The sequence below is a fragment of the Marinobacter persicus genome (assembly GCF_002934325.1).
Lineage (GTDB): Bacteria > Pseudomonadota > Gammaproteobacteria > Pseudomonadales > Oleiphilaceae > Marinobacter > Marinobacter persicus_A.
The window spans coordinates 1-57,671 of record NZ_PTIV01000010.1 but is presented as its reverse complement, the minus strand read 5'-3'; the positions used below and the strand labels follow the sequence as shown (position 1 = coordinate 57,671).

Here is a 57,671-nt window from a genome sequence, read left to right as displayed (position 1 = left end):
ACCGGTGCCTCGACGCTCTGCCGATGCGGCCTGCGGACAAAGGGCAACCAGGGCAATAACACCAGCAACAATAACCAGGGGTAGGCCAGCGTGATCATGATCGCGCCTCCAGCCAGGCTTTGGCGATGTCCGTGGCCTCTGTGGGCGGCAGGGTCGGGACTGGCTGCCAGCAGGCGGTGATCATGGCCTGGATGGCTTCTTCGTCGCCGGTACCCAGTGGCATGGTTTCAAGCAGGAAATCACGCCAGGCGTTGCCACTCAATGATTCCGGCCGTCGCTCTGGGAAAGCGTGTCGGGCGGCCCGCTTGAGTAGGGTATTGAGCTCGCCAAACCAGTCGGGGTGGGGCTCGGCGCGTTGTTCCAGTTGCCGGAGTTCGGCCATCGCGTCCCGGTGCCATTGGGTGTGGCGACGCCGGCGGCGCCACCAGAGCAGGGAGCCCACCACTAACAGGAATAGCAGGATCGCAAGGACCCACCAACCGGGTGCGGGCGGCCACCAGCCGCCGGTTTCAGGCAACTGGATATCGCGCAATTGCGAGAGCGGATCCTGACCGTTCACGGGATGCGCCCCCCTGGCCCGAGCAGCCGTCGTAACGATTCAGTGGGCGCTTCGCCGGTAACGACCGTGGTAAAACCCACGCCGGTGGTGCGAAAGCACTCGTTGAGTTGCTGCTCATGGCTATCCACTTTTTGCTGCCAGGCTTCCCGGAACACCGGGTTGCCGGCGTCAAACCAGAGCGGACCATCCGGCCCGGCAACGGCGTATCGGCCCTTTTCGGGCAACTGCTTTTCCAGTGGGTCCTGAATGCGGATCGCGGTAACGGTGTTATGTCGGCCAAGCTGGCCCAACAGGTTCCGGGTGTTCTCACCAGGCGTCATGAAGTCGCTGATGACGAAAATCCTGCTCCCTGTATGCGCCACCCGACGCGCTTCGGCCAGAGCGACGTCCAGCCGGTTGGCAGGGGTGGCGTTTGCAGGTGCCGATCCCGGCTGGTGCTGTTGACGCGCCAGGTGATCCAGCAGCCGCAGCACCGATTTTTTCCGGCGGGCGGGCCGGACGACTTCCAGGGTGGTTTCGTTGAACACCAGTCCGCCCACCTGGTCACCGGCCCTTAGCGCCAGCCAGGCAAGCAGGGCACTGAGTTGCGCGCAACGTACCTGTTTGTAGGCGCCGGTACTGGCAAAAAACAGGGTGGGACCCAGGTCGGCAACCAGCAGGACTGGCCGTTCCCGCTCTTCTTCGTAGATCTTGGTGTGTGGGGACTGGCGCCGAGCAGTTACCCGCCAGTCGATGCTGCGAATGTCGTCGCCCGGCTGATAGGGGCGCACCTCGGCAAAGGTCATGCCCCGGCCTCGTTGGCGTGACTGTTTCAGGCCTGCCTGGCGGCTGCGCGCCGGTTTTACCGAAGGCAGGCGCAGGGCACGGGCGTCGGCCTGGAGTCGGACCAGGTCGCTCAATGTAACGTGAGTCGCTTCACTGGGGGCGGACATTGGCTCTACCTGCGTCAGGTCCATGGGATCAAGCGGTTACCGGTACCCGCTCAATCAGTCGCTGTAGTACATCGTCGGCGGTCAGGCCTTCTGCTTCTGCCTCGAAGGTAAGGAGAATGCGGTGGCGTAATACATCGAACGCCATGGTACGAACATCATCGGGAGTGACATAGTCCCGTCCGTCCAGCCAGGCCAGGGCGCGGGCACAGCGGTCAAGGGCAATGGTGCCCCGGGGGCTGGCTCCAAAGGCGGTCCACTGGGCCAGCTCCGGGTCCAGGGTGGCGGCATCCCGGGTGGCGAGAATCAGTGCCAGCAGATACTGCTCAACCGGCTCGGACATGTAGATGTCGGCCACGGCGCGACGTGCGGACATGACGTCTTCTTCGGTCAGGCGAATGTCGGCCTTGGGGACGCCGTGCCGGTAATCGTCGCGCGCCAGGTGCAGAATCCGTTTTTCTGCCTCTGCCGAGGGGTAGTCAATCATCACATGCATCAGAAAACGGTCCAGCTGGGCCTCGGGCAGGGGGTAGGTGCCTTCCTGCTCAATGGGGTTCTGGGTGGCCATGACCATGAAAAGTCCGGGCAACGGGAAGGTTTTCTGACCCACGCTGACCTGGCGTTCCGCCATGGCTTCCAGCAAAGCGGATTGGACTTTAGCCGGAGCCCGGTTGATTTCGTCGGCAAGAAGCAGATTATGGAACACAGGGCCGCGCTGGAATTCGAAATGACCAGTTTCGGCGCGGTAGATCTCGCTGCCGGTCACATCGGAGGGCAGCAGGTCCGGCGTGAACTGGATGCGATGGAAATCGCCTTCCAGGTGATCGGCCAGGGCCTTGATGGCCGTAGTCTTGGCCAGGCCGGGCGCGCCCTCCACCAACAGGTGGCCATCGGCCAGCAGGGCAACAAGAAGCCGTTCAACAAGGGCTTCCTGGCCGATGATGCGTTGACTGAGCTGGGTTTTCAGATCACCGAACGTTTGCTGTAACGACATGAGGTGTTAAGCCCTTGGTTGCTGGTCAGTTGCAGAAGACGAAAAAGCGTCTAGGTAATTGCCGCAGTTTTCGTGGCATCTCGGCAAAAATCAAGGGCTTGACTATGCTTATGGCAGCATGAATGAATTACCCTTATTTCACATAAAAAACCAGAGGTTGGAATATGAATGCGCTGACTATCGCCAGCAAGGAACAGTTTTTCGAACAACTGGCTGATGCGTTCACGGACAAGCTTCCCAAGACCGAGGCGAAAAAGGTCACTGAGTTTGCCCGTCAGCATTACGCCCATATTCCACTGGAAGAACTGGTCAGTCGCCGTTTTTCAGATACTTACGGTGCAGTCCTGGCGGCCTGGCAGTTCCTTCAGAAGCGCGATGCCGAAGAAACGCCGGTGGCCGTTTTCAATCCGGAACTGGAAAGTGACGGTTGGCAGTCCACCCACACGGTCATCTTCATTTTGCATCCGAACATGCCGTTTCTGATCGATTCCCTGCGGATGGCGATCAATCGCCGGGACATCGGTACGCATTCACTGCAACATTCCATTTTCCAGGTTGAACGGGACACCGGTGGCAAGCTGAAAAAGCTGTATCCCAACCCTGCGAAGAAAGCCTCTGAACGAGCCGGCTTTGAAGCGTTTATTGTTCTTGAGATTGACCGTCACAGCGATCCCAAGGACTTACGCTCACTGGAGGAAGAACTTCAGGCCGTTCTGCATGAAGTGCGGATCGCGGTGGGCGATTTCGGTGTCATGCAGGATCGTGTCCGGGAGATCTGCAAGGAACTGGAGGGCACCACGGCCGGTATCTCCAAAGACGACCGCGAAGAAGCCCAGGCGTTTCTGAAGTGGATGGCGGACGATCATTTCACCTTCCTGGGCTATGACGAATACGATTTCGTGTCAGACAAGAATGGCATGGAAGTGCGCCGGGTCGACAATTCAGAGTTGGGTATCCTGCGAGTGAACAACGAGCGCTCTGACAAGGTGCGCCTGAATGAGCTGCCCCAGCGCACACGGCATGAGATGACGCGTACCGATGATGTCTTCATCTTCGCGAAATCGGCCCAGCGCTCGCGGGTTCACCGTCCGGCTTACCCCGATTACATCGCGGTGAAAAAATTCGACAGCAAAGGCGAGGTTGTGGGTGAGCGCCGGTTCCTGGGCCTTTATACCGCCCGGGTCTACAACGAGCGGCCCGTCGAGATCCCCTTGCTGCGCCGTAAATCCCGGGCGGTCATGGAGCGTTCCGGTTTCCTGGCGGACGACTACGCCGGTCGTGAACTGGAACAGATCCTGACCCTGTATCCCCGGGATGAGTTGTTCCAGATTGAGTCCAACGAACTGCTCAAGGTGGCCAAGAGCATCCTCTACATCCAGGAGCGTCGGCGCATCGAGCTGTTCATGCGGGAAGATGTCTACGGCCAGTTTGTCACCTGCCTGGCGTTCTTCCCCCGGGATATCTACAACACGGAATTGCGCCTGAAAGTTGAGCGGGTGTTGATTGAGGAGCTGGAAGCGGAAGACATTGAATTTGTCACCCATTTCTCGGAATCGGTGCTGGCCCGCGTCCAGTTCACCATCCGCGTGCCCCAGATGGAGAACCGCGAGGTGCCGGTCACCAAGATTCGTAACCGGGTGATCGAGCTCGCACAATCCTGGCGGGATGGCTTGAGCGAAGCCCTGAGCGAAGCCTATGGCGAAGAGCAGGGCAATGAGCTGTACCGGATCTGGGGTGGTGGTTTCCCGGCCAGCTACAAAGACATGTTCTCGGCCCGGCGTGCCGCGATCGACCTGGACCATATCTCCAGTTCAGCGAGCAATGACGATCTGGCCATGAGCTTTTACCGGGCCCTGGAAGAGGATGAAAGCATTCTGCATTTCAAACTCTTCTATCCGGATGAGCCGCTGCCGCTGTCCGATGTCATGCCGATTTTCGACAACCTGGGCTTCCGCGTACTGGGGGAACACCCCTTCGAGGTGCGTGACCACGGCGGCAAGATTGTCTGGATTCACGATTTCACCCTGCAGACCGAGACTGGCGCGGTGGTGGACATTCATCGTGTCCGGCCGATCTTTGAGGACCTGTTCCGCAAGGTCTGGTATGGCGAAGCAGAGAGTGACGCCTTTAACCGTCTGCTGTTGTCGTCCTACATGAGCTGGCGTGAGATTGCCCTGTTGCGTACCTACGCCCGTTACATGCGCCAGATTCGCATCTCCAACAGTCAGACCTTTATCTCCAACACGCTGGTTAACCACGTTAACCTGACCCGCACGTTGCTGGAGTACTTTGATACCCGCTTCAATCCGGATCGCTTCCAGAGCCGGGCGAAGAGCGAGGCCGCCCAGCAGAAGCTGGAAATCGAATTTAACGCCGGTCTGGATGAGGTCGAGAATCTCAGCGAAGACCGCGTGTTGCGCCTGTACCTGGAACTGATGCAGGCGACCCTGAGAACCAACTATTACCAGCCGGATGCTGACGGGCAGCCCAAACCCTACATCAGTGTGAAGTTCGATCCGACACGGATTCCTGATGTGCCGCTGCCATTGCCGGCGTACGAGATCTTTGTCTACTCCCCCCGGGTGGAAGGTGTGCACCTGCGGGGCGGCAAAGTTGCCCGGGGTGGTCTGCGCTGGTCCGATCGCTTCGAGGACTACCGCACTGAAATCCTGGGCCTGGTGAAAGCCCAGCAGGTCAAAAACGCCGTCATTGTGCCGGTTGGCGCCAAAGGCGGGTTCGTGGCCAAGCAGCTGCCCGATCCCTCCGACCGGGAGGCCTTCCAGGCCGAGGGTATCTCTGCCTACAAGACATTTATCCGGGGTCTGCTGGACATCACCGATAACCTGGTGGACGGTGGTATTCAGCCACCGGAGAAAGTCGTGCGCCAGGATGAAGACGACCACTATCTGGTAGTGGCTGCCGACAAAGGCACGGCGACTTTCTCCGATATCGCGAATGGTCTGGCCGCCGAGTATGGCTTCTGGATGGGCGATGCCTTTGCCTCCGGCGGCTCCAACGGCTATGACCACAAGAAAATGGGCATTACCGCCCGCGGTGCCTGGGTGTCTGTCGAGCGGCATTTCCGGGAAATGGGTATTAACCCGGCCGTGGACGAGTTCACCGCCATTGGTATTGGTGATATGGGCGGTGACGTGTTCGGCAATGGCCTGTTGTCCTCCGAGAAGACCCGCCTGGTGGCGGCCTTCAACCATGTTCACATCTTTGTCGATCCCGAACCGGATGCCGAGAAGAGCTACAAGGAGCGCAAGCGCCTGTTCGAGATGCCACGCTCCGCCTGGACCGACTACGATCCCAAGTTGATTTCCAAGGGTGGTGGCGTGTTCAGCCGCAGCGCCAAATCCATTCCGGTCAGTCCAGAAATGAAAAAGCTGCTGGGCATCAAGGCCGACCGGGTTCCGCCGAACATGTTGATTGGCCATATCCTCAAGGCCCAGGTGGACCTGCTCTGGGTAGGTGGCATCGGCACTTACGTGAAGGGTAGCGATGAAAGCCACGCGGATGTCGGCGACAAGGCCAACGATGCCCTGCGCATCAATGGCAAGGAACTGCGCTGCAAGGTCGTTGGCGAAGGTGGCAACCTGGGGATTACCCAGCTGGGGCGCATTGAATATGCCCTCAAGGGTGGCCGCCTGAATACCGATTTCATCGACAACTCCGGCGGTGTGGATTGCTCGGACCACGAAGTCAACATGAAGATCCTGCTCAACCGGGCAGTGGCCATGGGCGACCTGACCGGCAAGCAGCGTAACGTCATGCTGGAGGAAATGACCGATGACGTCGCGGCCCTGGTGTTGAAGAATAACTATCGCCAGACCCAGGCCCTGAGTATCGCCAGTGCAGATACCTCTACCCGGCTGGAGGAATACCGGCGCCTGATGAATACCCTGGAAAGCGAGGGCAAACTGAACCGGAGCCTGGAATTCCTGCCGGACGATGAAACCTTGAGCGAGCGCAAGCTGGCCAACAAGGGGCTGACCCGGCCGGAGCTGTCGGTGCTGATTTCCTACGTCAAAGGTGACCTGAAGCAGACACTGATCGACAGCAACCTGCCGGACGATCCGCTGCTGGCCGGTGAAATGTACAAAGTGTTCCCCCAGGCCCTGAACCAGAAGTTCTCGAAGGAGCTGGGTGAGCACCAGCTGCGCCGGGAAATCATCGCCACCCAGATCGCCAACGATATGGTGAATCACATGGGTATCACCTTTGTGGAGCGGCTGAACCAGTCTACGGGCGCCGATGCACCGTCCATCGCGCTGGCGTGGATCATCGCCCGGGATGTGTTCCGTCTGGACAGCTGGTGGGACAAGATCGAATCCCTGGATTATCACGTCTCCGCCAAGCTGCAGCTGGAGTTGATGCAGAACCTGATGCGCCTGATTCGCCGTGCCGTGCGCTGGCTGTTGCGCAACCGTCGGGCAGAACTGAACATCCAGAGTCACATTGAGCGCTTTGCCGACGGTGTCTGGGCCATTACTTCCGGCCTGCCGGAGTACCTTGGGGACCAGGCCCGGGCCAGCTGGGAGAGCCGCCACGATGAACTTGCCGAAGCGGGCATTCCGAAGGACCTGGCCTCGGTACTGGCTGGCACCGGTTACCTGTATTCTTCCCTGGGCATCATCGAGGCCCAGGAAACAACCGGTATGCCTCTGAAATCCGTGGCCAACCTCTATTACGACCTGGGAGACCGCCTTGACCTGAACTGGTTTGGCGAGGCCATCGCCAACCTTCAGCCGAGTTCCCACTGGCAGGCCCTGGCGCGTGAGAGCTTCCGGGAAGACCTGGAGTGGCAGCAGCGTGCCCTTACAACCGGTGTGCTGATTAGTGCCGAGAAGGCCGAGAACATTCCGGAAAGTGTTCAGCTTTGGGAGCAGAAGTACCAGTCGATGATTGAGCGCTGGAACAGCATGCTGGCTGAACTCAAAGGCGTGCGTGAACCTGAGTACGCGATGTTCTCCGTGGCCTTGCGGGAGCTGTTGGATCTTGCCCAGGCGACCATGCACCAGACGCCGGAGGCGGTTATTCACTGATGGCAACACTCTCCAATACCCATGAAGTGTTGCTTCGTAATGCCGATTTGCTGGAAGGCCAGGTAGCTCTGCTGGGTGTGACAGACCCGGCACTGCTGCCGCTATGTCCGGCTCCCGGCATTGCCATGAGTGAACACGCCGGTGTGTTCGCCCGGCTGGCGGACCAGGCAGGCTGGCAGGCTTGCTTTGGCTACCAGTGCGCCGGGCTGGAATCTGGCTGCTGCGATACCGTGATTGTGTTTATGCCCAAGGTAAGGGCGGAACTGGAACTGCGCCTTGCCATGGCTCGCTACCTGGGGCGCGAAGGTGCCCGGCTGGTACTGATTGGAGGCAAGAAAGAAGGCATTGCCGGTGCTGCCAAGCCCTTCCAGCTTGCCACCGAGGACGCCGGCAAGGTCGACAGCGCCCGCCATTGCCAGGTGTGGGCGGGCAGCAATCATCAGCCCCTGGATCGCTTTGACATGATGGAGTGGGTCCAGTGGCAGTCGCTGAGCTGCGCCGGAATTGAGTGGCCAGTGGCCGGAATGCCGGGTATTTTCAGCCAGGCGGAACTCGATGCCGGTACCCGCTTGTTACTGGAAAATCTCGCGGAACAGCCTCTCAAGGGAGATCGGGTGCTGGACTTTGCCTGTGGGGCCGGCGTGATCGGCAGCTGGCTGCAAGCCTTCCGGAAAACCAGGGGGGAAACGCCCGGCATTGTCGATGGTATCGATGTCCAGGCCCAGGCGGTTACCTGTGCCCGGGCGACCTACGAACGGAACCAGGTGCAGGGCGAGATTATCCCTTCCGATGGCTTGGCCGGGATCGAAGGCCGATGGCAGGCGGTGGTCAGCAACCCGCCCTTCCACAGTGGGGTGAAAACAGACACCTCCATGACCGAGCAGTTCCTGGCCCAGGTTGCCCGGCACCTGGAAGCCGGGGGAGAGCTGCGCCTGGTGGCGAACAGCTTCCTGCCGTACGAGGCACTGATCCAGCGTTACGTGGGCCCGGTGGAAAAACTCGCCCAGGATCGGCGTTTTACCGTCTACCGGGCGTTCAGAAAGGCGGCCAGGGCCCGGTAAATTACCGGGCGGGCTGGTCGTAGCCCATCCGCGCCAGGGTGTCGACAATGGTCTGGGTCTGGCTGTCGATCTCGATATTGACGCGCTGGCCCTCCCGGGCGGTGCCAAACGTGGTGGCCCGTAGGGTTTCGGGAATCAGGTGGACATTGAAACGGTTGCCGGCCACTTCACCAATGGTCAGGCTGGCGCCGTTAATGGCGATGTAGCCCTTGGCGAACACGTATTTTGCCCAGTCGTGTGGTACCTCGAACCAGAGCGTGACGTTGTTCTCGGAATGAACAATTTCCACGATGTCGGCGGTAGTATGAATGTGACCGCTGAGCAGGTGCCCGCCGATCTCGTCGCCGATTCGGGCTGCCCGCTCGAAATTCACGCCATCACCTTCGCCCAGGTCACCCAGGGTGGTTAGCCGCAGGGTTTCCTGCATGGCGTCAAAAAACAGTATATTGCTCTCCTGACGGGTAACGGTCAGGCAGGTGCCGTTGATCGCAACAGAGGCGCCGGTTGTTACATGCTCCACCGTGCCTTCAGGAAACCGGATCGCCAGGGTATTAAGGCCTGGAGCTTCGGTGATGTGATCAATTTCGGCGACACCCTGAACAATACCTGTGAACATGGCGGATCTCCTGCGTAAATGGGTTCTGGGGCGACAGAATACCAGACCCCTTGTAAAAAAGGGCGTTCAAGAATTGCCCTGAAACGTCGATACTTTATTAAAGAAGACAGACAGGCATACACTGGCATGGCACAAAATACCGCGGCTGACAGCAAAACCGAGACTCCGGGGGCAGTCCTGCACCCGGGGCGCGCAGCTGACCCGGTAAAGGAGCCGGCGGTTCAAGCTGGTACGTCAGTGGCCCCGCAGAACCATGATCCTTCCAAGGCTCCGGCAGAGTCGCAGGCCGGTCCTGACGCCGAAAACACAGTGGACGTTGAAGAAGAACAGGAAGAGATCACCGAGCAGGATGAGGAGAGTGAAGAAGCCGGTGAGTCTGAATCGCAGGACATCGAACAGTCCCTGGCAGAGTCCAGTCAACGGCAGCGTCGGTTGTTGTTGAAACAGTGTGACCGGGTGCTGTTGCTGGACTTCAACCTGCTGTCGATGGCTGACTGGCCCGATAACTTCGAAATGGCCGCAGCCCGGCGTAATCGGGATCTTTGGGTGTTCAGTGCATTGGCGGCGGCCTCGGTATTCCTCAGTGGATTGACCGGCTATGTGCCTGCCTGGCTGGCCGGTGGCGGCTTTGGCGCTTTCGTGATTATCCTGCTATTGGGTGTGCCTTTTGTGCGGCGGTTGTACTCCGCCAAGCCCTCCTACCTGGACCTGCTGTTCAAACGCCAACGAATGATGAGGGATGCCCGCAAACACGCCGAGCACCTGGAAGGCAAAGACGGCCTGGTGTGGCAATGCGTGCGCATGGCGGATTATAACCACGCGCTACGCCACCCACGGTTCCGGCAACTGGTTCAGATGTCGGAACACCACATGCTGCCACTGTGGCTGACTCGCCGGGACCGTGTGCGCCTGTACCTGATCTACCTGCTGGAAGCGGAAAAAGCCTACACCCGGGTGCAGAAGGCTTTTTTTGACAGTAACCAGCAGGCCATTGATAACGGTTGGCAGGACGTGGCGGCAGAACCACAGAGCGGCGCTTGACACCGGAGCGTTTCAAACGTAGGTTTCAAACAAATTCCCTTAAGGCCCCGCACCCATGGCTCAGTCCGATACCGTTGACCGAATTCTTGATGCCGCTGAGGTCCTGTTTGCAGATCGAGGCTTCTCGGAAACATCCCTGAGAATGATCACCAGCAAGGCGAAGGTAAACCTTGCTGCGGTGAACTATCACTTTGGCTCCAAGAATGCCCTGATTCACGCGGTATTTGCCCGCTTCCTGACGCCGTATTCGGCCACGCTCGATGAAGTCTTTGACGACCTCGAGGCGGAGGCCGAAGGTGCCGTGCCCACACTCGACAGGCTGCTGTGGGCCCTGGCGGAGAGTGCCGCGCGCATGCCGCAACGCAATGAACGGGGAATCTCCATTTTCATGCGCCTGCTGGGCCTCGCCTACACTCAGTCCCAGGGCCATTTGCGTAAATTCCTGGAGCAGGAATACAGTGACACCTTCGGGCGGTTCATGCGCCTGCTGAAGGAAGCGACGCCGGAGCTGTCAGCCGTGGACCGTTACTGGCGCATCCAGTTCATGCTGGGGGCAACGGCCTTTACCATGTCCAGTAGCGATGCGCTGATTGATATCCTGGAGACCAAGATCGGGGTGGAGACCAGCGTCCAGGAAATCGCGGCCCGCCTGGTGCCTTTCCTGGCGGCAGGCATGAAGGCCCCCGACAAAATGCAGACACTACCACCGGTCACCCAGTGACGATCACATTTCCCGGCAGTGCACTCATTCGAATCAACCTGGAGGCCCAGACGCTGGAGCTGGTGGCCGCTGACGGTACGGTCGGGCAGTGTTACCCGGTCTCCACGGCCTTGAATGGGGCTGGCGAACAGGACGGCAGCGGCTGTACCCCCAGGGGTGAGCACTACATCCGGGCCAGGATTGGCGGAAATGCTCCCCTGAATACGGTCTTCATCGCCCGGCGCCCCACGGGGGAATGCTACTCCCCGGACCTGGCGCGCGCCCATCCGCAACGGGACTGGATACTGACCCGCATTCTCTGGCTCTGTGGTCGGGAGTGGGGAGTGAATCGTGGCCCCGGTGTGGATACCTTCCGACGCTTCATATACATTCATGGCACTCCGGATACCGAGCCGATGGGTGTTGCCCGGAGTCATGGCTGTATCCGCATGCGCAATCATGATATTGCTGAACTGTTTGAACAGGTCGAGCCCGGTATGCGGGTCATAATTCAGTGAACGGACGTTTCAGAGGAAGAGCATGATCGGCGAAATGGTGAGCCACCTGAACAGCTGGATCAAAGAGTTCGGCTTGCTGTCAGAAGCCTGGCGGGCGGGCATTCTGGTTTTCGTGGTGGTCCTGTCCACGGCCATTGTTTCCTTTGCGGTCAGTCGGATTATCCTTCGGCTGGAGAAAAAGTTCGCCAAAACCAGCAACCTCTGGGATGACGCGATATTGCATGCGGCCCGCAGGCCGATGGTGGCCTTTGTCTGGCTGCAGGGTGTTTACTGGGCCGCGGAAGTTGCCCATCGGTTTTCCGAGGCGGAGGTGTTCAAGGCGAACGCCACCATGCTGCAGGTAGGTTTTATCCTGGTGGTGGTCTGGGCGTTGTTTGGCCTGGTCAAACAGGTTGAGCGTACGCTGGTATCGCCGTTGAAAATGCGTAAGCCGATGGACTTCACCACGGTGAATGCCATCAGCAAACTGCTGCGGGCGGTCATTGCGATCACCGCCATCCTGACGGCCCTGCAGACACTGGGCTTCAGTATTTCCGGTGTACTGGCCTTTGGTGGCGTGGGTGGTATTGCCATCGGCTTTGCCGCCAAAGACCTGTTGGCCAACTTCTTTGGCGGGTTCATTATTCACCTGGACCGGCCTTTCAAGGTCGGCGACTGGATTCGCTCCCCCGACCGTGAGATTGAGGGCACCGTGGAGCAGATTGGCTGGCGCCTGACGACCATTCGTACCTTTGATCAGCGGCCACTGTATGTGCCCAACTCCACCTTTACCACGATTGCGGTGGAAAACCCCTCTCGCATGCATAACCGTCGTATCTACGAGACTATCGGTATTCGCTATGCCGATGTCCGCTCCATGAAGAAGATCGTGGATGATATCCGCGACATGCTGGAGAACCACGACGAAATTGATACCGATCAGACCCTGATCGTCAATTTCCTCACGTTCAACGCCTCCTCACTGGATATCATGGTGTACACCTTTACCAAGACCACAGTTTGGGTCCGCTTCCATCAGGTGAAGGAGGAGATCCTGTTGAGGATCAGTGACATTATCGAGAGTTACGGTGCCGAGGTGGCCTTCCCGACCCGTACGCTGCATCTGCCCGATGGGGTCCGGTTGGCCAGTGAGGAGCGAGATCAAACACGGGACTCCAGAGAGCCGGCCGAGGCCAGGAAGTCGAGTGACAACACGAAATCGGGTGATGCCCCGTCTGATGGTGAATCCGAGTCAGGAGAAGGTGAATGAATCCGTCTGAACAGACCCCGCCGGTTGGAATTATTGGGGGAACCGGCTTGACCACCCTCAAAGATCTGGCAATTGAGCGTGAGCAGGCCACCCCGAATCAGTGGGGCGAGCCTTCCGACAAGCTGGTATTTGGCAGCCTGGGCAAGCAGCCGGTGATTTTTCTGGCCCGTCACGGCAACCCGCATCGTATCCCGCCGCACCAGGTTAATTACCGGGCCAACATACAGGCCCTGTACGACGCCGGTGTTCGTACCGTGGTGGGTGTCAATGCTGTTGGTGGGATTCATTCAGAGATGGGGCCGGCGCAGGTTGTCGTGCCCGACCAGTTGATTGACTACACCTGGGGCCGCGCCAGCACCTTTTTCGAAGGCGATCTGGAGCATGTTACCCACATTGACTTTACCCATCCCTATGATGATTCCGCCCGTGAGCAGCTGATTGCCGCTGCGCGGGAGCTCGACGTGTCATTCTCGGATTTTGGCGTTTACGGCGCCACCCAGGGCCCCCGACTGGAAACTGCGGCAGAGATTCGGCGCCTTGAGCGGGATGGGTGCGATCTGGTGGGTATGACTGGCATGCCCGAGGCCGTGTTGGCGGCCGAGCTGGGCATGCGGTACGTGTGTCTGGGGCTGGTGGTCAACTGGGCCGCGGGCAAGACCGAGGACATCATCACCATGGCGGAGATCGAAGAGGCGATCAACCAGGGCATGTCCGGGGTCAAGCAGATACTGGAACAGTCGGTTGCCGGCCTCGGCCAGCTTACTCCTCTTCCTGCTCCGTCTGCTCAATAGGCTCGAAATACACCAGTACGCCGATGGTGGGGGAGTCGATAAAGTGAATCTCCCCGCTGCGCATCCGGCGGGTTTCCCGAATCCAGGTGACCAACTCCGGGTTTACCGGGACTGCTGAATCAGTTGGTACGGTCGTTGGGTTCGGCTGACCCTGATCGTTCTCTGTCGGTTGTGACTGTCCTGCGGGTGTGCCGGTTGCCGCGTCCTGTGTGGGCCCGGTGGCGGCCGCATTGGCCTCTGTCTGGGCTTGGGCCTCCTGCAGTGCTTCTTCCGTCACCTGCCAGTGATTCAGGTGGACGCCGACATGAAGGTAACGCCGGCGCTCGATGCTGATGTAGCCATCCACCTCCCGCTGATCTGCGGCTTCGAGCCAGTCGCCCATCGCCACCCGCATGGGGCCGCTGTCATAATCGGGCGGGAAACCCTGATACCAGCCTGCCGCCGCCAGTACCTGGTAGTTGCCACTGCGCTCCAGGCGTTGCACGGCCTGGTTCAGGTGAAGCTCGCTGGTATCAACCAGCTCCAGATCCGTTGAACGGGTGTTGTTTTCGCCTTCCACCCAAAGGTTGGTGTCGGAGCTGACCGGAGGCTCCACCTGCTTGCCGGCCATTTTCTCCTCAACCAGGGCAGGGTCAATCACGCGTTCCAGAATCACCAGTTCGGCCCGGTAATAATGCTCAGGGATCTCTTCGGGCAGGGCGCCCTCGGGTTGCGTCTGGGCCAGCGCGGAACCTGTCGCGAATGTGGCGAAAGCCAGGGCCAGCGCTGTGTGTTTGAGGTGGAATCGTTGGGTTTGCAAGGGCATTAACTCCAGGTGATTCGTTCGGGCTCAGGAGGCCTTTTGTGAAGTGTCTGACGGGGCCAGTTCGCTGAGCATGGCGGCAATGGCATCGAGTTTACCACTGGTGGAATCATCATTCAGCCGGAAGCGGAAGGTGTTGGCGCCTTCGAGCCGGTAGGTGTCCGGCGCGGATTGCACCTTTTTTACCAGTTCCAGCGGATCGACCGGGGTGGAGGGGCCGAATTCCAGGCGCACCCATTCTTTACCGGCATCCACCTTGTCGATACCCAGGGCTTCAGCCTTGATGCGCAGACGGGTCTGGTTTACCAGGTTCTTCGCGGGCTCGGGCAGCAGGCCGAAGCGGTCAATCATTTCCACCTGCAATTCCTTCAACTCTTCCTCATTCTTCACGCTGGCAATGCGCTTGTAGAGCATCAGACGGTTATGGACATCCGGCAGATAGTCGTCGGGAATCAGCGCCGGAATACGCAGGTTCATCTCGGTGCCATGACTCAGGGGCAGCTCTGCGTTGGGCGTGCGGCCCTCGCGGATGGCTTTTACGGCTTCGTCGAGCAACTGCATATACAGGCTGAAGCCGATGGTTTCGATCTGACCGCTCTGCTCCTCGCCCAGCAACTCACCCGCACCCCGGATTTCCAGGTCGTGGGTGGCGAGCATGAAGCCGGCGCCCAGGTCCTGGGCTTCAGCGATGGCATCCAGGCGTTTTTTGGCGTCGGCTGACAGGCTCTTGGGCGGCGGTGTCAGCAGGTAGGCATAGGCCTGGTGGTGGGAGCGTCCCACACGGCCCCGGAGCTGGTGCAACTGGGCCAGGCCAAATTTATCAGCACGCTCGATGATGATGGTGTTGGCGCTTGGGATGTCGATGCCGGTTTCCACGATGGTGGTACACACCAACACGTTGAAGCGCTTGTGGTAGAAGTCCGACATGATCTGTTCGAGCTGGCGCTCGCGCATCTGGCCGTGGGCGACTGCCACCCGGGCTTCGGGCACCAGGTTGCGGATATCCTCGGCGGTCTTTTCGATGGTGGCGACATCGTTGTGCAGGAAATACACCTGCCCGCCCCGCAGGATTTCCCGAAGGATGGCTTCCTTGGTCATGACGTCGTCACGCTGGCGCACGAAGGTTTTAACCGACAGGCGTCGGGCCGGTGGGGTGGCGATGATCGACAGGTCCCGCAGGTGACCCATGGCCATGTTCAGGGTGCGGGGAATGGGCGTGGCGGTCAGGTTGAGCATGTCCACTTCCGCCCGCAGGGCCTTCAGTTTTTCTTTCTGCTGGACACCAAAACGGTGCTCTTCGTCGATAATCACCAGGCCCAGGTTCTTGAACTTGATGTCGCCCTGCAGCAGCTTGTGGGTACCAATGACGATATCGGCTTTTCCTTCCTCAATCGCCTCCATGGCCTTGGTGGTCTGCTTGCCGCTGCGGAAGCGGCTCAGTAGTTCCACCTGCACCGGCGTGTCCGAGAAACGGTCCCGGAAGGATTCGTAATGCTGCTGGGCCAGCAGGGTAGTGGGCACCAGGACGGCGACCTGCTTGCCGGACCAGGTGGCCAGGAAGGCGGCGCGCATGGCCACTTCGGTCTTGCCGAAGCCCACATCGCCGCAGACAAGGCGATCCATGGGCTGCTCGCTGGTCATGTCCTCGAACACGGCCTGGATGGCGACTTGCTGGTCCGGGGTTTCCTCGAAGGGGAAGCCGGCGGCGAACGCGCGATAGGCTTCTTTCGGGTCCTCGAACTGGAACCCCTTGCGGGCCTCGCGCCGGGCGTAGACATCCAGCAGCTCGGCGGCGGTGTCGCGAATCTTTTCCAGGGCTTTCTGCTTGGCGTTGCTCCAGCGCTCGGTGCCCAGCTTGTGCAACGGGGCGTGTTCCTCGTCGGTGCCCGTGTAGCGTGAGATCAGGTGCAGGTTCGACACCGGCACATAGAGTTTTGAGCCGCCGGCGTATTCCAGGGTCAGGAATTCGTTGGATTCGCCCCCGGCGGCAATGGTTTCCAGGCCCTTGTAGCGGCCCACGCCGTGATCAATGTGTACGACGGGGGAGCCAATTCGGAGCTCCGACAAATCCCGGTAGCCGGAGTCGTCCACCTCGGTGGGCTTTTCCCGACGACGGCGTTGCAGCACCTGCTCGCCGAACAGGGCGGTTTCCGTGATCAGTGCCAGGTGCTGGCCGGGAAGCACCATGCCCTGTTCCATCGGGGCGATGGTGATGGCCAGGGTGTGACGGTCGTCCCTGAGGAATGCGTCCCAGTTGCTGACGGTGGCCGGTTTCAGTTGATGGTCGGCCAGATTTTCAATCAGCGCTTCACGCCGCCCGGACGATTCGGCACAGATCAGGACCCGGCCGGAGAAATCGTTGAGAAAACGTTTCAGTCGGGCGGCTGGGTCTGCCGCGCGACCGTCCATGGCTACATCCGGCAGGGAGTCGGTATTACAGTTGTGAGTCGCCGCTCCCTGCAGTTCGTTCGCTGCGCAGGTAACGCGGGGGTATTGCTTGAACTGGCCAAATACTTCGTCCTGCTGCAGGAACAGCTCGTCCGGGGGCAGAATTGGACGGAAACGGTCGTGCCGGCGGTCTTCGTAGCGCGCGCGGGTTTCGGCGTCAAAGGCGGCCACCGCGTCGTTCAGGCCGTCGGCGGTGAAGACCAGGGTGCTGCCCGGCAGGTAGTCAAACAGGGTAGCGGTTTCATCAAAGAACAGCGGCAGGTAATACTCGATGCCGGGCGGTGTGATGCCGTTGCTGATGTCCTGATAGACCGGCGCGTTCTTGTCCGCGTTGGGAAAGTGCTCGAACCAGCGGTTGCGGAAGCCTGAGCGTGCTTCTTTGTGCCACGGAAATTCATTGGCCGGCAGCAGTTCGATCTGCTCGATGCGGTCAATGGAGCGCTGGGTTTCCGGGTCGAAGGTGCGCAGAGTTTCGATTTCGTCATCGAACAGGTCAATCCGGAAGGGCAGGTTCGAGCCCATGGGGTAAATGTCGAGAATGGCCCCGCGCACGGCGTACTCGCCGTGTTCGTACACGTTTTCGGTGTGGTGGTAGCCAGCGGCTTCCAGCTGCAGGCGCCAGCTGTCGATATCCAGGGTCTGGCCCACTTCCAGTAGCAGGGTGTTGCCCTGCAGATAGCTGGGCGGCGCCAGTCGGTGCATAAGCGTGCGCGCCGGTACCACCAATATGCCGTGTTGGGTGGAGGGCAGCCGGTGCAGAGTACGCAGACGCCGCGATGTGATGTCCTGGTGCGGCGAGAACAAGTCGTAGGGCAGGGTTTCCCAGTCCGGCAGTGAAAGCAGTTCCAGCCCCTCTTCGGTAACCGTGGCGCCATCTTCCTCGGGCGGTAGGTTGAGGAAGAAGCGGATGGCCTGTTCGAGCCGGATGGCTTCATCCGTGCTGCGGGTGACTACCAGGGTGAGCCCCTTGCGGGTTCTTGCGCTTTCGCAGATCGCCAGCGCATCACTGCAGCCATGCAGCTCACCCCACTTCCGGTGATCGGCGGGATTTTCCGGCGCCTTTGGCGCCAGAAGCTGGCAGGGCAAGGATGAAGCCTGGGAAGAACCTTTGCTCATGGGCCGGAACATCTCCTGAATGAATGAGTCTGAAACCTGGGCGGCGCTATTCTAGCGCCCGGGTGTTGCAGTGTCATGGCAGCGGGTACGTGGTTGTGCCCAGATCATTTGCCCCCGGAGCTCACCAGAGGTGATCCGGAGTTGTTTAGAGGCTCCTTAAATTGGATAATACGCGCCCCAAATTATTTTCAGTGCGAAACGAGGTCACAACCGTGAGTCACGAACAGATCAACCAGCACCTGTCTAACTGGACCGAACGAGAGTCCACCGCCGAAGCCATGATCCCGTTGATCGGCCGGCTGAATCGCAAGAACAACGTTGTTACGTCTGTTTATGGCCGTGCGATCATCAACCAGTCGGTGATTGATATTATTCGTGCTCACCGGTTCGTGCGTCAGGTGGAAGATAGCGAGCTGTCTGTTTGCGACACTCTGCCGATTCTGGAAGCGATGGACAAGCTTGAGCTGGGCCGTGGCCACGTGGACATCGGCAAGCTGGCGGTTAAGTTCAAGGAAAGCGGTATGAGCGATCTCACCGAATTCCTGAAGCAGGAAATCGGGCCGATTGTTGGTCAGTATAAAGCCGAATGTGCCGACCAGGACGTCCGGGACACCAAAGACGTGGTCCTGTACGGCTTCGGTCGTATTGGTCGTTTGCTGGCCCGCATCCTGATCGAAAAAGCTGGCGGCGGTGCCAACCTGCGTCTGCGGGCGATTGTTGTGCGCAAGGGCGGTGCGGCAAATGACTTGCAGAAGCGTGCCAGCCTGCTGCGCCGCGACTCGGTTCACGGTCCGTTCGACGGTACCATTACCGTGGACGAGGAAAATTCCGCGCTGATCGCCAACGGTAACTACATCAAGGTGATCTACTCCGATGGTCCGGATAAGGTGGACTACACCCAGTACGATATCAACAACGCCATCGTTATCGATAACACCGGTATCTGGCGCGACGAAGACGGCCTGGGTCTGCACCTGAAATCCAAGGGCGTCAGCCGGGTTATCCTGACCGCGCCGGGCAAGGGCGACATCAAGAACATCGTGTATGGTATCAACAGCGATTCCATCACCGAGGACGACAAAATTCTGTCGGCTGCCTCCTGTACTACTAACGCCATTACGCCGGTCCTCAAGGCGATCAACGACGAGTTCGGCATTGAGAATGGTCACGTTGAGACTGTTCACTCCTATACCAATGACCAGAACCTGATCGATAACTACCACAAGGGCAGCCGTCGTGGCCGTTCTGCGCCGCTGAACATGGTGATCACCGAAACCGGTGCTGCCAAGGCTGTGGCCAAGGCGCTGCCGGAGCTGAAGGGCAAGCTGAGCGGTAACGCCATCCGGGTTCCGACACCAAACGTGTCCATGGCCATTCTGAACCTGAACCTGAAGAAAGATGTGGACGTTGATATGGTCAACGACTACCTGCGCGACATGGCCCTGCATTCCGAGCTGCAGAAGCAGATCGACTTCGTGAACTCGCCGGAAGTGGTCTCCACCGATTTTGTCGGCTCGCGCCATGCGGGCGTGGTGGATGCCCAGGCCACGATTGCTGAAGGCAACCGTCTGATTCTGTACGTATGGTACGACAACGAATTTGGCTACAGCGCCCAGGTGATTCGTTGCGTGAACGATATGGCTGGCGTCGACCACCCGGTTTTCCCGAAGCGGGTTCGCGACTAAGGTTGTAGCGTTAACTACGCATTGCGAATCAAAAGGCCCCGGCAGCCGTTGGTTGCCGGGGCTTTTTTGTGTTTTTCAGCAACAATGCCGCGCCGGTTTTCGGTGGAAATACACTTTCTTAATCTCTATAATTGGCGCGATTTTGGGTATGTCTGGCGCCCCGTTTCCCAACTTTTCCTGTCGCTAATGATCTGAGCAAGCAAACGTGCGGACATTAGCGAGCCCGAGGCACTTAGGCTCGGGCTTGCCGCATAAGCAGGAATCCTGGGCCGCAGGGAGTCGGGCGTTGAAATTCTCAGATAGTTTCTGATGATTGGACGAGGCTAATGATCAAGATCAAAAAAGGCCTGAATCTTCCCATCAGCGGCGCTCCCGAACAGACCATTACGGACGGCAAGCCGATTCGCCATGTGGCGTTGATTGGCTTTGACTACAACGGCATGAAGCCGACGATGGCTGTTAAAGAAGGGGACCGTGTAAAGCGCGGAACGCTGCTGTTTACGGACAAGAAGACCGAAGGCGTTCGTTATACCGCCCCGGCCGCCGGCGTGGTAAAAGAAATCAATCGCGGTGAGCGCCGCGTATTCCAGTCCATCGTTATCGAAGTGGATGGCGACGAAGCGGAGACCTTCGCTCGCTATAACGAGGCTGATCTCGCCGGCCTGGAGCGCCAGCAGGTAGTGGATAATCTGGTTGAATCCGGTTTGTGGACCGCGTTCCGCACGCGTCCTTACAGTAAGGTCCCGGAAATAGATTCCACGCCCAACTCGATTTTTGTTTCCGTAATGGACACCAATCCGCTGGCGGCGGATCCAACGGTGATCATTGGCGACAATGCCAAGGCCTTTGAACAGGGTCTTAATGTTCTGACCCGCCTCACCAACGGCAAGGTGTTTGTGACTGGCAAGCCGGGCTCTGATGTGCCTGTGCCCAAGTCAGACGCTGTCGAAGTGCATCAGTTTGACGGTGTGCATCCGGCTGGTAATGTGGGTACCCACATCCATTACCTGGATCCGGTTGTCGGCAATAAAACGGTCTGGTCGATCAACTACCAGGACGTGATCGACATCGCCAAGCTGTTTGAAAGCGGTGAGCTGCCAGTCGAGCGTATTGTTGCCATCGGTGGCCCGAAAGCCCTGAAGCCTCGTCTGGTTCGCACCCGTCTGGGCGCCAGCCTGCCGGAACTGCTGGATGGTGAAATTGCGACCGACTGTGAGGTGCGCACTGTTTCCGGTTCCGTGTTTGGTGGTCGCCGTGGTGATGGTCCCTGTGCCTATCTGGGGCGTTTCGCCAATCAGGTGTCGGTACTTGAAGAGGGTACCAAGCGCGAGTTCATGGGCTGGTTGTCTCCAGGCCCGAACAAGTTCTCTGTGATGAACATCTATCTGTCCAAGCTGAATCCGGGCAAGCTGTTCAACTTTACGACCACGACCAATGGTAGTGAGCGGGCCATGGTGCCTGTCGGGAACTACGAAGCGGTTATGCCCCTGGATATCCTGCCAACCCAGCTGTTGCGTTCACTGATTGTTGGCGATACCGAAATGGCACAGAAACTGGGTGCCCTGGAGCTGGACGAAGAAGATCTGGCGCTGTGCACCTTCGTGTGCCCCGGCAAATATGAATACGGTCCGATTCTCCGTGAGAACCTGACCCGAATCGAGATCGAGGGCTAACTACGATGGCAATCAGACAGTTTCTCGATGGTATCGAGCATCATTTTGAGAAAGGCGGCAAGTACGAGCGCTGGTATGCGCTATACGAAGCCGTTGACACTATCTTCTATTCGCCTGGCAGTGTAACCGGCACCACCTCCCATGTGCGTGATGGCGTGGATCTCAAGCGCATCATGATCACGGTGTGGCTGTGTACCTTCCCGGCCATGTTCTTCGGTATGTGGAACATCGGTTTCCAGGCCAATAGCTTCCTGGCCGCTAACCCGGACGCCATGGTGGCTGACGGTGGTCTGCGTACCGCCTTCATCCAGGCCCTGGCGGTGACCGGCGCTGGTGCTGGCTGGTGGGACAACTTCGTTTACGGCATGGCCTACTTCGTGCCCATTTACTTTGTCACCTTCGCGGTTGGCGGTTTCTGGGAAGTGCTGTTTGCCACCGTGCGCAAGCACGAGGTGAACGAAGGTTTCTTCGTAACCTCGGTACTGTTTGCCCTGATCTGCCCGCCCGACATCCCGTTGTGGCAGGTGGCCCTGGGTATTACCTTTGGTGTGGTAATCGGTAAGGAAGTATTCGGCGGTACCGGCAAGAACTTCCTGAACCCGGCACTGACGGGTCGTGCCTTCCTGTACTTTGCCTACCCGGCCCAGATTTCCGGTGACACGGTCTGGACCGCGGTTGACGGTTTCAGTGGCGCGACTGCACTTAGCTGGGCGGCATCTGGTGGCCTCGAAGCGCTGCAGCAACAGATTGGCTGGATGAACGCATTCATCGGCACCATTCAGGGTTCCGTGGGTGAAACCTCCACTCTGGCAATCCTGATCGGCGGCCTGATCCTGCTGGTGATGAAAATTGCCTCGTACCGCATTGTTGGTGGCGTACTGATCGGCATGATCGCCACGGCGTTGCTGTTCAATGCAATTGGCTCCGACACCAACCCGTTCTTCAACGTGGGCCCCCATTGGCACCTGGTGATGGGCGGCTTTGCATTCGGCATGATGTTCATGGCCACCGATCCGGTATCGGCTGCCATGACCAACACCGGTCGCTGGTGCTTCGGCATCCTCGTGGGTGTGATGACTGTGCTGATTCGTGTGATTAACCCGGCGTTCCCGGAAGGCATTATGCTGGCCATCCTGTTCGCCAACCTGTTCGCACCGCTGATGGACCATTACGTGGTTCAGGCCAACATCAAACGGAGGCTTGCTCGTGGCTAAGGCAAAAGATACCGTCTCCAGAACGGTGATGGTTGCGCTGGTGCTGAGTATTGTATTCTCGGTAGTCGTGTCCACCGCAGCGGTGACGCTGCGGCCGGCGCAAATCAAGAACCAGAACCTGGATATCAAAACCAACATCCTGTCGGCCTCCGGCATGCTGGAGCCTGGCGCCAGCGCCGATGAGATCGAAAGCACCTTTGAGCGCTTCGATGTTCGACTGGTCGACCTGGATAGCGGGGAATTCGTCGAGCCGTCAGCGGTTGGCGTTAAGGACCCGATGAAGTACGACATGTACAAGGCGGCCTCTGATCCCGCCATGTCAACGGACATCCCGTCTTCGGAAGACAAGGCTGGCATCAAGCGTCGCCCGAACGTGGCGAAGGTGTATACCCTGAGTGAAAACGGTGAACTGAAGCGCGTGGTGCTTCCGATTCACGGTTACGGTCTGTGGTCGACACTGTATGGCTTCATGGCACTCGAAGGCGACCTGAACACCATTGAAGGCCTGGGCTTTTACTCCCACGCGGAAACCCCGGGCCTGGGTGGCGAAGTGGATAACCCCCGCTGGAAGCAGCAGTGGGTTGGTAAAGAGCTTTACGCTGACGACCCGAGCGAGCCGCAGATCCGGCTGGTGAAGGGGGGCGTGAATGCCGACGCCAAGAACAAGGAGCATAAGGTAGACGCTCTGTCTGGCGCGACACTGACCAGCCGTGGTGTGCAGCAGCTCGTCAATTACTGGATGGGTGACCGTGGCTTCGCCCCGTTCCTGAAAAAACTTCGTGAAGGGGAGGTCTGATCATGGCCGGTGTATCAGCCAAAGAGGTTCTCTTCGAACCGATTTTCAGTAACAACCCTATCGCCCTGCAGATCCTGGGTATCTGTTCGGCGCTGGCGGTAACCACCAGCATGAACGTAACCATCGTTATGTGCCTGGCGGTTATTGCGGTAACGGCTTTCTCGAACCTGGCGGTCTCGCTGGTGCGAACCCAGATTCCGGGCAGCATCCGGATCATCGTGCAGATGACCATCATTGCCTCCCTGGTAATCGTGGTGGACCAGGTACTCAAGGCCTATGCCTATGAGATCTCCAAACAGCTGTCGGTGTTTGTGGGCCTGATCATCACCAACTGCATCGTTATGGGGCGTGCGGAAGGCTTTGCCATGAACAACACCCCGGGCATGAGTTTCCTGGACGGTGTGGGCAACGGCCTCGGCTATTCCGTGATGCTGCTGTTTGTGGCGTTCTTCCGTGAACTGTTTGGAGCCGGTTCCCTGTTCGGCGTGACTCTGTTGCCGTCAGTGAACGAAGGTGGCTGGTACGTGACCAACGGTCTGCTGCTGCTGCCGCCGAGTGCGTTCTTCATCATCGGTCTGGCGATCTGGGGTCTGCGTACCTGGAAGCCGGAACAGGTGGAAGAGAAGGACTACAAGCTCTCTGCTCACAAAGTTAAGGAGGCCTTCTGATGGAACACTATATCAGCCTGATCCTGAAGGCCGTCTTTGTTGAGAACATGGCACTGGCCTTCTTCCTGGGGATGTGTACCTTCCTGGCGATCTCCAAGAAGATTGAAGCGGCCACCGGCCTGGGGATTGCGGTAGTGGTGGTGTTGACCGTCACCGTGCCGGTCAACAACCTGCTGTACAACACCATCCTGCGTGAAGGCGCCCTGGAATGGGCGGGTCTGCCAAATGTGGACCTGAGCTTCCTTGGCCTGCTGACATACATCGGTGTTATCGCCGCCATCGTACAGATCATGGAAATGATACTGGACAAGTACATTCCTGCGCTTTACGCCGCGCTGGGTGTGTTTCTGCCTCTGATTACCGTGAACTGCGCCATTCTGGGTGCGTCATTGTTCATGGTTGAGCGGGACTACACCTTCGGTGAGAGCCTGGTTTATGGCTTCGGTGCCGGTCTGGGTTGGGCCCTGGCGATCATTGCCCTGGCGGGTATCCGCGAGAAGCTCAAGTACAGCGATGTTCCGGAAGGTCTGCGTGGCCTGGGCATCACCTTCATTACCGTAGGTCTGATGTCTCTGGGCTTCATGTCCTTCTCCGGTATTTCCCTGTAATCCATCCGGTGAGACGGTTTAACGAAAAGGCGAGACCATGAGTACAGAAATTATTCTTGGCGTGGTCATGTTCACCGTTATCGTGCTGGCGCTGGTCGCGGTTATCCTCGCGGCCCGCTCCAAGCTGGTAAGCACCGGTGATGTGACCATCGAGATCAATGACGATCCGGAACATACGCTGAAAACGGAAGCCGGCGGCAAGCTGCTTGGCACCCTGGCGAACAACGGCATCTACCTGTCTTCCGCGTGTGGCGGCGGCGGTACCTGTGCCCAGTGTAAGTGCAAGGTGTTTGACGGTGGTGGCGCGATGCTGCCAACCGAGAAGACCCACTTCACCAACCGGGAAGAAAAGGAAGGCTGGCGCCTGTCCTGCCAGGTACCGGTTAAGCAGGACATGAAAGTGGAAGTGCCGGAAGAGTTCTTCGGCGTGAAGAAGTGGGAATGCGAAGTGGTGTCCAACCACAACGTGGCCACCTTCATCAAAGAGCTGGTCCTGAAGCTGCCGGAAGGCGAGGAAGTGGACTTCCGCGCGGGTGGTTACGTACAGCTTGAGTGCCCGCCGTTCGATATCAGCTTCAAGGACTTCAAGATCGAAGAAGAATTCCACGAAGACTGGGACAAGTTCGATCTCTGGAATCTGCGTACGGTCAACAAGGAAGAAACCGTCCGTGCCTACTCCATGGCCAACTATCCGGAAGAGAAAGGCGTACTGAAGTTCAACATCCGTATTGCCACACCGCCTCCGGGCACTGACCATAACCCGGGCATCATGTCCAGTTATGTGTTCAACCTGAAGCCGGGTGACAAGATCACCGTGATGGGTCCGTTCGGCGAATTCTTCGCCAAGGACACCGACAACGAAATGGTCTTCGTCGGTGGTGGTGCTGGTATGGCACCGATGCGCTCCCACATCTTCGACCAGCTCAAGCGCCTGAATTCCAAGCGTAAGATCAGCTTCTGGTACGGCGCCCGTAGTCGTCGTGAGATGTTCTACGTGGAAGACTTCGACATGCTGGCCGAAGAGAACGAGAACTTCGAGTGGCACGTGGCCCTGTCTGATGCGCTGCCGGACGATAATTGGGAAGGCCCCACCGGCTTTATCCATAACGTGCTGTACGACAACTATCTGAAGGACCACCCGGCTCCGGAAGACTGCGAGTACTACATGTGTGGGCCCCCCATCATGAACTCCTCGGTGATCAAGATGCTGAAGGATCTTGGCGTTGAGGATGAGAACATCATGCTGGATGACTTCGGGGGATAAGTTACTCAAATGACATCCCGTATGTTGGAACCCGTCAGGGTAGGCATAGTCAGCGTGATCATCGCGCTGGCTGTGGCTGCCCTGGCGGGTTGCTCGTTTCAGAACGAGGAAAAAATCTGGGAAATTTCCGGTGGTATCTTTGGTACCCGCTACCACATAAACGTGGTTTTGCCAAAAGATGAGCAGCGTCTGCAGACTCTTGCCCAGGGCATTGAGGAAACCCTCAGGAAGGTGGATCAGACCATGTCCACCTACAAGCCTGATTCCGAACTGTCCCGATTAAACGCCAGGGAGGATCAGAGCGAGTGGATGAAACTGTCTGATCCGCTATTCAAGGTGCTTCAGCGGGCTGTCGAGGTTTCCGAAATGACCGGCGGGGCTTTTGACGTTACCGTCGGCCCGCTGGTCAATCTGTGGGGCTTTGGCCCAAAGGCCCGCCCGGAAACCATCCCGGACCAGGATGAGCTGAACCGTTTGTTGTCGATCACTGGCACTGAACATATTGAGCTGGATGCGGAGAGTCATTCGCTTCGCGCAACCCCACCCCAGTACATTGACCTGTCGGGCATTGCCAAGGGGTACGGTGTGGATGCCGTGGCCGGTTATCTCGACAGTCAGGGGGTGGCGGCTTATCTTGTGGAAATTGGTGGCGAGGTTCGGGTGCATGGCCGGAAGCCGGACGGTTCGGCCTGGAAGCTGGCTATCGAACAGCCCAACGGGGGCGCCAGGGATGTGAATAGCGTGGTTGCGCTTTCCAGTAACTCAATGGCTACATCCGGCGATTATCGTAACTATTACGAATCGGAAGGCCGCCGCTATTCCCATACAATTGATCCGGAAACCGGTAAGCCAATAACACACACGGTGGCCTCGGTAACGGTTATTGCAGACGACTGCATGACCGCCGATGCGCTTGCCACCGGGTTTAATGTAATGGGTCTTGAGAAAGCCATGGCGCTGGCGACCCGGGAAAACATTCCCGCGTATTTTATCGTGCGGGGACAGGATGGTTTTGAGGGGCATCAGACCCCGGCCTTCTCCTCGTACCTGGTTCAGTAACGGAGGGCAGTGATGGGTACCTTTCTACTGGTTCTTTTTATCGTGGTGCTGCTGATCGCCGCGATGTCTATTGGCGTTATGTTCGGGCGCAAGCCCATCAGCGGCACCTGTGGTGGTATTGGTGCGCTCGGTATCAGCACCTCATGTGAGATTTGTGGTGGTGACACTCAGAAGTGTGAGGACAGCCGAGAGACTTCGGATGCCAAGGCCCAGCCGGAAGATCTGGCCTATGACGCCACCCGGGTCGAAAAGTAAGGGGCCCGGCAGCAACGCAGTAAAAACGAAAAATATTTACAACGTGCATAAGGAGTGACTGCGCAGATGGCAGAACATCATTACGACGTTGTCGTTATCGGAGCCGGCCCGGCCGGTGAAGGGGCGGCCATGAACGCGACGAAACATGGCAAGCGTGTCGCCATTATCGAGGACAAGCCAACCGTGGGCGGCAACTGTACCCACTGGGGTACCATTCCCTCCAAGGCGCTGCGGCATTCGGTTAAACAGATCATTACCTTTAACACCAACCAGATGTTCCGGGATATTGGCGAACCGCGCTGGTTTTCCTTTCCCCGGGTGCTGCAGAACGCCCAGAAGGTTATTGGCAAGCAGGTAAAACTGAGAACCGGCTTCTACGCCCGTAACCGGGTTGATCTGATTAATGGCCGGGCTTCCTTCCTGGACAAGAACCGTATCGAAGTACGCGGCAATAAGGCCATTGAGACCCTGCATTTCAAGCAGGCGATCGTGGCCACCGGTTCCCGGCCGTTCCTTCCGCCCGATGTCGATTTCCGCCATCACCGCATTTACAACTCCGACTCCATCCTGAATCTGTCGCACACACCGCGCACACTGATCATTTTCGGTGCTGGGGTAATCGGCTCCGAGTACGCCTCTATTTTTGCCGGTCTTGGTGTGAAGGTGGATCTGATCAATCCGGGCAGTCGGATTCTGTCGTTCCTGGATGACGAAATCTCGGATGCCTTGAGTTATCACCTGCGCAGTAACGGGGTGCTGATTCGCCACAACGAAATGTACGAATCGGTTCAGGGCGACGACCACGGCGTGGTGCTCTCGCTGAAATCCGGTAAGCGCATCCGTGCCGACGCCTTCCTGTGGTGTGCAGGCCGCAGCGGTAACACCGACAACCTGGGGCTGGAAAACATTGGCCTGGAGCCCAACAATCGTGGCCAGTTGGCGGTCGACAAGCATTACCGTACGGACGTTGAGAACATCTATGCCGTAGGCGACGTGATTGGCTGGCCGAGCCTGGCCAGTGCCGCCTACGACCAGGGCCGTTCGGCGGCTTCGGACATTGCCGACGATGAGTATTTCCGCTTCGTGGATGATGTGCCTACCGGCATCTACACCATTCCGGAAATCAGCTCGGTGGGCAAAACCGAGCAGGAACTGACCGAGGCGAAAGTGCCGTACGAAATCGGCAAGGCCTTCTTCAAGCACCTGGCGCGCGCCCAGATTACCGGTGAGTCCGTGGGCATGCTGAAGATCCTGTTCCATCCGGAAACCAAGGAAATTCTGGGGATTCACTGCTTTGGTGACCAGGCGGCCGAGATCGTCCATATCGGCCAGGCCATCATGAACCAGGAAGGTGAAGCCAATACCCTGGATTACTTCATCAACACCACGTTTAACTACCCGACCATGGCGGAAGCCTACCGGGTAGCGGCCCTCAATGGCCTGAACCGGATTTTCTGAGTCAGGTCGAATAAGCGCCCGGTTCCGCCGTCTCAGGCGGGCTCCGGGCTCTGAGAGGCTTCCTGAGCCGGCAGTAGCGGCGATTGTGCCCGGTTGTCGAAGTACATGCGCGTACTGGTCGGGAAGTCCGTGATCACGCTGTCCACCCCCATTTCCTCGATTTTCAGCATGTCGTGAATCCGGTTCACGGTCCAGGCGGACACGTGCATGTCCATCCGGTGTGCCTGATCGACCATGTTGCGACTCAGGATCTTCCACTTGGCGCAGAAGTATTCACAGTTCAGGCGTTTTGCCTGGGTCAGCGGTTTCGGGATTTTGCGTTCTGCCACCAGGCCGATACGGATATTGCGGTCGCGTCGGCGGATTTCCCGGAGAAATCGCGTATCCGCGGAGGTGACCGCGACGGTGCGGTAAAGGTTGCGGCGCTGGATGATTTCGGTCAGTCGGTTACACAGGACGTTCAGTCGCCGGCCCCGGTCTTTTTTGACCTCCAGTTGCAGGTGCTCGATGTCTGCAAACTGATCCAGCAACTGTTCCAGCGTGGGGATGCCGGTTCGGGTCGGCCAGCCGGTAACATTTCGGCGGGCATCCATGGCAGCCAGTTCGGCCACGGTGTAGTTGCCGACGTTGCCTTTATGGCTGGTGGTGCGGTCTACCGTCAGGTCGTGCACCAGCACCGGGATGCCATCTTTTGAGAGCACCAGGTCCAGCTCGAAATGCCGGATGCCATGCCGGTAGGCATGGGTGAAAGCCGGCAGGGTGTTTTCGGGTGCCTCGCCCTTGGCTCCTCGGTGACCGTATACGATCATTCTGACGCAGTACCTTTGAGTTTCCGGTAAATGTCCTGGCGTCTCTTCCAGGTTTCGTGGCACAGGCGGATGTCTTCCAGGTAAGCCGGCAATTCGTCCATCAGCAGTGCCTGTGGGCCATCCACCAGCGCCTTCTCGGGTTTCGGATGGAAGTCCACCAGTACCATGTTGGCGCCGGCCACCACGCCCTGGGCGGTGGCGTGCATGACATCCAGGATGCCGTCCGGGGACTGTTCGCGGCTGCCCACGGAATGGGATGGGTCTACACACACTGGCATGCGGGTCAGACGTTTGACGGCTGGCACGTGGGCAAAATCCACCATGTTGCGATGGGGCTGGCCGGCCTCGGTCTTCATGCCGCGCAGGCAGAAGATGACGTTGGCGTTGCCTTCGCTGGCCAGGTATTCGGCCGCATTGAGGGATTCGTTCAGGGTGATGCCAAAGCCCCGCTTCAGCAGCACCGGGTAAGTGCTTTGCCGGCCGATGGCCTTGAGCAGCTCGAAGTTCTGGGTGTTTCGGGTGCCTACCTGAAGCATGACGCCGGTGGGGCGCCCCAACTGTTCCAGGCAGTGGTCGATTTCCTCGATGTGGCTTTCGTGAGTGATCTCCATGGCGATCACCTTGATGCCATGCTTACCCGCTTTTTCAAACACCCAGGGCAGGCAGCCCTTGCCATGTCCCTGGAAAGAGTAGGGGTTGGTGCGAGGTTTGTACGCGCCCATGCGGGTACAGACTTCGCCATTGTCTTCCAGCGCTCGCATCATCATTTCGACATGGTCGGGTATGTCCACCGCGCAAAGGCCGGCAAAGATATTCAGGTTGTTCTGGCTGAACTCAACGCCGTTGTAGGTGAACCCGCTTTGCCGGTGGTCGTCCTTGTGGCGACCCAGGATGCGGTAATCCTCGGAAATGCGAATCGCCCGTTCCACTGCCGGAAGCGCCTCAATCTCCTCTTTGTCCAGAGGCTTGGTGTCGCCGAGCAGGTAGATCTCGGTCAGCCGCTGACTGGCTCCCTGGACCTCATGAACCCGCAGGGTCACGCCCGGCAGGTTTTCCAGGTAATGAAGCGTCTGGCGGTAGGCATCGCTGTCCAGCGGGGTGTTGGGGTGAAGAATTGCTAACATGGACTCTCCTCCGGTTAGTCGGCGGCGTCTTCCGCCTGGTGCCGGGCCTGCATGTACTCACGATGATTAAGATGCAACAGGTCCGCCATCCGACGAATAAGGTGTTCTTCGTACTTGTCGATGCGGCCGTCGGCCAGTGCCACCCGCCAGATGCTGGTCAGCAGGGCCTGCTTTTGTACCTGATCCAGGTATTCGTTAATGCGTCCGGTGAACTCGTACAGGGAGGTGGCGTCCTCGGCGTGGTTCAGGGCGTCGTCGAGGATATCCCGGGCTTCCTCCCGGGTGATCTGGTGTGCCTTGACGGCACAATCGACGATGACCTCCAGTTCACGCTCGTCCTCATTGTTATCGACCCGGGAAAGCTGCACCATGAGTGCTGTGGCGGCCACGGCCAGTTGATGGGCGTCGGGTTCTACCGGCTCTTCCTCCGGTGCTGCAAACAGCTGTTTCAGGCGTTCGATCATGACAAAGGCCTCTGTTTGACGGGTGGGTCAGGCGGCGTTGTTGGTTAACTGGCGCACCTGGTTTTCCAGTTCAATCTGGTCCGCCGCGAATTTACGAATGCCTTCCGCGAGCTTTTCAGTGGCCATGGCATCTTCATTAAGCTGCCAGCGGAAGGCTTTTTCAGTCAATTGTCCGAGTTTCTCATCACTGCTGGCGGTGTCCGGCGCCAACCGGCGGGGCAACTCGCCCTCATCGTCCTTAAGTTCCTGCAACAAGGCGGGGCTGATGGTCAGGCGGTCACAGCCGGCGAGCATTTCGATTTCGCCGGTGTTACGGAAGCTGGCACCCATGATTACCGTGTCAAAGCCATTGCTCTTGTAGTAATTGTAGATGCGGCTAACCGACTGTACACCAGGGTCTTCGGCTGCTGGGAAGTGGTCACGGCCGCTGTTGGCCAAGTGCCAGTCGAGGATGCGGCCCACGAAAGGGGAGACCAGGTGGGCTCCGGCCTGGGCACAGGCCACGGCTTGGGCGAAGGAGAACAGCAGGGTGAGATTGCAGCGTATGCCCTCTTTCTCCAGCTGCTCGGCGGCACGAATGCCCTCCCAGGTGGAGGCGATCTTGATCAGCACCCGGCTGGTGTCTACGCCCTCATGATCATAAAGTTCCACCAGGCGTCGGGCCCTCTCCAGAGTGGCCGCCGTGTCGAACGACAGCCGTGCATCCACTTCCGTGGAAACCATGCCCGGAATCAGCCCCAGAATTTCCTTGCCCGCCAGCACCGCCAGGGTGTCGGTGGCCATGGATAACTGTTCACGGTCTGAACTGCTGTGCCGGGCGGCCCGGGCAACCGCCTTGTCCAGCATCGGGCGATAGGCCTCCGACGCGGCGGCTTTGAGCAGCAATGAGGGGGTGGTGGTGGCATCCTGCGGGCGCCAGTGGCCAATGGCCTCCAGGTCGCCGGTGTCGGCCACCACGGTGGTCATGTTCTTGAGTTGTTCGAGCTTGTTGGTCATTCGGCCTTCTATCCTTGTGGTTCGCGTACCTTGCTCAACGCGGTCTCGATAACGTCCAGACCGCTGCCGGGTTTATAGGCGTTCTCGCTGATGTGCCGGCGGAACTGGCGCCCGCCGGGCATGCCATGGAACAACCCCATGATATGCCGGGAAATGTGGGTAAGAAATACCCCGCGTTCCAACTCCTTTTCAATGAACGGGAACATGGCCCGCAATGCCTCCTGACGACTGGTGACCGGGGCCGGTTCACCGAAGAATTCCGGGTCCACGCCGGCCAGCAGCCAGGGGTTGTGGTAGGCCTCACGGCCAAGCATCACGCCATCGGTGTGGCGCAGGTGCTGGTGGCATTCCTCGAAGGTCTTGATGCCGCCGTTGATGATGATTTCCAACTGGGGGTATTTTTCCTTCAGGCGGTAGACCCAGTCGTACTTGAGCGGTGGAATGTCCCGGTTCTCTTTCGGGCTCAGGCCCTCGAGCACAGCAATGCGGGCGTGCACGATGAATGTCTGGCAGCCGGCGGCGGCCACCTTCTCGATGAACTCACACAGCTCGTCCCAGGACTCCCGGCCATCGATGCCAATGCGATGTTTGACCGTTACCGGCAAATCGGTGGCCGCCTTCATGGCCGCCACCCCTTCGGCCACTTTGTCCGGGTAGGCCATCAGACAGGCACCGATCATGTTGTTCTGCACCCGGTCGCTGGGGCAGCCCACGTTCAGGTTTACCTCATCGAATCCGAACTGTTCGGCCAATCGTGCGCAGTGAGCCAGTTCCGCCGGATCACTGCCGCCCAGCTGCAGTGCCAGGGGATGTTCGGCCTCGTGGTAACGCAGGAAGCGTTCGGTATCGCCGTGGATCAGTGCGCCGGTGGTGACCATTTCCGTATACAGCAGGGTATGGCGGCTCAACAGCCGCGCAAAGTAACGGAAGTGGGGCGTTGTCCAGTCCATCATCGGGGCAATGCTGAACTTGCGGGACAGTGCGACGGGAGTAGGGCTGTTCTCTTGCATGGGCTGCTTCTGGGTCACTCGTGTATAACCGGTATTGATGGTGACCCAGTGTAACAGGAATGCAGGTTTGGTGACCTGACGTGCTTGCCCTTACGTCAGGCCGTACTTACCTCAAAGTTTGGCATTTCCCGGTTGGGGCGACCCACATGGAAGCCCTGGGCGTAGTCGATGCCCACTTCCCGAACCATGTTCAGCACATCCTCATTTTCCACAAACTCCGCCACGGTTTTCAGCTTCAGTTTCTTGGCCAGGTCCGTGATGCTGACCACAAAGGCGAGATCCCGCGGATCGTTAGCCATGTTGGCGATGAAGTCGCCTTCGATTTTCACGAAATCAATCGGCAGGTACTTGAGGTAGTGGAAAGACGAGAAGCCGGAGCCGAAGTCGTCAATGGCAAGCAGGTAGCCGGCGTCTTTCAGGTTGCGCACGAAGTTTTCCAGCAGGCCCATGTTTTTCACGGTATCCCTTTCGGTAATCTCGAACACAATCCGGCTGCGGTCCAACTGGTAGCGGTCGGTAAGTTCGTGCAGGGTTTGCAGGAAGTCGCGCACCAGTATTGATCGAGGTGACAGATTGATGAACAGCAGTCCCTGGTAGCCGGTATCGCGCACCCGTTCGAAGGCCTTCTCCATCACGATGTAATCCATCAGGTGTACTTTGCCCATGGATTCGGCGATCTCGATGAATTCTCCGGCGGTCATCAGGGTGTCGTCAGGCAGTTGGATCCGACTGAGCACCTCAACGGCAGGCAGGTCGTCTCCGTTGGGCTGAATGGGCTGGAACACCGGTACCACGCTGTGATTCTCGATGGCGTCGTTCACCAGCACCATCTTCTGGTTCAGGTCGTTGAAGATTTCCGCCACGTCGTCCTTATGCGGCAGGCTGATGCGGTTCTTGCCCTGGCTCTTGGAGCGATACATCAGGTTGTCCACGAACATGAACAGATCCTTCCGGTTATCTGCATGGTCCGGGAACAGCCCAACACCAATGGAACCGGTGACACGAACAACGCCGTCATTGCGTGTTTCCAGTGAAAAATCCTGCATGCACTGAAGGAGTCGCTCACTGACCTGTTCCGCGTGTTCCAGGCTGGTTTCCGGCAGTACCACCACAAACTCATCACCGCCGTAACGGGCCAGTATGTCGCCGGTGCGCAGTACGCTCTGCAGCTCCATGGACAGTTGGCGTAGGAGTTTGTCGCCGGTGGCATGGCCGTAGCCGTCGTTGATAGCCTTGAAGTTGTCCAGGTCCAGCATCAGCAGGGCCACCTGATAATCGTGGCGCTGGCAGCGGTCCAGCTCGTAGTCCAGCAACTCCCAGAACATGCGCTGGTTGTAGAGGTTGGTCAGCGGATCACGGGTGGCGTAGTACTCCAGGTCCCGCGTGTATTTGTAGATGGCTTTCACCGAGCCCACCACGTTCAACAGGGTGGACAGGATGCTCTCAAGCACCAATACCTTGGTGTTGTCTTTGACGATGCTGGCATGCACACCAATACCGACAATGCCGCCAATTTTGGGCGTCTCCACCAGTAGGGATTTGGTCTGCAATTCGATTTCTGCCGGCTCAAGCTCCAGCGGGGTGCTGTCGGTACTGACGCTGTTATGATGAATGATAACCTCACCGGGAAGGCCAAAATGCTCATTGCCCGCCAGGCGTTTCCGGATGGCTTTTTCCATCATTTTTCGGGTGTTGTCGGAGGGCGTTGTCAGCCAGAAAATCTCCAGGTCGAAGACCTCGTCATCCACCTTGAAAATAGAGAACATGGTGTAGATCTGGATCACCTGGTTGATATCCAGCATCAACATGTTGATGTATTCCCGCCAGTCGCGCACCACCTCCGACGTGATCACGAACTTCTCAAGCAGGCGGATCTCGAACTCCAGCAGGTCCTTGTCCACCGCGATGCCCTGAAGCCGGTCGGCCAGGGTTTCCACCTGTCCGAAAATCTGGTTCAACTCCCGGAAACCCAGATCTTCGTTGTCGCGGGACAGCTGGCTCAGGTCTTCCAGGGTTTCGACTTTCCTGATGCGTTTGCTCAATTCATCAACTGAATGATTGACCCGGAACGCCACCGAACGGACGGCCCAGAAACCAAACAGAATCGGGAGGGGGGAGAGCACCAACAGATAATAGAGCAGGTTTCGGCTGGCAATGTCCATCTGCTTGCTGAGATCCTGCTCTACCTCAATAACGCCCAGCGTATCGCCCACGGAGGCGTTGGTGTGGCACTGGAGGCAGATTTGTTCGGCTTTGAGAGGGTGGAGGTAACGCTGCTGGTTGCCAAAGCTGCGCTGGATAACTTCGCCGGTGCGCATGGCGTCGCGAATCTGTTTGTCCATATTGGGCTGGTCAATCTCACCATAGAGGTCGACCACTTTCTCGCCGCGATAGACCATGACATCGATGGCGGCGTCCGAGTCCTTGGAGGACGAAAGCTGGGCCATGAACTGCTCGAGCTGGGCACGCGTCCAGCCCTGGCTCATGACCAGATACATGGAATTGAACGTACTTTCCGCTACCGATTCGGCAATTTGGTCGGCGCTGTCCCGGATGCTGGCTTCGTAAGCCAGGCGGCATACGAACAGCAGGATCATGAAACCAATGGCCGAAAACAAAAATGTTCGGGTTAGCAGGTAGCGTTGGATCGAAGGCGCGGTTCGAGACATGTTCGTTCAAAAACTCATTCAATGTTTGGAGCAAATTATACGCACTTCGTAAAGATCAATCTGTCGTCTATTCGGCCATGCTTGATGCCAGTCAACCTGTCACGAAGTTGCATGAGGGTGTAATCATGATTTTGGTCAAAGTTTGATCGGCGGGTTGGGCTAGCCTGAAAGTCCGGCAACTAAAAGGGGAGGGATGTGAGATGTCCGTAGCAGAGATTATGCATAAGAATGCCACCTGTTGTGACCAGGACAGCACCCTGGATGATCTGGCCAGGACCATGTGGGAAAACGACCTTGGCATCGTACCGATCATTGACGAGCGCAAACAGTTGAAGGGCGTCGTTACCGACCGGGACATTGCCATGGCGGCCACGTTGCAACATAAACCACTGTGGGAAATGAAAGCGTCTGACCTGATTGCCAATAAGCAGTGTCATGTATGCCATCCGGAAGACGACATTCACGATGTTCTGAAGATGATGAGCCAGTCGCAGGTGCGCCGGGTGCCAGTTCTGAATGGCCAGGGCGAGGTCATGGGAATGATCGGGATGCACGATATCGTGGAGCACACCACCAATTCCGGCAAAGCGAGATCGGAGAATCAGTACGCGGCCAGCGAGTTAATTGAGGCCCTTCGACAGGTTTCGCGGCCTAACCTGCCGAGTGCGTCTATGTGAGTCGTTAATCCTTGGCTCGTTGATTCAGGCAAGAATGAATGGGCATAACGAGTACCTGTTTAATGGTGAGTTGATATTGGATTTTTCCATCGGTGTGTTACATCGTGTAACGGAAAGCGGTGGAGAAAAGCATGGATGGCGCGCAGACGTATCAAGTCAGTGTTAATACAGTCTCGGAAAATTGTACCAGCTGCTCCCTGGCTGCCGGGTGCCTGCCCAAAGGGCTTCCCTGGCAGCAGTGGCGGCAGCTGGACGCTCTCGCCCGGCATCCTGCCGTGTTTGTGCGACGGCAGCGGATCTACAGCCAGAACGCGCCTTTTTATTCCTGCTACATCGTCAAAAGCGGCGCTGTAAAAACCGTTTATATCAATGCTCAGGGCCAGGAGAGAGTACTGGGGCTGTATCTGCCAGGTGACCTGTTTGGGCTGGATGGAGTGGGAGACGGTAGCCATACCTGTTCCGCCCAGGCTCTTGAGCGCTCGCTGATCTGCCGAATCAATTTTGCCGATCTGGAGCAGCATATGGCGCGCATGCCCAAGCTCCAGCGCCTGTTGTTGCAATTAATGAGCGACCAGCTGAATGCGGCCCACGGTCTGATCTGCAGCCTGAGCCAAAGCACCGCCGAGGAGCGGGTGGTGCGTTTTATTCTGGAGTTGTCTGACCGTTACCGGCAGCGGAAGCTCTCCGGCACCGAATTCCGCCTGGCGATGACCAAAACCGACGCAGCCAACTACCTGGGCCTGGCGGTGGAAACCCTGAGCCGTGTTCTCGGTCGCTTACGTAACCGAGGGTTGATACGGATTCAGGGGCGCCAGCTTCAGATTTTGAACGAGGCGGCCTTGAAGGCCATCGCTGATCCATCTCACATTTTTCTTGATTCCTGATCCAGCCCACGCCGACGCTGATTCTGTGCTCGCATATTCCCATGATTCCGTTGCCTTTACCCGACGTCTGTATATGATGATCACATCTTCCCGGTTTAATGGTCACTGTGCTGGCGTTCTGTATCCGTCGTGAGTGGGGGTTCGACAAGGAAGATCGTTCGTTGCTAACGCCGTTGGCAGCACCTTTAACGTCAGGAGACTTGTGATGTCCAAGAAAGTCGAGAAGAATCTGAAAAAGAAGATCAATGCCCGCAAAGCCAAGATTGCCAAGCACGAGGGCAAGCTCAAGTCACTGAAGAAGAAATTGAAGAAAGCTTCCAAGTGATGGATCGGGCCGCTTAAGGGCGGCCCGTCTGATTACAGCTTTTGCGCTACGCCAGCGCTTGCTGAAGATCCTCGATCAGGTCTTCAACATCTTCCAGTCCTACTGACAGCCGCAACATTCCCTCGCCAATACCTCGCTTTTCCCGCTCTTCCGGGCTCAGGCCGTAATGGCTGGTGGCGCTTGGCTGGCTGACGAGGCTTTCCACGCCGCCCAGGCTGGTGGCCAGCAGGAAAACCTTCAGAGTGTCGGCAACCTTGGCCGCAGCTTCGCGTCCACCGGCCACTTCGATGCTGAGCATGCCGCCGAAACCAGTCATCTGCTGCTTGGCCAGCTCGTGATCGTCAAACGAGGGCAGGCCAGGGTAATGAACCTTGCTCACCTTCGGGTGCTTCTCCATGGCCTGGGCGACCGCCAGGGCATTTTCGTTATGCTGGCGGATGCGTACCGGCAGGGTGCGCAGGCTGCGGGAGAGCAGGGCGGCGGTTTCCGGCGCAATCAGCTGACCCAGATTCTTGCGCCAGGCGGCGACCGGTTCGGCGAGCGCTTGGCTGGTCATCAGTGCGCCGGCGGTGATGTCGCTGTGCCCGCCCAGGTATTTGCTGGCGCTGTGCAGGGACAGATCCGCGCCCAGGTCCAGCGGTTTCTGGTTGATGGGGCTGGCGAAGGTGTTGTCGACCGCCACCAGAGCTTGGTGCTGGTGTGCGGTTTCCGCCAGTTTCCGGATATCCAGCAGGCGCATGTTGGGGTTGGCCGGGGTTTCGAAATACACCAGCTTGCCGGGCTCGCTCAGGTGGCTGGCGAGTTCGTCCTGTTGTTCCCGGAACAGGAAGGTGACCGGGATGCCCAGCGCCTGGCAGTGGTTGATTAAAAATTCCTGGGTGCCGCCGTACAGATCGCCCACACAGACAATGCCCTTGCGGCCATGGGCCAGCAAGGTGGCGGAAATGGCCGCCATGCCCGAGGCAAAGGCCAGGCCTTCCTCGGCATTTTCCAGTGCCGCCAGGCCCTGCTCCAGTTCCTGGATGGTCGGGTTGGTGCCCCAGCGGGTGTAGAGGTTACCTTCGGTGCGCTTGCCAATCACATCCAACAGGGCCTGGGTATTCTCAAACCGGTAAGTGGTGGTGTTGTACACCGGTGAATAGGGGCTGCCGTGCTGGTCGTGGTGGCGGCGGTTATGAATGATACGGGTGGCGGGGCCTGGGGTCTTCATCAAAAATCCTGTTTGTTGGCGACAAGGTGCACCGGACTGTAAACTGGCTCGTATGTGTGGGGAATAGTACCAAATTTCGTAACGCTCAGAAGGAACAAACCTTGTCCATCAAACTGACACAATTCAGTCACGGCGCCGGCTGTGGCTGCAAGATTGCTCCGGACGTTCTGGACCGCATCCTTCATACCGATGCCCCCGAGTTCAAAGACCCGAAGTTGCTGGTGGGAAATTCCAGCCGTGATGATGCTGCAGTGGCGGACGTTGGTAATGGGTTGGGCATTATCAGTACCACTGATTTCTTCATGCCGGTGGTGGATGACCCGTTCGATTTCGGTCGTATCGCAGCGGCGAACGCCATCAGTGACGTCTATGCCATGGGGGGCAAACCGGTCATGGCGATTGCCATCCTGGGCTGGCCGGTGGATCAGCTGGAGCCGGAAATTGCCGGCAAGGTGATCGATGGCGGTCGCGCCGTGTGTGCCGAAGCGGGCATCGCCCTGGCGGGTGGCCACAGCATTGATTCGCCGGAACCGATTTTCGGGTTGGCGGTGACCGGCCAGGTGGCGGTAGACCGTATTGTGCAGAACGACACCGCCAAGGCCGGGGATCTGCTTTACCTCACCAAACCGTTGGGCGTGGGTATCCTGACCAGCGCCTCCAAGAAGGGCAAGGTATCCGAGGAGGACCTGGCAGTAGCGGTAAAGAGCATGTCCACCCTCAATAAAGTGGGCGAAGTGTTCTCGGAAATTGATGGCGTGAATGCCATGACCGACGTCACCGGCTTTGGCCTGGCCGGCCACCTGCTGGAGATCTGTCGGGGCAGCGGCGTGAGTGCCCGGGTCAGTCGCCAGGCGGTGCCGGTGCTGGCCAACCTTCAGCCCTACATTGAAGCCGGCTGCATTCCTGGCGGTACCCACCGCAACGCTCATGCCTTTGGTAACGCGATTTCGGGCATGACTGAAGAAGACAAGTTGGTGTTCTGTGATCCACAGACCAGTGGCGGTTTGATGGTGAGCGTGGCTGAAAGCAGTCGTGAAGCATTTGAAGCCAGTGCCCGGGAGCAGGGGCTGGAGCTGCAGCCCCTGGGTCGTCTGGAAGAGGCCACCGGTGATGAAAGCCTGGTGTTTATAGACGATTAATGACGACGCTTGCTAAGGTCTGATCACAACGTTCAGCTCGGCTTCAAAACCATCTTCCCGTCCACGGGCGGGGGAGTAGAAGCTTAATTTCAGATTCGCACTGCTGGCGATGGCCTGGACAATCGCAAGCCCCAAGCCGGAGCCGGAGACCTTGTTATTGGCGCGGACAAACCGGTTTTGCAGTTGGGGCATTGCTTCAGGGGGAATGGCAGGGCCACTGTTGGCAATGGTTAACGTGCCGTCTTGAAGCAGCCGAATAGTGACCGGGTCTGTTTCAGAGCCATGTTTTAGTGCGTTCTCAATCAGATTTCTGGCCAGTATTGCAAAAGCGTCCGGGTCCAGTAGGGAGGTTACCGGCATGTCCGCCGCTTCAAGCTGGATTCTTCCGGGGTGCAAGCGATCGTAGTCGCTCACGAGGGTGCGCAGAACCGGTACCAGGTTGCTTTCCTTTTCCGCCAGAATACCGCCGCCCTCGGCCTTCGCCAGCTCCAGCAACTTGCTGGATAGGCGGGAAAGATCTTGCAACGATTCCTCAATTTCGCAGGCTTTCTGGTGCGTTGGTTCTTCAGCGAGTTCCGTTTTTAATCGCTGTACCTGCGCCAGCGCCGTTGCCAGTGGCGTTCTCAATTCGTGGGCGCTGTTTGCTGTAAAACTTCTTTCAGCTTCAAGAGCATTTCTGAGCCGCTCCAGCAACTGGTTGATCGAGGTTGCGATGGGTCCAAACTCTGCTGGCAATCTGGTTACCGTTATCGGCGACAGGTCGGTGTTGCCCCTGGTTTCGAGCGACTGGCGGAATACCAATACCCGGCGAAGCGAGAATCTGACGGCCCACCAGACGCAGATCAGGCTGACAGGTACCAGCAGAATTAATGGCAGAAGAAGAGCAAGACTGGTTTCAATCGCGGCTTGCCGTCGGTGGGCCAGGGGCTCTGCGACCTCTATAAATAAGGTATCGCTGACAGCAGAGTCACCGTATATCCGGTGGCTAGGGGTTTCGAAGAAGCCGATTTTCGGCTTGGTGTTGAACACCGAAGGGTCTGCATCGTGGGAGCGCAACAGGATGTTGCCGGAATTGTCCCGGACCAGGTAGGTGATGTACTCCTCATGGTCTTCCGTGGCCGGTGCGCGGCCAGGACCAGCGGCGGCATCGCGGTTGAGAATCTCGGTGACGGCAAGGGGTAGAATTCGCTGGGCGGTTTCCTGAAGCGCGCTATCAAAGACTTCATTGATCTCGTGCCGGGCGACCAGCCCGGATGCCAGCACACCTGCCAACCAGAGCAACGTGAGCCCAACAGTCAGCCACAGGCTGAGTGTTTTTTGTAAGCTGTTTTCAGTTTTCATCGGTGCTCAGGCGATACCCCATCCCACGGACGGTCACAATAACATCCCGCCCCAGCTTTTTGCGTAATCGACTGATATGCACCTCAATGGCGTTGCTTTCAACCTCGGCGTCGAACTCGTAGAGTCGTTCTTCCAGTTGGGCCTTTGATAACAGCATCCCCGGGCGCTGAAGAAGTGCCTCCAGTAGTGCCCATTCACGGGCCGTCAGCCCCACCTTCTCGCCGCTACGCAGCACGGTATGATCCTGAAGGCTGATGTCCAGCCCTCCCAGACAAACCGTGGGGTTGGGGTTGCCACGATAGCGCCTCGCCACGGCAGCAACGCGCGCTGAAAGTTCCGACAAGTCGAACGGTTTCACCAGGTAGTCATCGGCACCTGCGTTTAGTCCTTCGATACGGTCCGATATCTGGTCCCGTGCGGTAAGGATGATAACCGGTGTGTTGTCGCCGCTTTTTCGTAGTTTTTTCAGGAAGTCGGTGCCGTAGCCGTCGGGCAGCATCAGGTCCAGAAGAATGAGACCGTAGGCGGTGGTTTGAAGGCTGGCTTCGGCATAAGTGAGGGTCTGAACCCAATCCGTGGCATGGCCATCCTCCCTGATTTGTTCCTGCACCGCTGCTCCCAGCCGGTCGGCGTCTTCCACCAACAATACCCGCATGCCGGTTCCTTTTGTTGAAGATTTTAAAGCAAGGATACACGCCTTTCCTGACAACAGCCTTAAGACACGCCGTTCGGTGTATGGCACAAAAAGATCTGTGTTCTTCAGGTTGCTGTCAGGAAGGCTGAATACACTGACGGTGTCCACACAGAGGAGAGTAATGATGAAAAACAGATCTATTGCATTGGGTTTGTCGATGTTTCTTCTGACCGGTGCCGCGCTCGCCGATGACGACTGCGATGATCCGGTGTCTGGCTGGCAGCCTCGTGAAAATCTGAGACAGCAGCTTGAGGCCGATGGCTGGGAAGTCTATCGGATCAAGGTCGATGACGGCTGTTATGAGGTGGAAGGAAGGAATCCGCACGGTAGCCGGGTGGAAGCCAGCTTTGCACCCTCAAATTTTGAGCTCATGGAACTGGAGCGGGAAGACGAGGATGACGATGACGACGAGAGGGATGATGACGAACGTCGGAATTATCAGGCTGACGGCAATCGCCAGCAAACCATGCCCAGTAACGGCATTGTGAAAGGTCGTCCTTCTGTCAGCGTTCAGTAAGGCATTGGAAGCGGGCTCAATAAGGAGAGTGCCATGAGAAAGTATTTTGTTGTTTTCGGTCTTGTGATGACCATGTTTTTTTCAGCGACGGCCAGCGCCCGGGAAGTCACCTTTGATACGCAACTGACGAACTATCGTGGTGACGGCGCTTATCTGGCCATTTACCTGACGGACTCCAACGGGGTTTACCAGGGTACGCTCTGGATTGCCGGCCGGGATAGTGAGTATTACAAGCACCTGCGCGGCTGGGCCCGGGGCAGTCGAATGAGACGCGCCGAGTATGACGGCCTGACGGGCGCCAGCATCACCAGTGGCCGGACACTGACGATGACCATGAATATCGATGATTCGTTCATTGATAACGGCTATGAGATCCACGTGGACACTGCGGTAGAGGACAGGCGAGACAATCGTTCCGATGTCATGGTCCCGCTGACGTCCGAAGGTGCGGGCAAACCGGTTGCTGGCCGGGGTTACGTGAAATCGTTCACCTACAACTTCTGAATCAGCGTTGAAGGACGTTTTTATGTGGCGGAAGCTTCATTTTTACCCAGGGCTACTGGCGGCACCTTTTCTGATCCTGCTGGCCATAACAGGAGTGATTCTGGCGGTTTCACCGGCGCTTGAACGCTCCAGCGCCGTGGTGCCGTCAGATGGCATGATCAGCGTCGCCCAGCTTGCGCAGAGTGTGGTCGAGCGGTATCCGTCGGCGGAGCAGATCAAACGCACACCGTCTGGCGCTGTTATCGTCTATTACACACGGGATGGCAAGCCAGGCGCGGACCTGGTGAACCCTGAAACCGGTGAAACCATCGGGCCCTATGAGCCGTCCGCCTTATTCCGCTGGGTAAAAGATCTGCACCGTTCGTTTCTTTTAGACGAAGCGGGTCGTGTGCTGGCCGGTGTGTTGGCTGCAATCATGGTGCTGATGTGTATTTCAGGCGCATTTATGCTTGCCCGCCGGGCCGGTGGCTGGCTGCTTTTGCTTCGTGGTTTCAAGGGCAGTGGCGACAGTCGTGTCCATTCTGAGCTGGCGCGCTTTGCATTGATAGGTTTGCTGTTGTCTGCGTTGACCGGCAGTTACATGTCTGCGACCCGGTTTGGCTTGTTGCCAGAACCTGCGGATAACGAGCCGCCGTTTCCGATGGAGGTGTCTGATGGTGAACCTCTACCTGTCGGCTCAATGGAGGCACTGAGAAGTACAGACGTCAATAATCTGCGCGAACTGGTGTTTCCGTATCCCGGTGATCCTCGCGATGTCTTTTCTCTGAGCACCCGCCAGGGCGCGGGATTTATCGACCAGGCGACAGGCCAGTTTGTTGAATACAAGAGTGCATCGACCGGCAATCAGGTTGTTGAGTGGATAGTGCGCCTTCATACCGGGGAGGGTCTGTGGTGGCTGGGTTTGCTGTTGGGGCTGGCGGCGTTAACAGTGCCTGTGCTTTCTATAACCGGCATTCGTGTGTGGTGGTCCAGAAGGGCTTCAGGTGATGTTCAGGATAATGCCAGCCCGGCAGATGCGGATACAGTGATCCTGATCGGTTCGGAAGGCAACTCGACTCGTGGTTTTGCCGGGGACTTGCATGCACAGCTTTCCCGCGCGGGAAGATGCGTTCACTCTGCCGACATGAATGCGTTGGCGGAGGAATATCCGAGGGCGTCACTGCTGTTCGTGCTGACATCCACTTATGGTGACGGTGCGGCGCCAGCCTCTGCCAGCCGGTTCATGGAGAAGCTTGCGCTCTTTCGCTGCTCTACCAATCTTAAATTTGCCGTGCTCGGATTTGGTGACCGTCAGTTCCCCCGGTTTTGCCAGTTTGCCAAAGACGTTGACGTGGCCTTGGCGTCCCATGGGCTCGCACGGCTGCAAAGCCCTGCATTTGTGGACCAAAAGTCCCCAGAACAGTTCAGTCAGTGGGGAAGTCGGCTAGCAGAAGTGACGGGATTGAACATTCGGCTGTCGCATAATCCGGCGCCGCCAGCCCTTCTGGACCTGGAGCTGGTCGATCGGGCTGATTTCGGTGTGGAAGTGGAGGCGCCTACCAGCATTCTTCGCTTCAGGCCCGATGCTGGTACCAAACGTTGGATCAATAGGGTAGGTAACAAGAGGGACCCGCTGGTGGATTTTCACGCGGGCGATCTGATTGGCGTTTGCCCTCCAGGCGACGATAAACCGAGGTATTACTCCCTGGCATCATCCAGTGACGATGGCTTGCTTGAGATTTGCGTACGCAGACTGCCGGGAGGGAAGTGCTCGGGATTTCTGCATGGCCTGCAGCCAGGCGAGCGGATTCAGGGGTTTATTCAGCCCAACCCGGAATTTCGGCCAGCACCAGGCAGCCACCCGGTTATTCTGATTGGAGCGGGTGCCGGCATTGGTCCGCTCGCGGGCTTTATCCGGAAAAACGACGCGCGTCATCCCATGTATCTTTATTGGGGAGGCCGGGACCCTCATTCCGATTATCTCTACCGACCAGAGCTTGGCAGTTATCTGCGTGATCAACGACTTACCGGACTGCGGACGGCATTTTCCAGAACCCGGGAAAGTGCCTATGTCCAGGACAAGCTGAATGAGGATGCCCAGAACGTACGCAAAATGATCGAAATGGGTGCCCAGGTCCTGGTTTGCGGTGGCAGTGGCATGGCGGCTGAGGTGCGTGCGGTGATCAACAACATACTCAAGCCACTGAAAACAGATATTGAAAGCCTCAAGCAGGAGGGACGATATCTGGAAGATGTCTACTGAGTGGCTGTGGTATGTTAGCGGCTCCCATATGATCATGTTTTGATGGAGTCTTCGCCCGGTATGCCAGTGATGGTCCACGCTCTTCTTCCGGTGTTTGTCCTGATTGCCCTGGGGCACACACTGCGCCGCTGGAACTTCCCGGGTGGGGATTTCTGGCCCCAGGCGGAACGCTTTACCTATTACGTGCTGTTTCCCGCGATGCTGGTGTACAAGCTGGGCCAGGCCCGGCTGCCGGCTTCCGCCTATGGCGATACCGCGTTGTTGATTGGCTCCATGCTGGCGGCCATGACGGTGGTGCTGGTGTTGGTGCAGTGGTTCTGGCGCTGGCGCGGGCCGGTGTTTTCGTCGGTTTACCAGGGGGCGATCCGTTTCAACTCGTACGTGGGCCTGGCCGCCGGTGGCATGCTGCTCGGGGACGAAGGTTTACAAATGACGGCCATTGCCGTCGCCATTATGGTGCCGCTGCTCAACCTGTTGTGCATTGTGATGTTCGCCCTGGTGGCGGATGAGAGCCGCATAGAGTTTACCAAGGTACTCAAGGCGATTGTGACCAACCCGCTGATTGTCGGTTCGGTGTTGGGCGTGCTCTGGGGCTATTTCGAGGTGGGTTTCCACCCCTTGCTGGCTGGCGTGCTGGAACCCTTGAGCAATCTGGCCCTGCCCATGGGTCTGATGACGGTGGGCGCGGGCCTGCAGCTCAGTGCCCTGCGGGGCAGTGCGGCGCCCTTTGTCGTGTCTTCCGTGTTGAAGCTGGTGGCGTTTCCGCTGATGGCGGCTGGGCTGGCGATGCTGTTGGGACTGGAAGGCCTGCTGGTGCAGGTGGCGGTGCTGCTGGCCACCCTGCCCACAGCAACGTCGGCCTATATTCTGGCGCGCCAACTGGGCGGCGATGCGCCGCTGATGGCGGGAATCATCAGCGGGCAAACGCTATTGGCGATGGTGTCGATTCCGTTACTGCTTAGTGTGCTTTGGTGAGCATTTGAGCACGGCATCGGCGATGCTTTGCTGGAACTTCAGGTAGCCCTCGGCATTGGGTTCAATGTCCATGGCCAGTGGGTCCCAGGTGCTGAAGGTTACGTCCAGTCCCTGGGTGATCGAGCGCCACCACTGGCGGTCGAACTGGGGTTCGGTGAGCAGGCAGGGCTGGTTGGCCTTCCGGAGTTTGTTCTGCACGTCGGCAATGTGCCTTGCGCCGGGCGACAGTTCGGGGTTCAGGGTAAGCACGCCTTCCAGGTTGAGCTTGTAGTGCTCAGCGAAACGCTCAAACGCACTGTGGTAGGCGAACAGGCTAACGTCTTCCACGGCCGTTAATTGCTGGCTGATGGTCTCCTCGGTCTCCTGTAACGCCTGTTCAAACTGTGCCAGGTTGGCGTCCAATTGCTGCCGGTTGGCGCCGTCCAGGCTGCCCAGCTGGGCGTGTATTTTTTGGGCCATCTCCAGTGCCAGCTGTGGGTCTACCCAGATGTGTGGATCTTCGCCACCCCCATGGGGATGGCCATGGGGCTCGTGCCCATGATCGTCGCGCTCAGGCTCCGGGCGTTCTTCATCTTCATGATCGGCAAGGGCGACGACTCTCCCTTCAAACTCCTCGCTACCGAGCAGTCGCTCCAGGAATGTTTCCATGTCCGGGCCAATCCAGAATACAACGTCAGCGTTTTCCAGCGCGCGTCGTTGGGAAGGCTTCATGCTGTAGTTGTGGGGGCTGGCGCCGGGCGGCACCAGCGTGGTGATGTTTGTGGTGTCGCCTCCAACCGCTTTTACGAGAAGCTCCACCGGCTTGATGGAGGCCACCACATTGGCGGCGGAAACCGGGAGGGCTGCCATCAGGGTGCTCAGCCCCAAGGCCAGAGACGTTGCTTTTAATGCCATTGTTACAGACCTGTGCGTTATTGGGAATGTTATAATATTACATTAAACCGGTGCGCGGGCAAAGACGATCATGCGAAATGATCCGATGGCCGCTATAATGGCGCGTTTATTCACCGGCCACTTATTTTCAGGATGGTTTCATGACAGTACGCACCCGAATTGCTCCGTCACCCACGGGCGATCCCCACGTAGGGACCGCCTACGTGGCGCTGTTCAACCTGTGTTTTGCGCGCCAGCACGGCGGCCAGTTCATTCTGCGCATTGAAGACACCGACCAGGTTCGAAGCACGGCAGAGTCCGAGCGCGACATTCTCCAGGCCTTGCGCTGGTTGGGCCTGAACTGGGACGAAGGCCCCGACCTGGGTGGCCCTTATGGCCCGTACCGCCAGTCAGAGCGCAAGCACATGTACGCCCAGTACGCAGAAGATCTGGTCACCGCCGGGCACGCGTTCTACTGCTTCCGCACGCCGGAAGAGCTGGACGCCATCCGTGAGGAGCGTAAGGCGGCCGGCCAGAATCCGGGTATCAAGGGCGACCTGGAATTGCCCGAAGAAGAGGTCAAGCGTCGCCTGGAAGCCGGCGAGCCTTACGTGATCCGCATGAAAGTGCCGGATGAGGGCATGTGTGAGATTCAGGATATGCTGCGTGGCACCATCGAGATCGACTGGGCCCAGGTGGATTGCCAGATCCTGCTGAAATCCGACGGCATGCCCACCTATCACCTGGCCAATGTGGTCGATGACCACCTGATGAAAATCACCCACGTACTGCGGGGCGAGGAGTGGATCAACTCGGCACCCAAGCACAAGTTGCTGTACGAATACTTTGGCTGGGACATGCCGGAGCTGTGCCACCTGCCGTTGTTGCGCAACCCGGACAAGAGCAAGCTCTCCAAGCGCAAGAACCCCACCAGCATCAATTTCTACGAGCGCATGGGCTTCATGCCGGAGGCGGTCACCAACTACCTGGGCCGCATGGGCTGGTCCATGCCCGATGAGCGGGAGAAGTTCACCCTGGATGAAATGATCGAGAACTTCGACATCCAGCGTGTATCGCTCGGTGGGCCCGTGTTTGATGTAGAGAAGCTGCGCTGGCTGAACGGCCACTGGATCCGCGAAGAGCTCAACGACGAGCAGTTCATGGAGCGGTTGCAGCAGTGGTGGTTCAACAAGGACGACCTGCAAACCCTGGTGCCGCACATCAAGGGGCGTGCGGAGGTGTTCTCGGACATTGCCCCCATGGCGCAGTTCATGTTCAGCGGCATGCTCGACCTCAAGCCTGAGGACTTTGAGCACAAGAAGCTGGAAGAGGGCGAGGTGAAGCGGGTACTTCAGTTCACGTTGTGGAAACTGGAGGCCCAGCGGCACTGGAGCAAGGACACCATCTTTGCCGACATTAAATCCCTGGCCAAGGCCATGGACATGAAGATGGGCGATTTCATGTTCGCTATTTTTGTGGCCATTGCCGGTACACCCAATTCCTGGTCGGTCATGGACTCCATGGATCTGCTCGGGCCGGACATGACCCGCTCCCGCCTGCGTTACGCGCTGCAGATTCTGGGTGGCTTTTCCAAGAAAGAAACCAAGCGGGTAGAGAAAGAATACGCTGCGTTGGACGTTTAATAATCGGATTGTTTGAGAATTAAACGGAATGAACAGGGATGTTCAAAAAACTTTAAAAAATGTGTTTTCAGGTGTTGACGCCCCCAGGGTCGATCCTTAATATACGCATCCGTTGAGGGGCCATAGCTCAGCTGGGAGAGCGCAACACTGGCAGTGTTGAGGTCAGCGGTTCGATCCCGCTTGGCTCCACCAATTTCTAGTCCCCTTCGTCTAGTGGCCTAGGACTCCGCCCTTTCACGGCGGCAACAGGGGTTCGAACCCCCTAGGGGACGCCAATTCGGCTTAGCGGTTTAGTCCACCGCGAAGCCAACAAAAAAACCGCCTTCGGGCGGTTTTTTTGTGTCTGCAGGTTTTGTCAGGGACGGCCCCGCCCGTAAGCGGGGCCTCTCTCTACAGGGACCGTCTGTTAGCGGCAGGCAATGGCGCCTTTGCCCACCCCTTCAAACGCTTTTACTCGAATCTGGTCTTCCGGGAACTCCACTTTCAGCGTGTCGGCAATGTGCGCGGCAATAAACTCGACCGTGCTGTCGGTATCAATCATGTACACGCGCTGCTCCGGCAGGGTGAGGGCAAACTCGCCCTGGTTGGCCTCGTACTCGAAAGTGATATAGGTGCTGCCATCGTCGCCTACAAAGCGCCGGGCTACGTCCTCTTCGGTGCCCACGTAGACGTCCTGCCAGAGTTTCGCCCAGCGGCTTTCCAGCCGGTAGTCGCGATAGCCATTGCGGTCGATCCGAATAGGGGAGCGGTGGCCATGGGCGATGCGCTGGCAGTTGCCGAGGTGTTTTTTCAGGCCGTGGACGTAGTGGTAGTAGGCGCCCTCGATCTCTTCCTCACGCAGATTGATCTCTACCGAGGTCACGTTGCCAGGCAGCACCGCTTTCAGTTCGTCTTCCAGAAGCCTGGCGACGGCGGAAGGCACCACCTTCTCGGCCGGGAGCCAGACCACGGCTTCATCGGGAGAGCTATGGTCGATGTGGCTGCCGTCGGTCAGTTGCCAAGTGAAAGTGTCAGGGGTGTCTGCCTGTCGGTTAAGCCCGGGGTAGTCCCGTGGAATAACCAGGCGATGGTCCACGCGCTCATCGATGACCTGCTTGATGGTGCGTTTTACATTGCTGAAATCGAACACCATACCCTGTTCGTCCAGCTCGCCACCGAGCACGACATCGACAATCCAGCTTTCACCCACCAGGCCACGAGTGGCATGGAGGTAGGCGAAATCGATGACGGTCAGGTTGTCGACGAAAAGGTGGTCCATGAGAGAGCTTGCCCGGTTTGAATGCATGATCTCTCATTCTAACAAAGATGGGGGCAGTGCGGTTACTCTGGTGACGGGGCGGGGAACTCGGAGCCAAAGGTACCGTTCAACTGCTCCCACGACTTCATGTAAACGTCCGCTTCATATTCATAGGGTGAGCGGAAGGGGCTGATGACCACATCGAATACAAGGAAGAAAGTGCCAATGGAGAGCCAGCCTATGGTCAGAGAGCTCAGGGTATTGGCCTGTTGTTCGGGGTTGGTGGCAACAAAGCCCTGAAGCAGGGTAATCAGATCCTGGGCCATGACCACCGGGTTGAAACTGGCGAGCACCAGCGGCAACCAGAACGCCAGAACCACCGGGAAAAAGCCGTAGGACCAGAGCACCCGGCGCAGAACATAAAAGAACAGCTCCTTGCGAAAGCGTTGTTTGATGTCCGGTACTTTCCGGATCTGTTCAAGATAACGGCGGCGTTCGGCCCACCAGGCGGCAACCTGAGGGGCTTCGATGGGATTGGTGTCCGGGGTTTGTTGCGTCATGGGCTAGCAGGTTACCTTGTTTATTTTGTTCCGGGCATCATAGTTGCTGGTTCCGGGCATTATAATTAATAGTACGTGTTACCCTGTCATTCTTAAACTTTCAATCACAGGATCTTTTAATGGCTGCAGCGACAGATACCGCAACGCATCCAGCTTTCGAGAAACTTCGCAGTCACCGGGTTGGTACCCTGAACCTTGAGGTTGAGGAGTACCGACACAAAAAAACCGGTGCCCGCCACCTTCACCTGGCGGCCGACAACGAAGAAAACGTGTTCTTCGTGGCCCTGCGAACCTTCCCGATGGATTCTACCGGGGTCGCCCACATTCTCGAGCATACCGCACTTTGTGGCAGTGAGCGGTATCCGGTGCGCGATCCCTTCTTCATGATGATTCAGCGCTCGCTGAACACCTTCATGAACGCTTTCACCAGTAGTGACTGGACCGCCTATCCGTTTGCCAGCATGAACCGAAAGGATTTCGACAACCTGTTGTCCGTGTATCTGGACTCGGTGTTTTTCTCCAAGCTTGATCCGCTGGATTTTGCCCAGGAAGGCCATCGCCTGGAATTTGAAAAGTCGGACGATCCTTCCAGTGATCTGGTCTATCGTGGTGTCGTCTACAATGAGATGAAAGGTGCCATGAGCGCACCGACCTCCCAGTTGTGGCAGAACCTGTCCAGCCACCTGTTCCCAACCACCACCTACCATTACAACAGTGGTGGAGAGCCCGATCACATTGTCGATCTGAGCTATGAGGATTTGCTGGCGTTCTACAAGCACCACTACCACCCCAGTAATGCCATCTTTGCCACCTACGGCAACATTCCGGCCCATGAACACCATGAGAAGTTCGAAGAGCTGGCCCTCAAGCGCTTTGACCGCCTGGAGATTGACCTGCCGGTGCGGGACGAGAAGCGCCTGTTCAGTCCGACCCGGGTGGAGCAGGGCTACGCCGTGAACGAGGGTGAGGAGACCGCCAACAAGACACACATGGTCATGGGGTGGCTGCTGGGCCACAGCTTTGATTTCCTGGAAAACATGGAAGGCCAGCTGTTGTCGGCCGTGTTGCTGGAAAACAGTGCCTCGCCGCTGATGCAGGCTCTGGAAACCACCGACCTGGGTCATGCGCCGTCCCCCATGATGGGACTGGAAGATTCGAACCGGGAAATGACGTTTGTCTGTGGCATCGAAGGTTCGGAGCCGGAGCGCCGTGAGCAATTTGAGGCGCTGGTGGAATCCACGCTTGAGAAAGTAGTGGAAGAGGGCGTCAGCAAGGAACGGCTGGAAGCCATCCTGCACCAGCTGGAATTGCATCAGCGTGAGATTGCCGGGGATCACTTCCCCTACGGCCTGCAACTGATCATGAACGCCATCTCGCCCATGGTGCATGGTGGTGATCCGGTGGACACCCTGGACATCGAGCCGGCCCTGGCCACCCTGCGTGAAAAGATCAAGGACCCGGATTACGTGCCCAACCTGGTGAGTCGCAAACTGCTGGATAACCCGCACCGCGTGACCCTGACCCTGCGCCCGGACCAGCAGCTGGAGCTTCGTCGGCAGCAAGCCATCAAGGACGCGTTGGCCGAACGCAAGGCGCAGCTCACGGAAGAAGAAACCCGGCAGATCGTCGAGCGGGCCAAGGCTCTGGAAGAGCGCCAGATGCGCAAGGATGATGATTCGATCCTGCCCAAGGTGGGAATCGAGGACGTGCCCCTGCAGCGCCCGGAACCGGAAGGCCGCTTCGATGCCGAAACCGGTGCTACGGTGTATTCCGCCGGCACCAATGGCCTGGTGTACCAGCAGGTGGTGCTGCCGTTGCCGGAGCTGACCGAAGAAGAGCTGTTGATGCTGCCGTACTACGCCACCCTGATTTCAGAAGTGGGCTGCGGCGAGTTGGATTACCTGCAGATGCAGGATCGCATTTCCGCGGAGTCTGGCGGTATTGGCGCCTCGCTGACCGCCAAGGGCCGCATTGACGACGTTCAGGATATGTCCGGTTACCTGATTTTTAGCGGCAAGGCCCTGGCCCGGAACAGCCGGGAGCTGACGGACCTGCTCAAGGACGTGTATGCCGGTGCCCGGTTTGATGAAAAGGAGCGCATCCGGGAGATCATCGCCCAGATCCGGGCCCGCCGTGAACAGGCCGTGACTGGCAGTGGCCATGCCCTGGCCATGAGCGCGGCGGCACAGGGCCTGAGTGCCGGTTCCTGGCTGGCCTATCGAATTGGTGGCCTGGCGGCCATCAAGGCCACCAAGGAACTCGACAAGGCGCTGAAAGACGAGCAGGGGCTTGAGGAGTTCTGCGGCAAGCTGCAGGCGCTGCATGATCGCATTCGCAACCAGAAGCGCGAATTCCTGTTGGTGGGTGAAGACGAGCAGGCCGCGCCCATGCTGGACGAGCTGAAACGTTGCTGGCAGGGCGAGCCGGCCGGCGGCGAGGGCAACTGGCGCATGGAGCCGGTGAACTACAACACCCGGGAAGCCTGGCTCACCTCCACTCAGGTAAATTTCTGTGCCAAGGCTTACGCTACCGTGCCGGTGGATCACCCGGATGCAGCGGCGCTGACGGTGCTGGGTGGCTTCCTGCGCAATGGTTACCTGCACCGGGCGATTCGTGAGAAGGGCGGTGCCTATGGCGGTGGCGCCGGGCAGGACAGTGTTACCGGGGTGTTCCGCTTCTTCTCCTACCGGGACCCGCGCCTCGGCGAGACCCTGGATGACTTTGATGCCTCGTTGAAGTGGCTTCAGGACGAGGAGCACGAAGCCAAGGATCTCGAAGAAGCCATCCTGGGTGTGATTGGCGGGCTGGACAAGCCCCGCTCCCCGTCGGGTGCGGCGCGCCATGCCTACCATGACAAGCTGTTCGGTCGCACGCCCGAGCAGCGGGCGCGCTTCCGTGAACGGGTACTGGCCACCACTCTGGACGATCTGCGCCGCGTGGCAAGCACCTGGCTGAAGCCGGAAAACGCCAGTGTGGCGGTGGTAACCAGCCCGGAAAACCGGGCGACGGCCGAGAGCCTGGGGCTGGGTATTCAGGAGTTGTAAACCCCGGCACTGGAGCTGTGAACCAGAAAAGGCGGAAGACCCCTGATCTTCCGCCTTTTTTTGTGACCGTATGGCGGGGTTACCGGTGCCGCTTCAGGCCGGTGGAGACCATGATTCGCGTGGAAATCTCTTCGATCGAGTACGCCGTGGTGTTCAGGTAGGGAATGCGTTCGCGCTTGTACATCAGTTCGATCTCTTCGATTTCCAGCATGCACTGCTTGAGCGACGAATAGCGGGAATTCGGGCGACGTTCGTTACGAATCGTTGCCAGCCGTTCGGGGTCGATGGTCAGTCCGAACAGCTTTTCCCGATGGGGTTTCAGTGCGGCCGGCAGGGTCTGATCGTCCAGGTCTTCTTCCGTGATTGGGTAGTTGGCGGCCTTGATGCCGTATTGCAGGGCCAGGTACAGGCAAGTCGGCGTTTTACCGCTACGGGATGCGCCCACCAGAATCAGGTCCGCGTCGGCGTAGTGGCGGGTGCGGGCACCGTCATCATTGTCCAGGGCAAAGTTGACCGCTTCAATGCGCCGCTCGTAGCTGCCCTCGTTGTTGATGGCATGGGATTTCCCGACGGTGTAAGACGACGAAGAGGCCAGTTCCTGCTCCAGTGGACTCAGGAAAGTGCCAAAAATGTCGATCATGAAGCCTTCTGAAGTGTCGATCAGTTGGCGTATATCGCCATTAACAATGGTGTCAAACACCAGGGGGCGGTAACCGGTGGCCTCGGCGGCGTCATTGATGCGTTTTGCCAGATCGCGGGCCTTGTCTTCAGTGTCCACGTAAGGCACGGTTATTTTTTCGAAGTCTATTTTCTCGAACTGGGCGAGCAGCGCATGGCCAAGGGCTTCGGCAGTCAGTCCGGTGCCGTCAGAAATAAAAAACGCGGTTCTTTTCATGGATATGTCCGGTCCAGTATGGGCAAATTGCCGGGAGTCTTGACGTGGCTCCCTAGGTAATTTTTGTAGGTTACAGTATCATATTGCGCATATTCGAGACTCTGCGCCATTCAGATTCAAGGGAGACACGCTTTGGAAGATTACATTATCTGGTTTGACCACCTGGGCATGAACGATGTTGACCAGGTTGGCGGCAAAAACGCCTCACTCGGTGAAATGATCAGTAATCTCGCCAATGCCGGTGTCCGGGTGCCGGGTGGTTTTGCCACCACCGCCCATGCCTACAGGGAATTTCTGGCAACCGACGGCCTGAAAGATCGCATCGACGAAGCGCTGGATGCCCTCGACGTGAACGACGTGAATGAGTTGGCCCGGGTAGGTGCGCAGATTCGCCAGTGGGTGGTGGACACCGCTTTTCCGGAATCCCTCGACAAGGCCCTGAAAGAGGCCTTTGGCCAGCTGCAGGACGGGAACGAACAAATGGCCGTTGCCGTGCGTTCCTCCGCCACGGCGGAAGATCTCCCGGATGCCTCGTTCGCCGGCCAGCAGGAAACCTTCCTGAACGTGGTGGGTCTGGATCAGGTGCGTCATACCGTGAAGGAAGTGTTTGCCTCCCTGTTTAACGACCGTGCGATTTCCTATCGTGTGCACCATGGTTTTGATCACAAGCTGGTGGCCCTGTCCGCCGGTATTCAGAAAATGGTGCGCAGTGAAACCGCCGCCAGTGGCGTGATGTTTACTCTGGACACTGAATCCGGCTTCCGCGATGCCGTGTTCATCACCTCGTCTTACGGTCTGGGTGAGACCGTGGTGCAGGGCGCGGTAAACCCCGATGAGTTCTACGTGCACAAGGGCACCCTGGAAGCCGGTCGCCCGGCGGTGCTGCGTCGCAACCTGGGCAGCAAGGCCATCAAGATGGTTTACCATTCCGAGCCCGGCCATGGTCAGTATGTGGAAACCGTTAAGGTGGAGCCGGAAGACCGTAACCGTTTCTCCATTACCGACGCGGAAGTGGAAGAGCTGGCCAAGCAGGCCATGATTATCGAAAAACACTACGGTCGTCCGATGGACATCGAGTGGGCCAAAGACGGCGACGACGGCCGCATCTACATTGTTCAGGCGCGTCCAGAGACGGTTAAGAGCCGGGTTGGTGCCAACGTGATGGAGCGCTACCTGCTGAAGGAAACCGGCAAGGTGCTGGTGGAAGGCCGGAGTATCGGTCACAAGATCGGCAGCGGCCCGGTGCGAGTCGTGGACAGCATCGTGGAAATGGATCGTGTCCAGCCGGGCGATGTTCTGGTCACCGACATGACGGACCCGGACTGGGAACCGGTCATGAAGCGTGCCTCTGCGATTGTGACCGACCGTGGCGGCCGTACCTGTCACGCCGCTATTATTGCCCGCGAACTGGGTATTCCGGCTGTTGTGGGTTGTGGAGAAGCCACAGACCTTTTGAAAGACGGCCAGGAAGTGACGGTTTCCTGTGCCGAGGGCGATACCGGTCTGATCTACGAAGGCGCGCTGGACTTTGAGCTGCGCGAGAACACCGTGGACTCCATGCCGGAAATCCCGTTCAAGATCATGATGAATGTGGGCAACCCGGACCGGGCCTTTGATTTCCAGGCACTGCCGAACGAAGGCGTGGGCCTGGCACGGCTGGAATTCATCATCAATCGCATGATTGGTGTTCACCCCAAAGCCCTGCTGAACTTTGATGGCCTGCCGGGCGATATCAAACAGACCGTTGAAAAGCGCATCGCAGGTTATGCATCCCCGGTGGATTTCTACGTGGACAAGCTGGTGGAAGGCATCTCCACCCTGGCGGCGGCGTTCACTCCGAAGAAAGTGATCGTGCGCCTGTCGGACTTCAAGTCCAACGAATACGCCAACCTCATTGGCGGCACCCTGTATGAGCCGGACGAGGAAAACCCGATGCTGGGCTTCCGGGGCGCGTCCCGTTACATCTCGGATACCTTCCAGGATTGCTTTGAGCTGGAGTGCCGTGCCCTGAAAAAGGTGCGTGACGAGATGGGCCTGACCAACGTGGAAGTCATGGTGCCGTTCGTGCGTACCGTGGGTGAAGCGGAGCAGGTTATCGATCTGCTGGCCCAGAACGGCCTCAAGCGTGGTGAGAATGGCCTGCGCGTGATCATGATGTGCGAGTTGCCGGCCAACGCCTTGCTGGCGGACGAGTTCCTGGAGCACTTTGATGGCTTCTCCATCGGCTCCAATGACCTGACCCAGCTCACCCTGGGGCTGGACCGGGATTCCGGCATCATCGCCCACCTGTTTGATGAGCGTAATGAGGCGGTGAAAAAGCTGCTGGCCAACGCGATCCAGGCCTGTAACCGTGCCGGCAAGTATGTGGGCATCTGCGGCCAGGGGCCGTCTGATCATCCGGATCTGGCCAAGTGGCTGATGGAACACGGCATTGATTCCGTGTCCCTGAATCCGGATTCGGTGATGGATACCTGGTTCTTCCTGGCGGACGAGAAAACCGATTAAACACGACCATTTCAGGCAAAAGGAGAGCGAAACGTGAGCAAGATTATTACGCCGGATTTGTGCGATGAGTTTCCGGAAGTACAGGTGGTTGAGCCTGGGTTTAACAACTACGGCGGTGTTCGCCAGTTTGGCGGCGAAATCGTGACTGTGAAGTGCCACGAAGACAATTCCGTGGTGAAAGAGCAGGTGGGCCAGCCGGGCAACGGTCGTGTGATGGTGGTTGATGGTGGCGCGTCCAAGCGTAACGCACTGCTGGGCGACATGCTGGCGGAAAAAGCCGCAGAGAACGGCTGGGCCGGCCTGATCATCTACGGCTGCATCCGTGATGTGGATGAGATTGGCGCCACCAACCTGGGCGTGCAGGCGCTGGGTACCGTGCCCCGTAAGACCGCTAAGCGTGGTATTGGCGACCTGAACGTGCCGGTGACCTTCCACGGTGTTACTTTCCAGCCCGGTCACTACGTCTATGCCGACAACAACGGCATCATCGTGTCCGAGAAACCGTTGGTGTAAACGCCACCGGCATTGCTGGCACAGATGCTAAAACGGCGGCTCCGAGGAGCCGCCGTTTTTTATGGTGCGCCAGGCATGGCGCGTAGCGCCTTGACGGGCGCTGTTCCGGTACAGGTGGTGCTGGCCGGATGACTTGGGGGTGCAAGTCCCCTGTGGGCCCGGCAAGGGGAACCGCTAGCCGGACGGCAAGGGTGTCCACCGCGAGGTGGAATCTGAAGGAAGCCGCAGGCAAAGCACTGGCCCGACGAACAGGAATCGCATCAGGCGGT

The 57,671-nt window shown here is 58.2% G+C and carries 48 protein-coding genes and 2 tRNA genes (1 of these 50 running past the window's edge); 30 read left to right on the top strand and 20 right to left on the bottom strand.

The window, feature by feature from the left end; all coding sequences use genetic code 11:
- The 4 genes in view from BY454_RS07400 to BY454_RS07385 are tightly spaced (at most 28 nt apart) and all read right to left on the bottom strand, a layout consistent with a single transcriptional unit that may run on beyond the window.
- Positions 1 to 98: the start of a VWA domain-containing protein gene (locus BY454_RS07400; RefSeq protein WP_104415853.1), read on the bottom strand. 922 nt of this gene lie to the left of the window's left edge; only the first 98 of its 1,020 coding nucleotides appear in the window; the start codon lies at positions 96 to 98; its stop codon lies off the left edge, out of view.
- Positions 95 to 559, bottom strand: coding sequence for a DUF4381 domain-containing protein (locus BY454_RS07395; RefSeq protein ID WP_104415852.1), 465 nt, complete (start codon positions 557 to 559; stop codon positions 95 to 97). The genes BY454_RS07400 and BY454_RS07395 overlap by 4 nt, the downstream gene beginning before the upstream one ends.
- Positions 556 to 1,491: a DUF58 domain-containing protein gene (locus tag BY454_RS07390; protein ID WP_104415851.1), complete on the bottom strand. Its 936-nt coding sequence runs from the start codon at positions 1,489 to 1,491 to the stop codon at positions 556 to 558. Before BY454_RS07390 ends, BY454_RS07395 begins: the two co-directional genes overlap by 4 nt.
- Positions 1,492 to 1,519: 28 nt before the next feature.
- Positions 1,520 to 2,482, bottom strand: a complete 963-nt coding sequence (locus tag BY454_RS07385; protein ID WP_104415850.1) for an AAA family ATPase — start codon at positions 2,480 to 2,482, stop codon at positions 1,520 to 1,522.
- Positions 2,483 to 2,646: 164 nt separating this feature from the next.
- On the opposite strand from BY454_RS07385, the gene BY454_RS07380 reads away from it, so the two are divergent.
- Together BY454_RS07380 and BY454_RS07375 are read left to right on the top strand one after the other, a co-directional pair.
- Entirely contained in the window at positions 2,647 to 7,530 is a 4,884-nt protein-coding gene (locus BY454_RS07380; RefSeq protein ID WP_104415849.1) for an NAD-glutamate dehydrogenase, read from the top strand.
- The gene (locus BY454_RS07375) at positions 7,530 to 8,591 is read left to right on the top strand and encodes a class I SAM-dependent methyltransferase (RefSeq protein WP_104415848.1); all 1,062 of its coding nucleotides are present in this window, start codon (positions 7,530 to 7,532) and stop codon (positions 8,589 to 8,591) included. Before BY454_RS07380 ends, BY454_RS07375 begins: the two co-directional genes overlap by 1 nt.
- A gap of 1 nt (position 8,592) precedes the next feature.
- Here the strand turns inward: BY454_RS07375 and BY454_RS07370 are convergent, their stop codons facing one another.
- A complete protein-coding gene (locus BY454_RS07370) occupies positions 8,593 to 9,207 on the bottom strand; it encodes a riboflavin synthase subunit alpha (protein ID WP_104415847.1) in 615 nt (204 codons plus the stop codon).
- Between the two features lie 126 nt (positions 9,208 to 9,333).
- Between BY454_RS07370 and BY454_RS07365 the strand changes: the two genes are divergently transcribed.
- The 5 genes from BY454_RS07365 to BY454_RS07345 are packed head-to-tail and all read left to right on the top strand — an operon-like array spanning position 9,334 to position 13,506.
- The gene (locus BY454_RS07365) at positions 9,334 to 10,248 is read left to right on the top strand and encodes a hypothetical protein (RefSeq protein ID WP_104415846.1); all 915 of its coding nucleotides are present in this window, start codon (positions 9,334 to 9,336) and stop codon (positions 10,246 to 10,248) included.
- Between the two features lie 55 nt (positions 10,249 to 10,303).
- Positions 10,304 to 10,969 carry a TetR/AcrR family transcriptional regulator gene (locus BY454_RS07360; protein ID WP_104415845.1) on the top strand — a complete coding sequence of 222 codons (666 nt, stop codon included), beginning with the start codon at positions 10,304 to 10,306 and terminating at the stop codon, positions 10,967 to 10,969.
- 32 nt (positions 10,970 to 11,001) lie between these two features.
- The gene (locus BY454_RS07355; RefSeq protein WP_258075591.1) at positions 11,002 to 11,466 is read left to right on the top strand and encodes a L,D-transpeptidase; all 465 of its coding nucleotides are present in this window, start codon (positions 11,002 to 11,004) and stop codon (positions 11,464 to 11,466) included.
- A 22-nt stretch (positions 11,467 to 11,488) separates the two neighbouring features.
- The gene (locus BY454_RS07350; RefSeq protein ID WP_104415844.1) at positions 11,489 to 12,715 is read left to right on the top strand and encodes a mechanosensitive ion channel family protein; all 1,227 of its coding nucleotides are present in this window, start codon (positions 11,489 to 11,491) and stop codon (positions 12,713 to 12,715) included.
- On the top strand, positions 12,712 to 13,506 hold the full coding sequence (locus BY454_RS07345) for an S-methyl-5'-thioinosine phosphorylase (RefSeq protein ID WP_104415843.1): 795 nt from the start codon (positions 12,712 to 12,714) through the stop codon (positions 13,504 to 13,506). Before BY454_RS07350 ends, BY454_RS07345 begins: the two co-directional genes overlap by 4 nt.
- Here the strand turns inward: BY454_RS07345 and BY454_RS07340 are convergent.
- Positions 13,475 to 14,311, bottom strand: coding sequence for a CsiV family protein (locus BY454_RS07340; protein ID WP_104415842.1), 837 nt, complete (start codon positions 14,309 to 14,311; stop codon positions 13,475 to 13,477). The genes BY454_RS07345 and BY454_RS07340 overlap by 32 nt on opposite strands.
- Before the next feature lie 24 nt (positions 14,312 to 14,335).
- Positions 14,336 to 17,872, bottom strand: a complete 3,537-nt coding sequence (mfd, locus tag BY454_RS07335) for a transcription-repair coupling factor (RefSeq protein WP_104415841.1) — start codon at positions 17,870 to 17,872, stop codon at positions 14,336 to 14,338.
- A 212-nt stretch (positions 17,873 to 18,084) separates the two neighbouring features.
- Between mfd and BY454_RS07330 the strand changes: the two genes are divergently transcribed.
- The 10 genes from BY454_RS07330 (at position 18,085) to sthA (ending at position 28,552) form a co-directional block, all read left to right on the top strand.
- On the top strand, positions 18,085 to 19,557 hold the full coding sequence (locus BY454_RS07330) for a glyceraldehyde-3-phosphate dehydrogenase (RefSeq protein WP_104415937.1): 1,473 nt from the start codon (positions 18,085 to 18,087) through the stop codon (positions 19,555 to 19,557).
- A 326-nt stretch (positions 19,558 to 19,883) separates the two neighbouring features.
- On the top strand, positions 19,884 to 21,230 hold the full coding sequence (locus BY454_RS07325) for a Na(+)-translocating NADH-quinone reductase subunit A (protein WP_104415840.1): 1,347 nt from the start codon (positions 19,884 to 19,886) through the stop codon (positions 21,228 to 21,230).
- A gap of 5 nt (positions 21,231 to 21,235) precedes the next feature.
- Complete coding sequence (locus BY454_RS07320) at positions 21,236 to 22,444, top strand: NADH:ubiquinone reductase (Na(+)-transporting) subunit B (RefSeq protein ID WP_104415839.1); 1,209 nt, start codon at positions 21,236 to 21,238, stop codon at positions 22,442 to 22,444.
- Entirely contained in the window at positions 22,437 to 23,240 is an 804-nt protein-coding gene (locus BY454_RS07315) for a Na(+)-translocating NADH-quinone reductase subunit C (RefSeq protein ID WP_104415838.1), read from the top strand. Before BY454_RS07320 ends, BY454_RS07315 begins: the two co-directional genes overlap by 8 nt.
- Before the next feature lie 2 nt (positions 23,241 to 23,242).
- Entirely contained in the window at positions 23,243 to 23,908 is a 666-nt protein-coding gene (locus BY454_RS07310; protein ID WP_104415837.1) for an NADH:ubiquinone reductase (Na(+)-transporting) subunit D, read from the top strand.
- Positions 23,908 to 24,516, top strand: a complete 609-nt coding sequence (gene nqrE / locus BY454_RS07305; RefSeq protein ID WP_104415836.1) for an NADH:ubiquinone reductase (Na(+)-transporting) subunit E — start codon at positions 23,908 to 23,910, stop codon at positions 24,514 to 24,516. The genes BY454_RS07310 and nqrE overlap by 1 nt, the downstream gene beginning before the upstream one ends.
- 37 nt (positions 24,517 to 24,553) lie before the next feature.
- A complete protein-coding gene (nqrF, locus tag BY454_RS07300) occupies positions 24,554 to 25,780 on the top strand; it encodes an NADH:ubiquinone reductase (Na(+)-transporting) subunit F (RefSeq protein ID WP_104415835.1) in 1,227 nt (408 codons plus the stop codon).
- A gap of 9 nt (positions 25,781 to 25,789) precedes the next feature.
- Positions 25,790 to 26,839, top strand: coding sequence for an FAD:protein FMN transferase (locus tag BY454_RS07295; protein ID WP_104415834.1), 1,050 nt, complete (start codon positions 25,790 to 25,792; stop codon positions 26,837 to 26,839).
- 12 nt (positions 26,840 to 26,851) lie between these two features.
- The gene (gene nqrM / locus BY454_RS07290) at positions 26,852 to 27,094 is read left to right on the top strand and encodes a (Na+)-NQR maturation NqrM (protein WP_104415833.1); all 243 of its coding nucleotides are present in this window, start codon (positions 26,852 to 26,854) and stop codon (positions 27,092 to 27,094) included.
- Between the two features lie 66 nt (positions 27,095 to 27,160).
- Positions 27,161 to 28,552 carry a Si-specific NAD(P)(+) transhydrogenase gene (gene sthA / locus BY454_RS07285; protein ID WP_104415832.1) on the top strand — a complete coding sequence of 464 codons (1,392 nt, stop codon included), beginning with the start codon at positions 27,161 to 27,163 and terminating at the stop codon, positions 28,550 to 28,552.
- Positions 28,553 to 28,584: 32 nt separating this feature from the next.
- Here the strand turns inward: sthA and BY454_RS07280 are convergent, their stop codons facing one another.
- The 6 genes from BY454_RS07280 to BY454_RS07255 all read right to left on the bottom strand — a co-directional run bounded on the left by BY454_RS07280 (position 28,585) and on the right by BY454_RS07255 (position 35,624).
- Positions 28,585 to 29,361, bottom strand: coding sequence for a glycerophosphodiester phosphodiesterase (locus BY454_RS07280; RefSeq protein ID WP_104415831.1), 777 nt, complete (start codon positions 29,359 to 29,361; stop codon positions 28,585 to 28,587).
- On the bottom strand, positions 29,358 to 30,485 hold the full coding sequence (locus BY454_RS07275) for a 3-deoxy-7-phosphoheptulonate synthase (RefSeq protein ID WP_104415830.1): 1,128 nt from the start codon (positions 30,483 to 30,485) through the stop codon (positions 29,358 to 29,360). Before BY454_RS07275 ends, BY454_RS07280 begins: the two co-directional genes overlap by 4 nt.
- Positions 30,486 to 30,499: 14 nt before the next feature.
- Positions 30,500 to 30,949 (bottom strand): tellurite resistance TerB family protein, encoded by a 450-nt coding sequence (locus BY454_RS07270; RefSeq protein WP_104415829.1) that lies wholly within the window; start codon positions 30,947 to 30,949, stop codon positions 30,500 to 30,502.
- A 27-nt stretch (positions 30,950 to 30,976) separates the two neighbouring features.
- Complete coding sequence (tal, locus tag BY454_RS07265; RefSeq protein ID WP_104415828.1) at positions 30,977 to 31,945, bottom strand: transaldolase; 969 nt, start codon at positions 31,943 to 31,945, stop codon at positions 30,977 to 30,979.
- Positions 31,946 to 31,953: 8 nt separating this feature from the next.
- Entirely contained in the window at positions 31,954 to 32,955 is a 1,002-nt protein-coding gene (gene dusA / locus BY454_RS07260; protein ID WP_104415827.1) for a tRNA dihydrouridine(20/20a) synthase DusA, read from the bottom strand.
- Between the two features lie 95 nt (positions 32,956 to 33,050).
- The gene (locus BY454_RS07255) at positions 33,051 to 35,624 is read right to left on the bottom strand and encodes a putative bifunctional diguanylate cyclase/phosphodiesterase (RefSeq protein WP_104415826.1); all 2,574 of its coding nucleotides are present in this window, start codon (positions 35,622 to 35,624) and stop codon (positions 33,051 to 33,053) included.
- Between the two features lie 218 nt (positions 35,625 to 35,842).
- Between BY454_RS07255 and BY454_RS07250 the strand changes: the two genes are divergently transcribed.
- Both BY454_RS07250 and BY454_RS07245 read left to right on the top strand, forming a co-directional pair.
- The gene (locus BY454_RS07250) at positions 35,843 to 36,301 is read left to right on the top strand and encodes a CBS domain-containing protein (protein WP_181049655.1); all 459 of its coding nucleotides are present in this window, start codon (positions 35,843 to 35,845) and stop codon (positions 36,299 to 36,301) included.
- A gap of 131 nt (positions 36,302 to 36,432) precedes the next feature.
- Positions 36,433 to 37,185, top strand: coding sequence for a helix-turn-helix domain-containing protein (locus BY454_RS07245; RefSeq protein ID WP_104415824.1), 753 nt, complete (start codon positions 36,433 to 36,435; stop codon positions 37,183 to 37,185).
- Between the two features lie 371 nt (positions 37,186 to 37,556).
- On the opposite strand, the gene BY454_RS07240 is transcribed toward BY454_RS07245, so the two are convergent.
- Entirely contained in the window at positions 37,557 to 38,720 is a 1,164-nt protein-coding gene (locus tag BY454_RS07240) for a trans-sulfuration enzyme family protein (protein ID WP_104415823.1), read from the bottom strand.
- 101 nt (positions 38,721 to 38,821) lie between these two features.
- Here BY454_RS07240 and selD point away from each other — a divergent pair, with 101 nt between their 5' ends.
- Positions 38,822 to 39,859: a selenide, water dikinase SelD gene (gene selD / locus BY454_RS07235; RefSeq protein WP_104415822.1), complete on the top strand. Its 1,038-nt coding sequence runs from the start codon at positions 38,822 to 38,824 to the stop codon at positions 39,857 to 39,859.
- A 12-nt stretch (positions 39,860 to 39,871) separates the two neighbouring features.
- Here the strand turns inward: selD and BY454_RS07230 are convergent, their stop codons facing one another.
- Complete coding sequence (locus BY454_RS07230) at positions 39,872 to 41,200, bottom strand: ATP-binding protein (RefSeq protein WP_104415821.1); 1,329 nt, start codon at positions 41,198 to 41,200, stop codon at positions 39,872 to 39,874.
- Complete coding sequence (locus BY454_RS07225; protein WP_104415820.1) at positions 41,190 to 41,855, bottom strand: response regulator; 666 nt, start codon at positions 41,853 to 41,855, stop codon at positions 41,190 to 41,192. Before BY454_RS07225 ends, BY454_RS07230 begins: the two co-directional genes overlap by 11 nt.
- 163 nt (positions 41,856 to 42,018) lie before the next feature.
- On the opposite strand from BY454_RS07225, the gene BY454_RS07220 reads away from it, so the two are divergent.
- Genes BY454_RS07220 through BY454_RS07205 form a run of 4 tightly spaced genes read left to right on the top strand, consistent with a single transcriptional unit; the run spans position 42,019 to position 46,132 of the window.
- Entirely contained in the window at positions 42,019 to 42,411 is a 393-nt protein-coding gene (locus BY454_RS07220; protein WP_104415819.1) for a PepSY domain-containing protein, read from the top strand.
- A gap of 33 nt (positions 42,412 to 42,444) precedes the next feature.
- Positions 42,445 to 42,915, top strand: coding sequence for a DUF2271 domain-containing protein (locus BY454_RS07215; RefSeq protein WP_104415818.1), 471 nt, complete (start codon positions 42,445 to 42,447; stop codon positions 42,913 to 42,915).
- A gap of 22 nt (positions 42,916 to 42,937) precedes the next feature.
- On the top strand, positions 42,938 to 45,157 hold the full coding sequence (locus tag BY454_RS07210; protein WP_104415817.1) for a PepSY domain-containing protein: 2,220 nt from the start codon (positions 42,938 to 42,940) through the stop codon (positions 45,155 to 45,157).
- 60 nt (positions 45,158 to 45,217) lie between these two features.
- Positions 45,218 to 46,132, top strand: coding sequence for an AEC family transporter (locus tag BY454_RS07205; RefSeq protein WP_104415816.1), 915 nt, complete (start codon positions 45,218 to 45,220; stop codon positions 46,130 to 46,132).
- On the opposite strand, the gene BY454_RS07200 is transcribed toward BY454_RS07205, so the two are convergent.
- Positions 46,109 to 47,026 (bottom strand): zinc ABC transporter substrate-binding protein, encoded by a 918-nt coding sequence (locus tag BY454_RS07200; protein ID WP_104415815.1) that lies wholly within the window; start codon positions 47,024 to 47,026, stop codon positions 46,109 to 46,111. The two genes, BY454_RS07205 and BY454_RS07200, sit on opposite strands and share 24 nt — an antisense overlap.
- Before the next feature lie 140 nt (positions 47,027 to 47,166).
- Here BY454_RS07200 and gltX point away from each other — a divergent pair, with 140 nt between their 5' ends.
- From gltX to BY454_RS07185, 3 genes are all read left to right on the top strand, one after another.
- On the top strand, positions 47,167 to 48,648 hold the full coding sequence (gltX, locus tag BY454_RS07195) for a glutamate--tRNA ligase (protein ID WP_104415814.1): 1,482 nt from the start codon (positions 47,167 to 47,169) through the stop codon (positions 48,646 to 48,648).
- Positions 48,649 to 48,764: 116 nt separating this feature from the next.
- Positions 48,765 to 48,840: transfer RNA gene (locus BY454_RS07190), tRNA-Ala, on the top strand.
- 7 nt (positions 48,841 to 48,847) lie between these two features.
- Positions 48,848 to 48,923: transfer RNA gene (locus BY454_RS07185), tRNA-Glu, on the top strand.
- A gap of 131 nt (positions 48,924 to 49,054) precedes the next feature.
- Here BY454_RS07185 and BY454_RS07180 read toward each other — a convergent pair.
- Positions 49,055 to 49,906, bottom strand: a complete 852-nt coding sequence (locus tag BY454_RS07180; protein WP_104415813.1) for a 6-pyruvoyl trahydropterin synthase family protein — start codon at positions 49,904 to 49,906, stop codon at positions 49,055 to 49,057.
- Positions 49,907 to 49,968: 62 nt separating this feature from the next.
- Positions 49,969 to 50,445: a hypothetical protein gene (locus BY454_RS07175; RefSeq protein WP_104415812.1), complete on the bottom strand. Its 477-nt coding sequence runs from the start codon at positions 50,443 to 50,445 to the stop codon at positions 49,969 to 49,971.
- Positions 50,446 to 50,564: 119 nt separating this feature from the next.
- On the opposite strand from BY454_RS07175, the gene BY454_RS07170 reads away from it, so the two are divergent.
- The gene (locus tag BY454_RS07170) at positions 50,565 to 53,489 is read left to right on the top strand and encodes an insulinase family protein (protein WP_104415811.1); all 2,925 of its coding nucleotides are present in this window, start codon (positions 50,565 to 50,567) and stop codon (positions 53,487 to 53,489) included.
- 79 nt (positions 53,490 to 53,568) lie between these two features.
- On the opposite strand, the gene ppsR is transcribed toward BY454_RS07170, so the two are convergent.
- Positions 53,569 to 54,384: a posphoenolpyruvate synthetase regulatory kinase/phosphorylase PpsR gene (ppsR, locus tag BY454_RS07165; protein WP_104415810.1), complete on the bottom strand. Its 816-nt coding sequence runs from the start codon at positions 54,382 to 54,384 to the stop codon at positions 53,569 to 53,571.
- A gap of 132 nt (positions 54,385 to 54,516) precedes the next feature.
- Here ppsR and ppsA point away from each other — a divergent pair, with 132 nt between their 5' ends.
- On the top strand, positions 54,517 to 56,889 hold the full coding sequence (gene ppsA / locus BY454_RS07160) for a phosphoenolpyruvate synthase (protein WP_104415809.1): 2,373 nt from the start codon (positions 54,517 to 54,519) through the stop codon (positions 56,887 to 56,889).
- A gap of 33 nt (positions 56,890 to 56,922) precedes the next feature.
- On the top strand, positions 56,923 to 57,402 hold the full coding sequence (gene rraA / locus BY454_RS07155; protein ID WP_104415808.1) for a ribonuclease E activity regulator RraA: 480 nt from the start codon (positions 56,923 to 56,925) through the stop codon (positions 57,400 to 57,402).
- The last annotated feature ends 269 nt before the right edge of the window (positions 57,403 to 57,671 follow it).

Excerpts from the sequence above, each read along its gene's own strand:
- BY454_RS07275 (WP_104415830.1), bottom strand. The coding sequence starts at position 30,485 with ATGTTAGCAATTCTTCACCCCAACACCCCGCTGGACAGCGATGCCTAC.
- BY454_RS07210 (WP_104415817.1), top strand. The coding sequence starts at position 42,938 with ATGTGGCGGAAGCTTCATTTTTACCCAGGGCTACTGGCGGCACCTTTT.
- BY454_RS07380 (WP_104415849.1), top strand. The coding sequence starts at position 2,647 with ATGAATGCGCTGACTATCGCCAGCAAGGAACAGTTTTTCGAACAACTG.
- BY454_RS07370 (WP_104415847.1), bottom strand. The coding sequence starts at position 9,207 with ATGTTCACAGGTATTGTTCAGGGTGTCGCCGAAATTGATCACATCACC.
- BY454_RS07225 (WP_104415820.1), bottom strand. The coding sequence starts at position 41,855 with ATGCGGGTATTGTTGGTGGAAGACGCCGACCGGCTGGGAGCAGCGGTG.
- BY454_RS07240 (WP_104415823.1), bottom strand. The coding sequence starts at position 38,720 with ATGAAGACCCCAGGCCCCGCCACCCGTATCATTCATAACCGCCGCCAC.
- BY454_RS07200 (WP_104415815.1), bottom strand. The coding sequence starts at position 47,026 with ATGGCATTAAAAGCAACGTCTCTGGCCTTGGGGCTGAGCACCCTGATG.
- sthA (WP_104415832.1), top strand. The coding sequence starts at position 27,161 with ATGGCAGAACATCATTACGACGTTGTCGTTATCGGAGCCGGCCCGGCC.
- ppsR (WP_104415810.1), bottom strand. The coding sequence starts at position 54,384 with ATGAAAAGAACCGCGTTTTTTATTTCTGACGGCACCGGACTGACTGCC.
- BY454_RS07230 (WP_104415821.1), bottom strand. The coding sequence starts at position 41,200 with ATGAAAACTGAAAACAGCTTACAAAAAACACTCAGCCTGTGGCTGACT.
- BY454_RS07360 (WP_104415845.1), top strand. The coding sequence starts at position 10,304 with ATGGCTCAGTCCGATACCGTTGACCGAATTCTTGATGCCGCTGAGGTC.
- BY454_RS07385 (WP_104415850.1), bottom strand. The coding sequence starts at position 2,482 with ATGTCGTTACAGCAAACGTTCGGTGATCTGAAAACCCAGCTCAGTCAA.
- BY454_RS07365 (WP_104415846.1), top strand. The coding sequence starts at position 9,334 with ATGGCACAAAATACCGCGGCTGACAGCAAAACCGAGACTCCGGGGGCA.
- BY454_RS07180 (WP_104415813.1), bottom strand. The coding sequence starts at position 49,906 with ATGGACCACCTTTTCGTCGACAACCTGACCGTCATCGATTTCGCCTAC.
- nqrF (WP_104415835.1), top strand. The coding sequence starts at position 24,554 with ATGAGTACAGAAATTATTCTTGGCGTGGTCATGTTCACCGTTATCGTG.
- BY454_RS07250 (WP_181049655.1), top strand. The coding sequence starts at position 35,843 with ATGCATAAGAATGCCACCTGTTGTGACCAGGACAGCACCCTGGATGAT.
- BY454_RS07270 (WP_104415829.1), bottom strand. The coding sequence starts at position 30,949 with ATGATCGAACGCCTGAAACAGCTGTTTGCAGCACCGGAGGAAGAGCCG.
- BY454_RS07325 (WP_104415840.1), top strand. The coding sequence starts at position 19,884 with ATGATCAAGATCAAAAAAGGCCTGAATCTTCCCATCAGCGGCGCTCCC.
- BY454_RS07280 (WP_104415831.1), bottom strand. The coding sequence starts at position 29,361 with ATGATCGTATACGGTCACCGAGGAGCCAAGGGCGAGGCACCCGAAAAC.
- BY454_RS07220 (WP_104415819.1), top strand. The coding sequence starts at position 42,019 with ATGAAAAACAGATCTATTGCATTGGGTTTGTCGATGTTTCTTCTGACC.
- BY454_RS07345 (WP_104415843.1), top strand. The coding sequence starts at position 12,712 with ATGAATCCGTCTGAACAGACCCCGCCGGTTGGAATTATTGGGGGAACC.
- BY454_RS07170 (WP_104415811.1), top strand. The coding sequence starts at position 50,565 with ATGGCTGCAGCGACAGATACCGCAACGCATCCAGCTTTCGAGAAACTT.
- mfd (WP_104415841.1), bottom strand. The coding sequence starts at position 17,872 with ATGAGCAAAGGTTCTTCCCAGGCTTCATCCTTGCCCTGCCAGCTTCTG.
- nqrE (WP_104415836.1), top strand. The coding sequence starts at position 23,908 with ATGGAACACTATATCAGCCTGATCCTGAAGGCCGTCTTTGTTGAGAAC.
- BY454_RS07310 (WP_104415837.1), top strand. The coding sequence starts at position 23,243 with ATGGCCGGTGTATCAGCCAAAGAGGTTCTCTTCGAACCGATTTTCAGT.
- BY454_RS07340 (WP_104415842.1), bottom strand. The coding sequence starts at position 14,311 with ATGCCCTTGCAAACCCAACGATTCCACCTCAAACACACAGCGCTGGCC.
- BY454_RS07245 (WP_104415824.1), top strand. The coding sequence starts at position 36,433 with ATGGATGGCGCGCAGACGTATCAAGTCAGTGTTAATACAGTCTCGGAA.
- dusA (WP_104415827.1), bottom strand. The coding sequence starts at position 32,955 with ATGCAAGAGAACAGCCCTACTCCCGTCGCACTGTCCCGCAAGTTCAGC.
- BY454_RS07350 (WP_104415844.1), top strand. The coding sequence starts at position 11,489 with ATGATCGGCGAAATGGTGAGCCACCTGAACAGCTGGATCAAAGAGTTC.
- BY454_RS07390 (WP_104415851.1), bottom strand. The coding sequence starts at position 1,491 with ATGTCCGCCCCCAGTGAAGCGACTCACGTTACATTGAGCGACCTGGTC.
- BY454_RS07320 (WP_104415839.1), top strand. The coding sequence starts at position 21,236 with ATGGCAATCAGACAGTTTCTCGATGGTATCGAGCATCATTTTGAGAAA.
- tal (WP_104415828.1), bottom strand. The coding sequence starts at position 31,945 with ATGACCAACAAGCTCGAACAACTCAAGAACATGACCACCGTGGTGGCC.
- BY454_RS07205 (WP_104415816.1), top strand. The coding sequence starts at position 45,218 with ATGCCAGTGATGGTCCACGCTCTTCTTCCGGTGTTTGTCCTGATTGCC.
- BY454_RS07295 (WP_104415834.1), top strand. The coding sequence starts at position 25,790 with ATGACATCCCGTATGTTGGAACCCGTCAGGGTAGGCATAGTCAGCGTG.
- BY454_RS07175 (WP_104415812.1), bottom strand. The coding sequence starts at position 50,445 with ATGACGCAACAAACCCCGGACACCAATCCCATCGAAGCCCCTCAGGTT.
- BY454_RS07255 (WP_104415826.1), bottom strand. The coding sequence starts at position 35,624 with ATGTCTCGAACCGCGCCTTCGATCCAACGCTACCTGCTAACCCGAACA.
- gltX (WP_104415814.1), top strand. The coding sequence starts at position 47,167 with ATGACAGTACGCACCCGAATTGCTCCGTCACCCACGGGCGATCCCCAC.
- nqrM (WP_104415833.1), top strand. The coding sequence starts at position 26,852 with ATGGGTACCTTTCTACTGGTTCTTTTTATCGTGGTGCTGCTGATCGCC.
- BY454_RS07215 (WP_104415818.1), top strand. The coding sequence starts at position 42,445 with ATGAGAAAGTATTTTGTTGTTTTCGGTCTTGTGATGACCATGTTTTTT.
- BY454_RS07375 (WP_104415848.1), top strand. The coding sequence starts at position 7,530 with ATGGCAACACTCTCCAATACCCATGAAGTGTTGCTTCGTAATGCCGAT.